The 57,671-nt window shown below is 55.9% G+C and carries 53 protein-coding genes (2 of these 53 cut by a window edge); 14 read left to right on the forward strand and 39 right to left on the reverse strand.

The genetic code is table 11. The features are described 5' to 3' along the window. Positions 1 to 1,660 carry the 5' portion of a TonB-dependent receptor plug domain-containing protein gene (locus Mag101_RS10410; RefSeq protein WP_077404452.1) on the reverse strand. It extends 404 nt beyond the left edge of the window, so 1,660 of the gene's 2,064 nt are visible here — the first part of the coding sequence; the start codon lies at positions 1,658 to 1,660; its stop codon lies off the left edge, out of view. A gap of 167 nt (positions 1,661 to 1,827) precedes the next feature. On the opposite strand from Mag101_RS10410, the gene Mag101_RS10415 reads away from it, so the two are divergent. Together Mag101_RS10415 and Mag101_RS10420 are read left to right on the forward strand one after the other, a co-directional pair. Next, positions 1,828 to 2,496 carry a response regulator transcription factor gene (locus Mag101_RS10415; protein WP_077404455.1) on the forward strand — a complete coding sequence of 223 codons (669 nt, stop codon included), beginning with the start codon at positions 1,828 to 1,830 and terminating at the stop codon, positions 2,494 to 2,496. Next, positions 2,489 to 3,796, forward strand: coding sequence for a sensor histidine kinase (locus tag Mag101_RS10420; protein ID WP_077404458.1), 1,308 nt, complete (start codon positions 2,489 to 2,491; stop codon positions 3,794 to 3,796). Before Mag101_RS10415 ends, Mag101_RS10420 begins: the two co-directional genes overlap by 8 nt. Positions 3,797 to 3,802: 6 nt before the next feature. Here Mag101_RS10420 and Mag101_RS10425 read toward each other — a convergent pair whose 3' ends face one another. The 10 genes from Mag101_RS10425 to cysM all read right to left on the reverse strand — a co-directional run bounded on the left by Mag101_RS10425 (position 3,803) and on the right by cysM (position 15,130). Continuing rightward, positions 3,803 to 4,891, reverse strand: coding sequence for a tRNA-queuosine alpha-mannosyltransferase domain-containing protein (locus Mag101_RS10425; protein WP_077404461.1), 1,089 nt, complete (start codon positions 4,889 to 4,891; stop codon positions 3,803 to 3,805). Beyond that, on the reverse strand, positions 4,891 to 5,775 hold the full coding sequence (locus Mag101_RS10430; protein ID WP_077404464.1) for an NAD(P)-dependent oxidoreductase: 885 nt from the start codon (positions 5,773 to 5,775) through the stop codon (positions 4,891 to 4,893). The genes Mag101_RS10425 and Mag101_RS10430 overlap by 1 nt, the downstream gene beginning before the upstream one ends. 105 nt (positions 5,776 to 5,880) lie before the next feature. Next, positions 5,881 to 6,681: an undecaprenyl-diphosphate phosphatase gene (locus tag Mag101_RS10435; protein WP_077404466.1), complete on the reverse strand. Its 801-nt coding sequence runs from the start codon at positions 6,679 to 6,681 to the stop codon at positions 5,881 to 5,883. Positions 6,682 to 6,704: 23 nt separating this feature from the next. Then, the gene (gene tsaB, locus Mag101_RS10440; RefSeq protein WP_077404469.1) at positions 6,705 to 7,448 is read right to left on the reverse strand and encodes a tRNA (adenosine(37)-N6)-threonylcarbamoyltransferase complex dimerization subunit type 1 TsaB; all 744 of its coding nucleotides are present in this window, start codon (positions 7,446 to 7,448) and stop codon (positions 6,705 to 6,707) included. A 243-nt stretch (positions 7,449 to 7,691) separates the two neighbouring features. Beyond that, a complete protein-coding gene (locus Mag101_RS17840; protein WP_157520301.1) occupies positions 7,692 to 8,528 on the reverse strand; it encodes a hypothetical protein in 837 nt (278 codons plus the stop codon). A 280-nt stretch (positions 8,529 to 8,808) separates the two neighbouring features. Continuing rightward, entirely contained in the window at positions 8,809 to 9,828 is a 1,020-nt protein-coding gene (gene hemH, locus Mag101_RS10450) for a ferrochelatase (protein ID WP_077404472.1), read from the reverse strand. A gap of 328 nt (positions 9,829 to 10,156) precedes the next feature. Further along, on the reverse strand, positions 10,157 to 10,810 hold the full coding sequence (gene adk / locus Mag101_RS10455) for an adenylate kinase (RefSeq protein ID WP_010132891.1): 654 nt from the start codon (positions 10,808 to 10,810) through the stop codon (positions 10,157 to 10,159). A 256-nt stretch (positions 10,811 to 11,066) separates the two neighbouring features. Further along, the gene (mazG, locus tag Mag101_RS10460) at positions 11,067 to 11,894 is read right to left on the reverse strand and encodes a nucleoside triphosphate pyrophosphohydrolase (protein WP_077404474.1); all 828 of its coding nucleotides are present in this window, start codon (positions 11,892 to 11,894) and stop codon (positions 11,067 to 11,069) included. A 47-nt stretch (positions 11,895 to 11,941) separates the two neighbouring features. Next, positions 11,942 to 14,194, reverse strand: coding sequence for a GTP diphosphokinase (relA, locus tag Mag101_RS10465; protein WP_077404477.1), 2,253 nt, complete (start codon positions 14,192 to 14,194; stop codon positions 11,942 to 11,944). 21 nt (positions 14,195 to 14,215) lie between these two features. Then, positions 14,216 to 15,130 (reverse strand): cysteine synthase CysM, encoded by a 915-nt coding sequence (gene cysM, locus Mag101_RS10470; RefSeq protein WP_077404480.1) that lies wholly within the window; start codon positions 15,128 to 15,130, stop codon positions 14,216 to 14,218. Positions 15,131 to 15,359: 229 nt separating this feature from the next. On the opposite strand from cysM, the gene Mag101_RS10475 reads away from it, so the two are divergent. Then, positions 15,360 to 18,203 carry a response regulator gene (locus tag Mag101_RS10475; protein ID WP_232324986.1) on the forward strand — a complete coding sequence of 948 codons (2,844 nt, stop codon included), beginning with the start codon at positions 15,360 to 15,362 and terminating at the stop codon, positions 18,201 to 18,203. Between the two features lie 13 nt (positions 18,204 to 18,216). Here the strand turns inward: Mag101_RS10475 and recO are convergent, their stop codons facing one another. From recO to Mag101_RS10510, 7 genes are all read right to left on the reverse strand, one after another. Next, entirely contained in the window at positions 18,217 to 18,996 is a 780-nt protein-coding gene (gene recO, locus Mag101_RS10480; RefSeq protein WP_232324987.1) for a DNA repair protein RecO, read from the reverse strand. A 17-nt stretch (positions 18,997 to 19,013) separates the two neighbouring features. Further along, the gene (gene era / locus Mag101_RS10485; protein WP_224917026.1) at positions 19,014 to 19,925 is read right to left on the reverse strand and encodes a GTPase Era; all 912 of its coding nucleotides are present in this window, start codon (positions 19,923 to 19,925) and stop codon (positions 19,014 to 19,016) included. 71 nt (positions 19,926 to 19,996) lie between these two features. Further along, entirely contained in the window at positions 19,997 to 20,677 is a 681-nt protein-coding gene (gene rnc, locus Mag101_RS10490) for a ribonuclease III (protein ID WP_077404486.1), read from the reverse strand. Positions 20,678 to 20,680: 3 nt separating this feature from the next. Continuing rightward, the gene (locus Mag101_RS10495; RefSeq protein ID WP_077404489.1) at positions 20,681 to 21,133 is read right to left on the reverse strand and encodes a DUF4845 domain-containing protein; all 453 of its coding nucleotides are present in this window, start codon (positions 21,131 to 21,133) and stop codon (positions 20,681 to 20,683) included. 68 nt (positions 21,134 to 21,201) lie between these two features. Then, positions 21,202 to 21,975: a signal peptidase I gene (gene lepB, locus Mag101_RS10500; RefSeq protein WP_077404492.1), complete on the reverse strand. Its 774-nt coding sequence runs from the start codon at positions 21,973 to 21,975 to the stop codon at positions 21,202 to 21,204. Between the two features lie 98 nt (positions 21,976 to 22,073). After that, complete coding sequence (gene lepA / locus Mag101_RS10505; protein WP_077404495.1) at positions 22,074 to 23,879, reverse strand: translation elongation factor 4; 1,806 nt, start codon at positions 23,877 to 23,879, stop codon at positions 22,074 to 22,076. Between the two features lie 177 nt (positions 23,880 to 24,056). Next, positions 24,057 to 25,457, reverse strand: a complete 1,401-nt coding sequence (locus Mag101_RS10510) for a DegQ family serine endoprotease (RefSeq protein WP_077404498.1) — start codon at positions 25,455 to 25,457, stop codon at positions 24,057 to 24,059. Positions 25,458 to 25,660: 203 nt separating this feature from the next. Here Mag101_RS10510 and mpaA point away from each other — a divergent pair, with 203 nt between their 5' ends. After that, the gene (gene mpaA, locus Mag101_RS10515) at positions 25,661 to 26,407 is read left to right on the forward strand and encodes a murein tripeptide amidase MpaA (RefSeq protein WP_077404501.1); all 747 of its coding nucleotides are present in this window, start codon (positions 25,661 to 25,663) and stop codon (positions 26,405 to 26,407) included. A gap of 27 nt (positions 26,408 to 26,434) precedes the next feature. On the opposite strand, the gene ycjG is transcribed toward mpaA, so the two are convergent. The 5 genes from ycjG to rpoE form a co-directional block, all read right to left on the reverse strand. Then, a complete protein-coding gene (gene ycjG / locus Mag101_RS10520) occupies positions 26,435 to 27,415 on the reverse strand; it encodes an L-Ala-D/L-Glu epimerase (RefSeq protein WP_077404504.1) in 981 nt (326 codons plus the stop codon). Positions 27,416 to 27,669: 254 nt separating this feature from the next. After that, a complete protein-coding gene (locus Mag101_RS10525) occupies positions 27,670 to 28,143 on the reverse strand; it encodes a SoxR reducing system RseC family protein (RefSeq protein WP_077404507.1) in 474 nt (157 codons plus the stop codon). 37 nt (positions 28,144 to 28,180) lie between these two features. Then, positions 28,181 to 29,224 carry a MucB/RseB C-terminal domain-containing protein gene (locus Mag101_RS10530; protein ID WP_198039967.1) on the reverse strand — a complete coding sequence of 348 codons (1,044 nt, stop codon included), beginning with the start codon at positions 29,222 to 29,224 and terminating at the stop codon, positions 28,181 to 28,183. 58 nt (positions 29,225 to 29,282) lie between these two features. Beyond that, the gene (locus tag Mag101_RS10535; RefSeq protein WP_077404513.1) at positions 29,283 to 29,978 is read right to left on the reverse strand and encodes a sigma-E factor negative regulatory protein; all 696 of its coding nucleotides are present in this window, start codon (positions 29,976 to 29,978) and stop codon (positions 29,283 to 29,285) included. A 239-nt stretch (positions 29,979 to 30,217) separates the two neighbouring features. Beyond that, positions 30,218 to 30,832, reverse strand: coding sequence for an RNA polymerase sigma factor RpoE (rpoE, locus tag Mag101_RS10540; protein WP_010132909.1), 615 nt, complete (start codon positions 30,830 to 30,832; stop codon positions 30,218 to 30,220). A gap of 180 nt (positions 30,833 to 31,012) precedes the next feature. Here rpoE and nadB point away from each other — a divergent pair, with 180 nt between their 5' ends. Beyond that, positions 31,013 to 32,647 carry an L-aspartate oxidase gene (gene nadB, locus Mag101_RS10545; protein ID WP_077404516.1) on the forward strand — a complete coding sequence of 545 codons (1,635 nt, stop codon included), beginning with the start codon at positions 31,013 to 31,015 and terminating at the stop codon, positions 32,645 to 32,647. Positions 32,648 to 32,710: 63 nt separating this feature from the next. On the opposite strand, the gene Mag101_RS17845 is transcribed toward nadB, so the two are convergent. Further along, positions 32,711 to 33,244: a protein YgfX gene (locus Mag101_RS17845; RefSeq protein WP_157520304.1), complete on the reverse strand. Its 534-nt coding sequence runs from the start codon at positions 33,242 to 33,244 to the stop codon at positions 32,711 to 32,713. Next, a complete protein-coding gene (locus Mag101_RS10555; protein WP_077404522.1) occupies positions 33,204 to 33,449 on the reverse strand; it encodes a succinate dehydrogenase assembly factor 2 in 246 nt (81 codons plus the stop codon). The genes Mag101_RS17845 and Mag101_RS10555 overlap by 41 nt, the downstream gene beginning before the upstream one ends. 139 nt (positions 33,450 to 33,588) lie before the next feature. On the opposite strand from Mag101_RS10555, the gene Mag101_RS10560 reads away from it, so the two are divergent. Continuing rightward, on the forward strand, positions 33,589 to 34,650 hold the full coding sequence (locus Mag101_RS10560) for a YgfZ/GcvT domain-containing protein (protein ID WP_077404525.1): 1,062 nt from the start codon (positions 33,589 to 33,591) through the stop codon (positions 34,648 to 34,650). Between the two features lie 69 nt (positions 34,651 to 34,719). Here the strand turns inward: Mag101_RS10560 and ung are convergent, their stop codons facing one another. The 5 genes from ung to Mag101_RS10585 all read right to left on the reverse strand — a co-directional run bounded on the left by ung (position 34,720) and on the right by Mag101_RS10585 (position 38,202). Beyond that, complete coding sequence (gene ung / locus Mag101_RS10565; RefSeq protein ID WP_157520307.1) at positions 34,720 to 35,442, reverse strand: uracil-DNA glycosylase; 723 nt, start codon at positions 35,440 to 35,442, stop codon at positions 34,720 to 34,722. Further along, complete coding sequence (locus Mag101_RS10570) at positions 35,429 to 36,034, reverse strand: uracil-DNA glycosylase family protein (RefSeq protein ID WP_335645060.1); 606 nt, start codon at positions 36,032 to 36,034, stop codon at positions 35,429 to 35,431. The genes ung and Mag101_RS10570 overlap by 14 nt, the downstream gene beginning before the upstream one ends. Positions 36,035 to 36,071: 37 nt before the next feature. After that, the gene (locus tag Mag101_RS10575; RefSeq protein ID WP_232324988.1) at positions 36,072 to 37,058 is read right to left on the reverse strand and encodes an esterase-like activity of phytase family protein; all 987 of its coding nucleotides are present in this window, start codon (positions 37,056 to 37,058) and stop codon (positions 36,072 to 36,074) included. 51 nt (positions 37,059 to 37,109) lie between these two features. Further along, positions 37,110 to 37,592, reverse strand: a complete 483-nt coding sequence (locus tag Mag101_RS10580; protein ID WP_077404530.1) for a YajQ family cyclic di-GMP-binding protein — start codon at positions 37,590 to 37,592, stop codon at positions 37,110 to 37,112. Between the two features lie 73 nt (positions 37,593 to 37,665). Further along, positions 37,666 to 38,202 (reverse strand): YaeQ family protein, encoded by a 537-nt coding sequence (locus Mag101_RS10585; protein ID WP_077404533.1) that lies wholly within the window; start codon positions 38,200 to 38,202, stop codon positions 37,666 to 37,668. 171 nt (positions 38,203 to 38,373) lie between these two features. On the opposite strand from Mag101_RS10585, the gene Mag101_RS10590 reads away from it, so the two are divergent. From Mag101_RS10590 to Mag101_RS10620, 8 genes are all read left to right on the forward strand, one after another. Further along, positions 38,374 to 39,015: a LemA family protein gene (locus Mag101_RS10590; RefSeq protein WP_077404536.1), complete on the forward strand. Its 642-nt coding sequence runs from the start codon at positions 38,374 to 38,376 to the stop codon at positions 39,013 to 39,015. A gap of 36 nt (positions 39,016 to 39,051) precedes the next feature. Then, positions 39,052 to 39,804 (forward strand): TPM domain-containing protein, encoded by a 753-nt coding sequence (locus tag Mag101_RS18250; protein ID WP_077404539.1) that lies wholly within the window; start codon positions 39,052 to 39,054, stop codon positions 39,802 to 39,804. A gap of 75 nt (positions 39,805 to 39,879) precedes the next feature. Next, positions 39,880 to 40,488, forward strand: a complete 609-nt coding sequence (locus Mag101_RS10600) for a TPM domain-containing protein (protein WP_232324989.1) — start codon at positions 39,880 to 39,882, stop codon at positions 40,486 to 40,488. Positions 40,489 to 40,630: 142 nt separating this feature from the next. Beyond that, positions 40,631 to 41,434, forward strand: coding sequence for a PDZ domain-containing protein (locus Mag101_RS10605; RefSeq protein ID WP_232324990.1), 804 nt, complete (start codon positions 40,631 to 40,633; stop codon positions 41,432 to 41,434). A gap of 97 nt (positions 41,435 to 41,531) precedes the next feature. Next, positions 41,532 to 42,752: a guanitoxin biosynthesis MBL fold metallo-hydrolase GntH gene (gene gntH, locus Mag101_RS10610; protein WP_077404545.1), complete on the forward strand. Its 1,221-nt coding sequence runs from the start codon at positions 41,532 to 41,534 to the stop codon at positions 42,750 to 42,752. A gap of 104 nt (positions 42,753 to 42,856) precedes the next feature. Further along, positions 42,857 to 44,635 (forward strand): hypothetical protein, encoded by a 1,779-nt coding sequence (locus tag Mag101_RS10615; RefSeq protein ID WP_077404548.1) that lies wholly within the window; start codon positions 42,857 to 42,859, stop codon positions 44,633 to 44,635. 98 nt (positions 44,636 to 44,733) lie between these two features. Beyond that, entirely contained in the window at positions 44,734 to 46,590 is a 1,857-nt protein-coding gene (locus tag Mag101_RS18005; RefSeq protein ID WP_198039969.1) for a hypothetical protein, read from the forward strand. After that, entirely contained in the window at positions 46,571 to 47,947 is a 1,377-nt protein-coding gene (locus Mag101_RS10620) for a HupE/UreJ family protein (RefSeq protein WP_198039970.1), read from the forward strand. The genes Mag101_RS18005 and Mag101_RS10620 overlap by 20 nt, the downstream gene beginning before the upstream one ends. Before the next feature lie 25 nt (positions 47,948 to 47,972). On the opposite strand, the gene Mag101_RS10625 is transcribed toward Mag101_RS10620, so the two are convergent. The 9 genes from Mag101_RS10625 to recJ form a co-directional block, all read right to left on the reverse strand. Continuing rightward, positions 47,973 to 48,884, reverse strand: a complete 912-nt coding sequence (locus tag Mag101_RS10625) for an outer membrane protein (RefSeq protein ID WP_232324991.1) — start codon at positions 48,882 to 48,884, stop codon at positions 47,973 to 47,975. A 50-nt stretch (positions 48,885 to 48,934) separates the two neighbouring features. Beyond that, positions 48,935 to 50,197, reverse strand: a complete 1,263-nt coding sequence (gene gntH / locus Mag101_RS10630) for a guanitoxin biosynthesis MBL fold metallo-hydrolase GntH (RefSeq protein WP_077404554.1) — start codon at positions 50,195 to 50,197, stop codon at positions 48,935 to 48,937. 315 nt (positions 50,198 to 50,512) lie between these two features. Further along, the gene (lysS, locus tag Mag101_RS10635) at positions 50,513 to 52,000 is read right to left on the reverse strand and encodes a lysine--tRNA ligase (RefSeq protein WP_077404557.1); all 1,488 of its coding nucleotides are present in this window, start codon (positions 51,998 to 52,000) and stop codon (positions 50,513 to 50,515) included. A gap of 246 nt (positions 52,001 to 52,246) precedes the next feature. Then, positions 52,247 to 53,342 (reverse strand): peptide chain release factor 2 gene (gene prfB / locus Mag101_RS10640; RefSeq protein WP_157520309.1). Its coding sequence is split into 2 segments (ribosomal slippage): positions 52,247 to 53,269 and positions 53,271 to 53,342, totalling 1,095 coding nucleotides; the frame shifts between segments, so codons are not numbered across the junction. A 96-nt stretch (positions 53,343 to 53,438) separates the two neighbouring features. Next, entirely contained in the window at positions 53,439 to 53,828 is a 390-nt protein-coding gene (gene cueR, locus Mag101_RS10645) for a Cu(I)-responsive transcriptional regulator (protein ID WP_077404563.1), read from the reverse strand. 96 nt (positions 53,829 to 53,924) lie between these two features. Continuing rightward, entirely contained in the window at positions 53,925 to 54,416 is a 492-nt protein-coding gene (locus Mag101_RS10650) for a hypothetical protein (RefSeq protein ID WP_077404566.1), read from the reverse strand. A 76-nt stretch (positions 54,417 to 54,492) separates the two neighbouring features. Next, positions 54,493 to 55,119 carry a LysE family translocator gene (locus Mag101_RS10655; protein WP_077404569.1) on the reverse strand — a complete coding sequence of 209 codons (627 nt, stop codon included), beginning with the start codon at positions 55,117 to 55,119 and terminating at the stop codon, positions 54,493 to 54,495. Between the two features lie 85 nt (positions 55,120 to 55,204). After that, a complete protein-coding gene (locus tag Mag101_RS10660; protein WP_077404572.1) occupies positions 55,205 to 56,113 on the reverse strand; it encodes a DMT family transporter in 909 nt (302 codons plus the stop codon). 37 nt (positions 56,114 to 56,150) lie between these two features. Continuing rightward, positions 56,151 to 57,671: the 3' portion of a single-stranded-DNA-specific exonuclease RecJ gene (recJ, locus tag Mag101_RS10665; protein WP_198039971.1), read on the reverse strand. 210 nt of this gene lie beyond the right edge of the window; only the last 1,521 of its 1,731 coding nucleotides appear in the window; the start codon falls outside the window, past its right edge; it ends in the stop codon at positions 56,151 to 56,153.

The following is a 57,671-nucleotide window of genomic DNA, read 5'->3' on the forward strand; positions in this document are numbered from 1 at the left end:
TGAACAGCACCGGCTTGTCGTACTGAAAATCGATCGTCTCTCCCGTACGTGTGTGCTCGCGCTCAGTTTTTGCCAGGCTCAAAGACGCCCAGCCATACCATTTTTCGGTAATTTCCTTGTTTACCAGGAACTCAAGTCCGTATGCACGGCCAGAGGCATCGTTGGTGTAATTATTCACTACATCAGAGATCACCACATCCTGCATGTTCTTGTAATACACGTCCGCCCCCCAACTCCAGCCGTCTGTGAGTTGTTGCTTAATGCCCCAGACGTAGTGATCGGCTTTGACGGTCGTCAGGTTCGGATTGCCCAGAACATCCACCATTTGCTCGAGCTCTGGCAGTTGCGAGTACTGCCCCAGGGCCACGTAGGTATCCCAGTTTTCCGCAAATTGGTAATCCCAGCGCATTCGAGGTTCCACCCGGCTTTCCCCCAGATAGTTATCATTGCTGATATGGAGTCCAAGAGAGAGCTGCTGGCGGGCGTTGAGTGTGATGAGGTCCTCAATAAACATGGCTGCGCTGCCGATGCGAAATTGATCCCGATAGGCAAGGTAATCCGCATCCACGGTCGGACACTCAGGCTCCAGGTCAGCACAGGGAACGTACTTCGCATTGAAGTCCACATCAAAGCTGGATGATTCGTAGCTAATACCGGCCGTCAACAGGTGTGCTTTGTTAAGTGGCTGGGTGTAACTACTGCGCAGAATAAAGCGGTCGGAATCGGTATTCTGGAACTGATTGGCGCCATAGTAGATATCATCGTAACCGCTAATATGACTCAAAATGGTACGTAATGAGCGCTGATCCCGACTCCAGTTCCAGATCACGCCCTGGCTATCAAAGCCTGTTTGAATTTCCGCGGGGCCAGCAAAATCTGGGTCGCGGGCTACCTCTTCACTTCCATCCGTAAATGTAGCCGCCAGAACATCCCCCGCTCCTGCGGCGACAATGGCCAGGCTGTTTTCCGGGTTGATATTCCATTGATACTTCAGCTGATAGTCGTCACTGATTGGCAGCTGATCAATACTAAAGCCCGGGTCGTCATCTGCAAGATCGTCCTCATCAAACATCACGTCCATCAGGCTACGGCGATACGAGGCGTAAAATGCCTGATTTTCCCCAATGCCGCTCTCAATCATGGCGCCCCCCTGCAGAAAGCTCCAGTTGAGGGTGGTGGTAAACTCCTGATTTCTCGGTTCTCGTAGGGAGACGTCGATTACGCCACCGGTTGCATTGCCATATTGACTGGAAAACGCCGCCGGATGCAGGTGGAATGAATGGATTAGATCCTTGTCGAAGATACTGTTACCAAAGATGTGAAAAATGTAGTTCGCAGGAATGAGATCGACGTAATACGCGTTATCTTGCGGAGCCGAGCCACGAATTACAGGTTCCGGAGAAAAACCGTTGCTGGAAAAAGTAACCCCCGGTAACGAATAGATCGCCTGCAAAGGATCCAGAGCGGCTCCAGCGACACTCAACAAGCGCTGCGTTTCAGCAGTCTGCTCCGTCGGCACAATTTTTTGATTTGTTTCGGTAACCACCACCTCCTCAAGCTCACTTGTATCTGCGGTCTTTTCCGTCGACCCAAGCACTGGACTGGAAACTGTGAAAACCCCTGCCAGAGGGAGCGCATACTTTTTTAGGAAGGTGTTCATTCGCTGTTACTATTGCCGTTTATTGAGTACCCCAAATTTATCAGAACCCGGAGCAGACAACGTAAGCGGGAGTAAGAAGGGCGCAGTTTTTTCGTAAGCAATTGTAATTGGGCCGACGTACTTCACGGAGCTGCCGTAAAATACATCGCAAAAACAGGGCAATAACCATGCACAACATCCTACTGGTCGAGGATGACGATGAAATAGCGCGCCTCACGTGTATGTATCTGGAAGCGGAAGGCTATCAGGTTTCGACTATCCAGGATGGCGATCAGGCTATTGATGCCATTCGCCGTCGGAACCCCGACTTAATCATCCTCGACTTGATGTTACCGGGCCTTAGCGGCGCAGAAATCTGCCAGCAAGCACGCAACTTCCATCAAAAACCGATACTGGTATTAACCGCCTGCGACGATGACGCTAATGAAATTGGCCTACTCAAACTGGGCGCGGACGACTATCTGGCAAAGCCTCTGCGCCCACACGTTCTGACCGCACGTATTGAAGCGCTGCTACGCAGAAGCTCACAGACTCATTCCGCCCAGGAAGTTGACACTGTCACTTACCAACGGGAAATCGATGCATTCATGTACAACGGGAAGCGACTGGAGCTCACCGATGCGGAGTACGATTTACTCAAGCTGCTCTATGACCACCGGGGCAAAGCGGTTTCGCGGGAAACCTGTTGCCAGGGCCTACGCGGTATTCATTATGACCTCAGTGATCGTTCCATCGACATGCGCATTTCTGGACTGCGCCGCAAACTTGGCGATGACAGCAAGCCCTACCGAATGATTCGGACGGTGCGCAATAAAGGGTATTTGCTCAATGGCTAAACGTTTCTTTCAGTCATTTTTTCGCCGTATTTACCTGTTTGCATTTGCGGCACTGCTGTGCGGAGTCTGGCTGACAAACCTGATGTTGCAGTCACACTTTGAGAGTGACGACCTGAATTACTTTACGAGGATTGCCAGCAACGTCGCCAAAATGCGGGAAGACCCCACTCATGCACCCGTTAACCTTGAAGAGTTTTCTCGTATTTTCGCGCCCAATAATCCGGCTCGTTTTGTCCAAGCGGATCAAATGCCGGCGGTTTGCGCCAATTGCGAACTGATAGACATTGTCGACGACATACGCTACTACCGGGCCAGCAATGAATTATTTATTGCCGTATTACCCGAAGATTCAGAGGGCCAAAATCTGGTTCTGTCATTCAATGGTTGGGAAGATGAAGACAATGGCCTGGTTATATCGACACTGATTGTCACGGTAACCATTTTGTTCTCAATCGCCATTCACTGGCCTCTTCAATACCTGCGTAACACCATTAACAGTTTGATTCGGGTATATCGAGAATTTGGCAATGGGAATCTAAGCGCACGCGCCAATGAAAGCATCGATGCACCACTGGATAATCTGGCAAGAAACTTCAATCTCATGGCGACCGATATTGAGGAAGGCGTACGCGAACGAGAGGTTTTTGCCCAGGCAATCCCACATGAAGTGCGTACCCCCCTGAGCCGGATTCGCCTTGCCAATGGACTTCTGCGCAAGTCCCAACCCGCAGAATCACAGCAGGAACTGCTCAACGATATCGACGGATATATCGACGACATTGATGAATTGATTACGCAAATCGTGGAGCTGAGCCGCCTCAACACTAACCGGGAAGAGCAAACGAATTCCAGCGAGCAGATTCATCTCGAGGGCTTTATTCAGCAGCGCGTAAACGCATTAACACCGCCCCCTCACATTCAAGTGCGTGTGGCGGTTCCCTCATTCACTGCGGTTAACGCGCAACCCAGCTACCTGCGACTGATACTGGATAACCTGCTGAGTAATGCCCTAAAGCACGCGGAATCAATGGTTTGCATTGCGGTATCCGCGATCTCTACGGGCGTAGAAATTACGGTAGAAGACGACGGCCCCGGTATCCCTTCGACACAACGAGATACGGTGTTTGTGCCCTTCGCACGACTCGACGCCAGCCGCAGCCGCAAAACCGGTGGCCTGGGGTTGGGGCTCACCATTGCCAGGGCCGCTGCGCGCAGGATTCAGGGAAGTATTCAAATAGATACCAGCCATCAATTTGGCGGTGCGGCAGTCACGATTGACCTGCCCCAGACGGCGGCGTGATGGCCACTAAACTGAGCTGACAATGGACTGAATCAGGTCGCTGTAGGCGGCTCGGCAGTGTTCCCAGCTGTATTGGGCCATGGTTACTGCTGAGCGGGCGCCCTCAGTCCCCTTGCGACCTGCGACCGACCGCAAGCGCTGCATTGCTGCCGCTTCAGAATCATACAGGCAGGAATCTGGATAAAGTTCTGGGTAGGCCATGGCATTAGGCACCAGCGGTGACGCGCCGAGCGCTGCCGCTTCCATCGCGGCCAAACCCTGGAATTCGTGGTAAGCGGTCGACAAAAAGACGTCGCTGGCCGCCAACAGTGCACGGTATTCGTTCAGGTCTTCAATATACCCTACCCGCTGTAAACGGTGCGCGAATCGGCTCTGAATCTCACCGATCTCTGCCGGCACCGTGCGAAACGACTGGCCGAGTAAATTAAGCTGGTAATCAACCCCTGACGATTCAAGTCCATCGAGTATACGTACAAGGCGGTCGAGCCCTTTATCGTACTCCCAGCGTGCAGCCCAGCTGATTGTTAGCCCCGCAAACGCCTCGCGGGGTGCTTGTGGAGGAGTAAACAAATCATTTTCGAGGGGAACCGGCAGCACCAGACTCCGCTCGGCAATTTGCTCGACAACCCGCGGCGGCACCTGATCTGGCAGCTTGTTGAGTAAGGCCGCGGCCCCGTCGAGAAAGGTGCGACGGTTAAACGCAGAATTGAAAGCAATTTTGTCGCCACAGAGCGCGGTATAGATATTGAGGATCTGTGGCTCCACCGACTGATGCGCCTGGCCACTTTTCGGGTAAGCGAACTGGTTTTCGTGAAAATAGATCAGGGTGGGGAGAGCTGCGAGCGACGGCACCAGGCCGCGGAGTGCGGAAAGGTCGGTCATGGACGTGGCGATGAGCAAGTCGTAGGGCTGCTCCAGTACAGGCCTCTCGGCACCCATCCCCCAACTCAGACTGTTTCCCCGTATGCGCCAACTGAAGTAGCGCGGCGGCAAAGTCAGTACCGTCCAGTGCCAATCGGGAAACGCAGCCACGAGCCCGCGGCGCCATCGCCTGTGGCTCTCCGCATCATAGGCTGACAGCAACAGTATGCGCATTAGTCAAACTTGCGCACATTCTCCAGGCGCGCAAACAGGCTGGAGGTATCCCAACGGTTGCCACCAAGAGCCTGCACTTCGCTGTAAAACTGGTCGACAAGCGCAGTTACTGGCAACAAAGCCCCATTGCGGCGCGCCTCATCCTGAACGATTGCCAGATCTTTACGCATCCAGTCCACTGCAAAGCCGTGCTCGTAATCGCCCGCAAGCATAGTCTTGTAGCGGTTTTCCATTTGCCAGCTTTGTGCGGCGCCTTTGGAAATCACCTCCACTACCTGCTCCGGATCGAGGCCTGCGGCGCGGGCGAAGTGCAGCCCTTCCGACAAACCCTGCACCAACCCGGCAATGCATATCTGGTTCACCATCTTGCACAGTTGACCACTGCCCACCGGCCCGAGCAGGTTTACTGCGCGCGCATAGCAGTCCAGTAAAGGTTTGGCTCTCAGAAAATCCGCTTCACTACCACCGACCATGATTGTGAGCGCCCCGTTTTCGGCCCCTGCCTGACCACCGGATACCGGCGCATCCAGAAAGCCAAGTTGGTGTTCCGCGGCCATGTCTGCCAGTTCGCGCGCCACATTGGCGGACGCGGTGGTGTGATCCACAAACAGACTCCCCGGCGCCATGCCAGCAAACGCGCCGTCTGGGCCCACCGTTACCTGACGCAGATCATCATCGTTACCCACACAGGCAAAGACGATCTCAGCCCCTTCTGCAGCCTTGGCAGGCGTTGCAAACGCTTCCCCCTGATACGCTTCAAGCCACTGGCTGGCCCGACTTCCGGTACGGTTGTAAACCCGAACCTGGTACCCGGCCCGGGAAAGGTAGCCCGCCATGGGGTAACCCATGACACCAAGGCCGATAAACGCGACAGTTGCCTTCATAGTTGCTCCAGGGTCAAAGTTGTGCGGGTCAGAGTTGTGCAAGTCAGAGTTTCCCGGTCGACGCTGTGCAGTCCTTTGCTGTGACCGGGCCAACTACTAGCGGATTCAGGCTGAAACAATCAGCCAGATCAGTACCGCACCCAACAGCAAGCGATAAATGGCGAAAGGTGCCATACCAATGCGACTAATAAACTGCAGGAAAAAGTGAATACACAGATAAGCGCTAATTCCAGACAGGATCACGCCAAGGAAAATACTGCCCCAAGGCACTGCTTGCGTATCGAGGAGCTCAAGGGTCAGCAGGAGCGCACTCAGGGCGATAACGGGAATCGACATCAGGAAAGAGAAGCGCGCTGCCGCCTCCCGTTTCATACCTAACATTAACCCGGCCGTCATGGTAATACCGGAGCGCGAAGTCCCGGGGATAAGCGCAAGGGCCTGTGCAGCACCGATCATCAGTGCCTTCTTCCAGTTCAGCTTGGACAAACCATCGAGTCGTTTACCGTAGACGTCTGCCCACCACAGCAACAGGCCAAAGATAATCGTGGTAGCCGCAATGACGGCCGATGACCGCAGGTGGGTTTCGATAAAATCTTTAAACGCGAGGCCCACCAACCCGGCGGGAATGGTAGCCAGAACAATAAGCCAGGCGAGCCGCCCCTCATCGCTGAACTGCCCGGTTTTAAAGCCACCCAGGCCATCGCAGATCAAATGCCAAACATCCTTGCGGAAGTAAATAAGTACCGCCATCAAAGAACCGAAATGCACGGCCACATCAAACGCCAAGCCCTGATCCGGCCAACCCAGCACCTGATTCGGCAAGATCAAATGCGCGGAGCTGGAAATGGGCAAAAATTCGGTAATCCCCTGAATAAGCGCGAGGATAACGATCTGAAAAGTTTCCATACTATTTCAACTGCATAAAACGATTATTTGGATGGTCGAATCCGCTCGCGCTTTTTCCAGGTAACTTCGTTACGCAAGTATGCGGGTTGCAGTGTGTCGGCGGAGACCTGCTTTCCTTGCTGCCACAAATCCGCAGCGAGCACAGCAATATCCTGCGCGTGAATCCCGGCATCCAACAGCAGCTCCCGAGGATTCAATTCAGCGAGTTCTGGATATCCCCAACCGGGACCTGCCGCGAGCAGCGCGGCCTTACCCTGATCCACACCGGATTCACCCGCAGTCACATATCCGGCAGACTCTAGTGAAGCAATCACCTGCTCCGGGGATGATACCTGATCCGGCAACAGCGCGTGTCCCGGCTTGGTCACATCATACAAGCCCCAATACACCTCTTGCATCCGCGCATCCAGCGCAGCCAAAACAGGCATTTGTCGTGTCGCCCAATCCGGATTCTCTCGCACCGCCCCCAGAGCCAGTGCAGCAAGGCTCGAAACAGGGACAACCGGAAGGTCCGCAGAGAACGCCAGCCCCTGTACGCAGCTAATCGCGATACGCAGGCCAGTAAACGAACCGGGGCCCTGGCTCACCGCCAGACTGTCCAGCTGACCCAGACTGTATCCACTCTCCCCCAGTACCTGCTCCACCATGGGCAGCAGCCGGCGAGTATGGTCACGCTCGGCCCGGACAAACCTCTCTTTTACTTGCCCCTGGTCATACAGGGCCACAGAACAGGCACCAGAGGTAGTATCGACAGCCAGGATTTTCAACGGATAAGGCCCTATTTCGGTGAGATCAAAGTAAACGGCTACAAACGCCGCCGGCCATGGGCATCCATCGCTCTGCTGGCTGCAGAGGCGTGGAGACGCGGCCTAAGGGATTGGGGGCGAATTGTGGCATGGCCAGCGGCAAACGCAACCGGCGAGATAGGGAAATAAAAAAGCCCCGGGGGCTTGGACCCCGGGGCTCTCATCACAGTCTAGCCCCCGTGCGCCTGCGCAAGGGGTTACCAATCAAGCCTTCTTCGGTGGGCGACCGCGGCGCGCACCCGCTTTTTTGGCCGCTGCCTTTGGCGGGCGTCCACGACGGGCTGCTTTCTTAGGTGCCGGCTTGGCCGCTTTCTTGGTTACCTTCTTAGCCTTAGCGGCCTTCTTGGCGGTTTTCTTAGCCGGCTTCTTGGCTGCTGCCTTTTTCGCTGCGGCTTTCTTGGGACGTCCGACCGCTTTCTTTATCGCAGCTTTGGCGGCAGATTTCTTGGCTGCGATTTTCTTTTTCGCCTTCTTCGCGACCTTTTTCGCTTCCGCTTTGGCTTTGGCCAGGGCTTTTTTCTCTAGCGCCTTGGCCTTAGCTGCTGCCTTCTTGGCCGCAGCTTTCACCTTTGCCGTCGCCTTCTTCTCGGCGGCTTTTACTTTTTTGGCATCAGCCTTGGCTCGCGTTTTTTTCCAACGCGCTTCAAATGCCTTTAATGCCTTATCCAAATCCTTGTCGGCATTAGTGGACAACTTCTCAGCCAAATCTGAAACGGTTTTCTTCGCCGACTCTTCCGCCTGACGAACGGAATCCATCGCGCTTGCCTTGGCAAGACCAAATTTCGCCACCGCCAGTTTGGCGCGTAGCTCACGTAGTTTGCTGTTAGCCGATGCGAGTGAATTCTTTGCTGCTGCAGTATTGGATTTTTGTACCCGGGCGCGCGCTTTGCCTACACGATCCAACTGCGCATCCAGAGCTTTCGCCGCAGAATCAACCGCTTTCTGCGCTTTGGTTACCACCGGTGAGGCGGTAGCTGCGGCTTTGGCGGCCGGTTTTGCTACCCGTTTTGCCTTGGCCTTTTTCTTTGCGACTCGTGCCATCCCTTGTCTCCTTTCTCTATATGAGAAGTCACTGTGAACACTGAAGTGTATATCGACCAACTTTGAACAATTGAGAGCAGCCCAGCCATTAAAAATGACGCGGCTGTATCAAAGTTAATAAAAAAAGGAGGGTTTGCAAGAAAAAAGATTAAAAACAACCAAAAAACACAAAATATTTGGATTTTTTTTGGGTTTCAACGGATTTCACACAAATTTTCCGTTGAAACCTCACTCGAAATACTCAGGCGGACGCCGTATCAGGAAAAGAAAATTTTAAAACTTATGCATTTGTTTGATGAAAAACGGCCGCAGGCAATCGATCACGCACAATAGCCTCCAGAGCCTGCATATGATCCGCACGGGCGTTGAGTGCGGGAATGTATCGGTACTCCGCACCACCCGCATCAATAAAGTTAGCGCGATTCTCCACCGCGATTTCTTCCAGGGTCTCCAAACAGTCGGCCGAAAACGCCGGGCAAATGACATCAACACTGGCAACGCCATTTTGCCCCCACTCAATCAGAGTTTTATCGGTATAGGGCTGCAACCATTCCGCTTTACCAAAGCGGGATTGAAAAGTGATTTCCCATTTATCCCTCGGAAGCTGCAAGGATTCCGCCAGGAGTTCCGCGGTACCACAGCAGTGCTGGTAATACGGGTCGCCCTTGCGGACGTTCGCCTTGGGAATCCCGTGAAACGACATCAGGAGCTTTTCTGCGGCACCGTGTTTTTCCCAGTGCTCACGCACGGAATTCGCCAACGCCGCAATGTACCCAGGGTGTTGCCAGTATTCGTGTACCACCGAGATATCGGGAACATTGCGGGATCTGCGCATGATGTCCGCCACCTGATCGTAGATAGCGCCCGTAGTCGTCGCGGAATATTGCGGGTAAAGCGGCAGGAGGGTGAACCCAGATGCGCCCTCTTCCTGCAACCGCATCACCGTTTCTTTGAGGGACGGAGCCCCGTAGGTCATCGCATAGGTCACAGTAAATTGCCCCGGCGTAGCAGCATCGAATCGCTGCTGCAAAAGGGCCACCTGCCGCTGTGTGTAATAGGTGATTGGCGATCCGGTAACGGCTTCTCCATCTAGCCCCTGGCTCCAGATCTCGCGATACGCCGGGGCGATCTTGGCGGGCCGAAACGGCAGAATGAACAAATTCAGAATCATCGCCCAAATGGGACGAGGAATTTCTACAACCCGCGGGTCGGACAGGAAGTCCCGGAGAAACTGTCGAACCCCACTTGGGGTCGGTTCCGCTGGAGTGCCCAGGTTCATCAGGATAATCGCGTGCGCCATGTTGCAATGGGCTCCTTTTGGTCTTGCAGGCCCCACTTCAGGTGTTTTAAGGCTAACCAATGTAGCGCAGCCACCGAGCAGGGTTCAGCGAAATTTTACAAGCTTATGGTTCGCGGTAAACCCGTTGTTCGGAGGGTCAATTACCTTGAGATGGATCGAACCAGAACCCTATACACCGAGATCATCCGTTTGGATTAACGCCGACAGGTAAAATATCGCTGCATAAAAAAAGCTCCCGAAGGAGCTTTATGTTACTGCACACCGTTGCCGCAAGAGGTACGAACGCAGCGTGGAATAGACTGTGCAGTTACCGGGAAGAGCACAGAGCTTAGCTCAGCGCCTCAATCACTTTTTCACGGATATCATCCATGGAGCCTACGCCTTCTACCTTGCTGTACTTGGGCGCAGTTTCCGGCGCGCGCTGCGCCAGCTCACGGTAGAATCCAACCAGCGGCTCAGTCTGCTCGTGGTAAACCGACAGACGGTTGCGCACAGTTTCTTCGGTGTCATCGGCACGCTGTACCAGCGCCTCACCGGTTACATCGTCCACGCCTTCGTTCTTGGGCGGGTTGTAAACCAGGTGGTATACACGGCCAGAACCTTCGTGCACGCGGCGGCCCGACAGGCGCTGAACGATTTCTTCGTCATCAACGGCAATTTCGAGCACGTTGTCGATGGATACATCGGCATCCAGCAGCGCCTGGGCCTGAGGGATGGTGCGAGGGAAACCGTCGAACAGGAAGCCATTCGCGCAGTCATCCTGAGCGATACGCTCCTTAACCAGGGCGATAATCAGATCGTCGGATACCAGCTTACCCGCGGCCATTACGTCTTTGGCTTCCAACCCCAGCGGAGTGCCGGCCTTGACGGCAGCGCGCAGCATGTCGCCAGTAGAAATCTGAGGAATTCCAAACTTCTCGGTGATGAACTGGGCTTGAGTCCCTTTACCGGCGCCAGGCGCGCCCAGAAGAATGATTCGCATAAACAGATAGTCTCCAGATCATGCCGAGGCCATTATTGATTGTTCCGGACAGGTGATTCCGGCGGCGCCCCGAGAAAAGAGCGCTACCTTACACTTTGCCCCAACACAGAACAAGCCCGCATGTGGTCAGGCCGAATTTGGTAATTTTTTTACAATTTGGCCAACAATTAAAGCAGATTGCCGCCGCAATGGCGAAAAAACAAACAGAACAATTTAAGGTCCTGAGCGCGGCACAAACCAGCTAATCGGCGAAACGTTACGCTTCTGCTGAGTCACTTCCGGCACTTTTCGCCGCGTCCCACAGCCTGTCCAACTCCTCCAGAGAAACGTCGGTAGGCTGCAGGTCCCGAGCACGCAACGCGGCCTCTACGGCGCCGAAGCGCTGCTCAAATTTTCGATTGCTCATGCGCAAGGCACTTTCGGGGTCCTGCTTCAGGTGACGCGCCACATTGACACAGGAAAACAGTAGGTCTCCGAGCTCTTCACTGGCATGCTCGCGATCACCACTGGCGATTGCCTCGCGCAGCTCGCGCAATTCCTCTTCGACCTTGCCGAGCACACCGTCAATTTCCGGCCAATCGAAGCCGACTTGTGAAGCGCGTTTCTGGAGCTTCGCCGCTCGGGTGAGCGCCGGCAATCCCGCGGCCACACCATCCAGAGTGCCGCCCTCGCCCTTCTCCTGCCTTTCCGCAGCCTTAATCGCTTCCCAGTTCGCCTTTACCTGCTGTTCGTCAATCTCCGCGGTGGCATTGTCACCGTAAAGTTCACCCGACGGAAATACATGCGGGTGCCGGCGCACTAGCTTACGTACCAGAGTGTCAACCACACGGGCAAAGTCAAAGTGCCCCTCTTCACGCCCGAGTTGCGCATAGAAGATAACCTGAAAAAGCAAATCCCCAAGCTCTTCGTGCAGGTGTTCAAAATCTTCCTGCTCAATCGCCTCGGCCACTTCGTAGGCCTCCTCAATCGTCGAGGGGACGATGGTGGCGAAGCTCTGCTTGAGGTCCCAGGGGCAACCACCATCGGGGTTCCGCAGCTGGGCCATCAGGTACTGAAGATCTTCAACGCTGTAGTTTTGCTTCATTTTCCGCGCCTTCCAGTCCGCGGCTATATCAGGATGAGCAGAAATTATCAGTGCAATATGCGCCGTTTCGCTGAAGCGATATTCGGCAACTGGTTAATACGGTGCAATACCTGGCTCAATTCTTCAAAGTTATGAATTTCGGCGGTAATGACCATATCCACTGTGTGCTTGTTTTTGTTGGAGTGGGTCTGCATTGCCGTAATATTGATCCGCTGACTATCCAGCATGGTGGTGACATCCCGCAACAGGCCGTGTCGATCGTAGGCCTCCACCATAATTTCTACGGCATAAACTTCCGTGGGCTTCTCTGACCATTCCACCTGCAGAATCCGCTCTGGCTCATCTGCCTGCATACGCAGCATATTCGCGCAGTCTTTACGGTGAATGGAAACGCCGCGACCAAGCGTGATATACCCCATGATCTCGTCGCCCGGTAACGGGTTACAGCAACCGGCAATGTGGGTCATCAGGTTGCCCACACCATCAATATAGACATCCGCCTGCCCTTCGCGGGCAACCGGCGCCGTCAGTGAAAGGACTGGTTCGTCCTGTTGCACTTTGACCATGCGTTGCGCCGCATTCAAAACCTGGCCCACACCAATATCCCCCGCCCCAACGGCCGCATAGAGGTCGTCCAGCGAGTGCATATTGAGTTTCTGCGCCAACTTTTCGTAATCAAAGTCCGGGAGTGCCAGCTGCTTGAATTCACCATCGAGGATCGAGCGGCCCTCCGCGATATTCTGATCCCGCGCTTGCTGCTTGAACCAGTGAATCACCTTGGCGCGGGCACGGGAAGTGGTGATATAGCCCATGCTACGCGAGATCCAGTCACGACTGGGGGACTCCCGCTTGCCGGTCAGAATTTCTACCTGATTGGCCGTCTGCAGCTCGTGGTTGAGTGGCACAATGCGCCCGTCCACCTTGGCTCCGCGGCAACGGTGGCCGATCTCGGTGTGAATGCGGTAGGCGAAGTCGAGGGGGGTCGCGCCCTTGGGCAGGTCCACCACGTGTCCATCTGGTGTGAAAACGTAGATACGTGTGTCGACATCGCTGGCTTGCAGGTCGTCCTGCAGCGGATTGCCGCCCACCTCTTCGTGCCAGTCCAATACCTGACGTAACCAGGAAATTTTTTGCTCGTAGCCGTCTTGGCCTTCCAGCTGGCCCGATTTTTTATCGGTCCCCTTATAGCGCCAGTGGGCACACACCCCGTACTCCGCCTCTTCGTGCATGGCGAAAGTACGGATCTGGACTTCGAGCACTTTGCGATCCGGGCCGATTACCGCGGTGTGCAGAGAGCGGTAGCCATTTTCCTTGGGTGAGGCAATGTAATCATCGAATTCATTGGGGATGTTTCGCCACAGATTGTGAACGATACCCAAAACCGCATAACAGTCGCGCACAGTAGGGACAAGAATGCGCACCGCGCGGATATCGTAGACCTGTGAGAACCCGATATTTTTCCGGCGCATTTTCCGCCAGATACTGTAGATGTGCTTTGCGCGCCCAAATACTTCGCCGTCGATATCCGCCTTGTGCAGCTCGTTGCGCAACAGGCTCAGTACATCGTCGATATACTCCTGTCTCGCCAAGCGCTTTTCGTCCAGCAGACGCGCAATCTGCATATAGTCATCGGGTTCGAGATAGCGAAATGCCAGGTCCTCAAGCTCCCACTTGATATGCCCAATACCCAGTCGGTGCGCCAGAGGCGCGTAGACATCGGCCACCTCGCGAGCAACCCGGCGCCGTTTGGCTTCATCCGCATTTTTTGCCGCGCGAATGGCACAGGTGCGTTCGGCAAGCTTGATTAGCGCAACCCGCACATCATCAACCAGCGCCACCAGCATCCTGCGGATATTTTCCGAATGCTCTTCAACCGCACCGCTCTGATTTTCTTCACCGGTATCGGCGCTGCGGCTGCGAATCACCGCCATGCGCAATACGCCGCGAATAAGTTTGGCGATGGTCTCGCCCATTTCCGCTTCAACGGTTTTCAGCGGTAAACGCTTCTCTCGCACTGCGCGATACAGCATGGCCGCACACAGCGCCTCGCCGTCAATTTGCAGATCCGCGAGAATTTCCACCATTTCCAGGCCGGTAAGGAAACTGCTCGCGCCTTCCGCCCAGATATTTTCCGCTTCGATGGCCCGCTGTTCCGCGTCCTCACTCATCTCCACGGCTTTGCGCAGAGTGACGACGGTACCGCCGTCGAGCTGGGCCATGGACTGGATGTGGCGAAGCCATGCCTCCCGGTCCAGGGTGCCATCAGCTAAGCGCGGATAATTTTTTCTAACCTGTACCAATGGTCTAACTCGCGATCAAAATCATGTTTGCTGGCCGGCGTTAAACAGACCCGAGGAGAGGTAGCGATCGCCGCGATCACAAATAATCGCCACGATAGTAGCGTTTTCCACTTCAGCAGAAAGTCGCAATGCCCCGGCAACGGCACCGCCGGAGGATACTCCGCAAAAAATGCCCTCTTCACGAGCCAGTCGGCGGGTCATGGTTTCCGCCTCCGCCTGACCAATATCCATCACCCGGTCAACTTCCTGCGGGACAAATATTTTAGGTAAATAAGCCTGGGGCCAGCGGCGAATGCCTGGAATCGCAGAACCTTCGGTCGGCTGCAGGCCAACGATTTGGACATCCGGATTCTGCTGTTTGAGATAGCGGCCACAGCCCATAATGGTGCCGGTGGTGCCCATGGAGGAAACAAAGTGTGTTATCCGCCCGCCGGTCTGACGCCAAATCTCGGGCCCGGTGCTATCGATATGCGCCTGCGGATTGTCCAGGTTGGAGAATTGATCCAGTACCAACCCCTGGCCTTCGGCTTGCATTTGTAATGCCAGATCGCGCGCGCCTTCCATCCCCTGCTCAGAAGTAACAAGAATCAACTCTGCTCCGTAGGCCGCCATTGCGGCCTTGCGCTCATCGGTAGCACTTTCGGGCATAATGAGGATGAGTCGATAGCCTTTAATTGCGGCTGCCATCGCCAATGCGATACCCGTGTTGCCACTGGTAGCCTCGATCAGGGTATCGCCGGGACGAATCTGTCCCCGAGCCTCTGCGCGGGTGATCATGGAAAGCGCCGGGCGGTCTTTTACCGACCCAGCTGGATTATTGCCTTCCAGTTTCAGTAGTAGAGTATTGCTGGTCTGCCCCGGAATACGCTGTAAGCGCACCAGAGGGGTGTTACCAACACAATCGGCAATCGTCGGGTAATCCGTCGGAAAATCCATCGTTACTACAGGTCCATCGGCCTAGGCGGGCGCACATTCTACCTCCGAGCCGGCGACACTGCGAATCGAGCACGGGCGTGCCACAGATTTCCGACCCCTGAAACCGCGAAATGGGGCTAGCTTCTACCGTCAGCAAGGGTAGAATCGGACAAAAATAACACAATACGCATTAGCGCAGTCAGCCAACATGGTTCAATCCCGCTCCTCTGACCCTTCATTCAGCCCTAAGATGACGCCGACAGGCGCCGCATCCCGGCAACGCCGCCTATCGCTGCGCGCCCTGCTATTCCGCTACGCGATGACCCCCGCGCTGCTTCTGAGCATTCTGCTGTGCCTGCTGTTTACTTTGCAGCAAGCGGGAGACCGCCGGGACCTGCTACTGAGTCACGGCCGCGCCAGCGCAGAAACTCTGGTGGAGCTGATCCATCTCAGCGGGGAGCACTCCTTTGAAGAACGTATCGAGTGGCTCGATAAAAGCTTGATGGCCCTGATGCTCGAGCGAGGCATGATTCGCTCGGTGCAGTTGTACCGTGCTGACCTCAACGCGCAGGGAGTGGAAGAGTTCAAGCTCATCTCCAGCGTCGGCCCGCGCCCGCGAACGGTGTTTTCAGCCAGCGAACTGCGTGGCAAACATGCACATATATACGAAGATCTGAATAGCCTGCACGTGATGCAACCCCTGATTGGAGAAAATGCCAACTGCTGGTTGAGCATCGAATTGCACCGCCCTTATTTCCTGGTGGGGACCTATCAAGTCGCTCTGGTCGGCCTTGTCGGGCTGATCTTGTGCAGCCTGGTAGCACTGGTCTGGGCAGCGGCCATCGCCGAGCGCGCATCCCACAGCCTGGAGCGCTTCAAGCGCACTCTGCAATCCATCGGCAGTGGCAACTTCTTAACCCAAATTCCCAACTCCAGAAACCTCGAGCTGCATCAACTGGGTGAAGAAATTGGGCACATGGCCCGAAACCTCTCGGAATACCACAGGGACTATCAGGAGGGACTGCACCAGACCATGGAGGACCTGCGTCAGTCACTGGACTCGATGGAAGAGCAAAATATCGGGCTGGAAATGGCCCGTAAAAAAGCCGAGGAAAACAGCCGGGTGAAGTCCACCTTCCTCGCCAATACCAGTCATGAAATTCGCACCCCGCTCAACGGCATCATCGGGTTTACCAACCTGCTGCTGAAAACTGAGGTCGATCAACTGCAACAGGATTACCTGCAAACCATCTTGCGTTCATCGGAAAACCTGCTGACATCCATCAATGACATTCTGGACTTCTCGCGGATCGAATCCGGTAACCTGGTGCTCGATCACAGCCCCATGAATTTGGGACAGGTTCTCGAAGAGACACTACAAATCCTCGCGCCGTATGGTTATGAACACAACCTAGAACTGGTACCGTTCGTCGACCCGCAGCTGCCACCATCGCAAATTGGCGACCCACTGCGCATCAAGCAAATCCTGACCAATCTGGTAAGCCTCGCTATCCGCAGCTCGGAAAATGGCAGTATTCCGGTGCGTATCGCGGTGCTCAGTGGTAAAGAATCCGAGCTGATGGTGCGTATCACCATCACTGACAACGGCGCGCGCGGTGACGAGCAGCGCCGCCGAGAAATGCGCCTCCTGCTCACCAGTGCAGCGCAGCAACAACAGCTTTCGAATAGTGGGATGGGACTCGGTATTGCGCGCAACCTGGTGCAATCCATGGGCGGCGAGATCGGTCTCGAAGACAACGATCAGGACAGCTGCAGCTACTGGATTCAATTACCGCTCACCATCGACCGCAACCGAGTCGCGGTTACCCGAGAGCAGTTCCCCGGGTGCCGCCTGTTGATCGTGGACCCCAACCCCATCACCCGCACACAAATCTTCCAGCAGCTCAGCCATTGGCGGGCAGCCCCCCTGGAGCACAATGACGGTGAAAGCCTGGTACCCGCGGTGGAGCAAATGTGGCGTCACGACGCCCTTCCCGATGGATTAATTATTGATACCGCCCTTGCTGGCGACGACTTTGAAGGCTTTATCAGCACCGTGCAGCAACTGGTGGACACCTACCAGTGTCGAGTGATCGTACAAGGCTCTCCAGTGGACTTGCGACGCTGTTACGACGCACTGCGCACCCGAGTGCTGGCATTCCTCGCCAAACCGGTAAGCCGCGATGGCCTGCTCCGCGCGCTGAAGCGCACGGTTCCACAACAGGCGCAGTCCCGCCCACAAACCGGTAATTACCCTGCCCTGCCTTGGCCCACGCAACCCAGGGTGCTCGTGGTCGACGACTACGAGCCCAACCGAAAGCTGATGAGCGAATTGCTGCGTGCGCAGCATATTGAGGCCCTGATCGCCGGCTCCGGCGAAGAAGCGCTCCAGCAGTGGCAAAACCAGCATTTCGATATGATCTTTATGGACATCCAGATGCCAGGTCTTGACGGTATCGCCACCACTCAGCTGATCCGCGAGCGAGAATCCGGTCGTCGCACTCCCATCATCGCACTCACCGCCCACGTCGGTACCGAGGAAAAGTCGCGCCTGCTCAGCGCCGGGCTTGACGATTACCTGAGCAAGCCGGTCAGCGAGTCACAACTGACTCACACCGTAAAGCGCTGGATGGAAGTGAGCAGTACACCTGCTACAGATACCCCAACCACCGCAGTTGAACCGCGCCTGGTCGATATCGGCGAAGGCCTGAATCTGGCCAATCAGGATGCAGGTCTCGCTCGCGACTTGCTGCGCATGCTGCTGAAAGGTTTGCACGAAGACGAGCAGGAACTCGCTCGACTAGCACAGAGTGAGGACTATAAAGGCTTATTTGAGCGCACTCACCGCCTGCATGGCGGTTGCTGCTATTGCGGCGTGCCACGCCTGCGCAACGCCACCGGACAACTGCAAGAGTTGCTGCGCCCGGTTCAGGAGGTTGAGCCTGCAGAGGCGGCAAAGGCGCTGGAGGGCAGTACCTTCGAAGCAGCCTATGAGCTGGTAAGAAAAGAGATTCGCGGCCTGCGAGACTGGGGTGCGGACCAGGACCTGAACGCGCTATTTGGCATTGAATGCGAAGAAGCCGAAATCAATTGACGGGTCGCCGACTCTACTCCACGGAATAGACTTGGCGAAACAGCTCACGACTTTTCATCGGCCGATTACCGAGTAAGGGACCGAGCAACATGCGCGTAAGGCGCTTGGCTTCCAGCATCACTTCCGCCGATAACGCTTCTGGGTTCGCACCATCGTCAGACACAGCTTCGCCGCCTAGCAACTGTGCAATCGCCAGCAGATGACCGCCATAAAAGTCCGCCCCGCGCGGCAACTGCCCGGGCGCTATTACCACAGGCACAAAGCCGTCTTCCTGCGTCAACCGGTACACGCTTTCCGGGCTTACCGGCGCTCCTTCGATAGAGCTATAGCCCAACTCTGGGCAACTTCCCAGCGCATGCAGCAACTGCAATTCAAATAGTCGCAGTGGCACCTCAAGCTCACTGCTACTGTCTCCCGATAACTGCGCAAGCCACTCCAGCAGACGCTGATAAGCCGCAAACACCGCAACCAGACTTTCCCCTTCCGGCAACAAACGCAACAACAGCTCATTGGCATAAAGTCCGCCATAAACGGCGCGCCCCTTTAGCCACAATGGCTGACCGGCACTTTCCACTGGTCCAAGGGTTTTCAGGTCTCGGCGCCCGAGTAAAGTAACCAGAAGGGGGGCAAACGGCTGTAAGGCCCGTTGGCGCCGCTGCTTGTCGCGGCGTGCGCCCTTGGCGATACAGGAAATCCGCCCATATTCGGGCGTGAGTAAATCCAGAATTAAACTGGAATCCCGAAACGGACGGGAATGCAAAATATAGGCGGGTTGCGGGGGGAGCTGCTGCACGCCGATGGGCCAGACGTTTACTGCTTGTCCACGTAGCCCAGACTGCGCAGCGCGCGCTCGTCGTCGGACCAACCGGACTTAACCTTGACCCAAAGATTCAGCATCACCTTGCTGTCGAACAGACGTTCCATATCCACGCGCGCCTGCTGGCCGATCTGCTTAATGCGCTCACCTTTGGTTCCGATCAGAATACGCTTCTGACCATTCCGCTCGACCAGAATTGCAGCACTGATATGCAGCACCTTACCCTCCTGGCTGAACTCTTCTACCTCAACGGTAACCGCATACGGGATTTCCGCGCCCAGCTGACGCATAACTTTCTCGCGCACGATTTCTGCCGCGAGAAAACGGGAACTGCGGTCGGTGATTTGATCCTCTTCAAAAAAGTGCATGCCCTCAGGTAAGCGCTCAACAATCACATCTTCCAGAGACTGGAGGTTAGAGGTGCGCAGGGCGGAAATGGGCACGATCTCGGCCTCGGGGAAGCGCTCGGCCAGCGCCTGCAGCTGAGGCAACACTGCGTTCTTATCCTGCAGCTGGTCGACCTTATTCACCGCAACAATCAATGGGCACTTGAGTCCGCGCAGTTTTTGCGCCACCAGCTCGTCGCCCTCGGTCCATTTCGCCGGTTCTACCACAAACACCACAACATCCACATCGCGGGTCGAACTGATCGCCGCGCGGTTCATATAGCGGTTAATTGCCTTTTCTTCCCCTGCGTGCAACCCCGGGGTATCCACGAAAATAATCTGATTGGGCCCCTCGGTTTTGATGCCCAGCATGTTGTGGCGGGTCGTCTGCGGTTTGCGCGAAGTGATACAAATCTTTTGCCCCAGCAAATGATTCAGCAAGGTGGATTTGCCCACATTCGGGCGGCCGACAATGGCTACATAGCCGCAGCGGGAAGTTTGTGTATTGGGTTCGCTCAAGGGGGTCTCCGAGCCGGTCGAGCCCACCTGCATCCGCAGGTCGGGCAAAATGTCAGATGGGGATTATAGGGTCAGCCCTGCCCGGTCAGTTGGGCATAGGCTTCTGCGGCGGCGGATTTCTCCGCGGCGCGGCGATTGCTGGCAACACCTTTTACCGGTGCAGCCAGGCCAGATACTCGACACTCCACGATAAACTGCTGGGAGTGCTCCTCACCAGCTACTTCCACGACTTGGTATTCGGGTAGCGGTTTATGACGTGCCTGCAGCCACTCTTGCAGCCGGGTTTTAGGGTCTTTGGCGGTTTCCAGAGAAAGACCCTGCAAGCGCGCGGCAAACCAGGCCAGCACCCGTTCACGGGCCGCTTCCAGCCCGGAATCCAGATAGATCGCACCGATAATGGCCTCTACCGCATCGGCAAGAATGGAGGCGCGGCGATGGCCACCACTCTTCATCTCTCCCTCGCCCAGTCGCAGGCACTCACCAAGCTGCAGCTCGCGCGCGACCTTTGCCAGGGTCTCGCCGCTCACCAACTGAGCGCGTAACCGGCTCATCTGGCCTTCGCGGCCTTCGGGGAATTTTTCGTACAGGGCCGCACTGATGGTAAACCCGAGAATCGAGTCACCCAGAAACTCCAGGCGCTCATTGTTGCGGCTGCCAAGGGAGCGGTGCGTAAGCGCCAGATCCAATAGCTCTTGGTTAGTAAATTGGTAGCCCAGGCGGCCACTCAGTCGTTGCAGATGGAGGTCTGTCACCGGTTAGTAGTCATCTCGCTTGCGAAACTGCTCGAGGTCCACGAGAGGCTCACAGCACAGCTCGGGCTTGGCAGTATTCAATTGTTTGTTAAATTTCATTACCACGTCCACATTCTGGAACAGTGGCTGGCGCAGTTCGTAATTGATACTCACCAGGGTGCTATCGGCACCGCGGATGATCTTTACCGAGTCGGTCGGTTCACCACGCACATTATTGATCGTGAAAAAGCGGTCCAGCTCGCGCTTAATCTGGGTGTTGCTCATCTCGCGAACGCCACTGTTTTGGGCCAGAGAGTGCAGTCCCTCTTCCACAAAATGCGCATCCACATAGGCCGGGCCCATTTTGGATACCACGGTCAGTCCAAAGCCAAATACGGCGATGATGGCCAACCAACCCCAGTAACTCATGCCCCGCTGTTTCGCCAAAGCACGTGAAAAATGTGTGTTTAATGCCATGCTGACCTACCTGTTGTTATCGTTGTTGTCGCTGAACCGAGAGCACCCATTGAACCGAGGACGACCAGTCAGTCGATCCCACCAACCCGGCTAAAGCTGGGCACGCTGAGTAGTTTGTCCCAATGCATCCAGATTGCAAAGGCCTTGCCGACAATGTCTTTCTCGGGCACAAAGCCCCACTTGCGGCTATCCAGACTATTGTCCCGGTTGTCACCCATCATGAAGTAGTAACCCTCGGGGACGGTAACGGTGCGAATATTGCCGTATGGGCCCGGGCGCTGTTGTTTGGCAGCCAGGTGGCGGTGACCATCGAGGGTCTCCCACATCAGCTCACGGCCGGGGTTTTGCGTATCGAAACGGATAAATTCCTGCGGCATCGCTTCGCCGTTCACATACAGCTGGTTATTTTCCACACGGATTTCATCCCCCGGTAAACCAACCACACGCTTGATGTAGTAAGTCTCATTCATGTGCGGAGGGAAGAACACCATCACGTCACCACGCTTGGGCTCACCGATATCCACCACTTTGGTGCGGCTCACTGGCAGGCGCAAACCATAGGCGTACTTGTTGACCAGGATAAAGTCCCCAACTTCCAGCGTGGGATCCATGGATGCAGAGGGAATCTGGAAGGGCTCTACCACGAAGGAGCGGAGCACAAAGACGATCGCCAGTACTGGGAAAAATGACTTGGCGTATTCAACAACCACCGGCTCCTGCACCGGTTGCCCCTTGGCCGTGGCCGCTTTGCGTCCCCGCGCCAGAAACAGTGCATCAAACAGCCAGATCACCCCTGTCACCACAACAAGCAACAGCAAAATAAGGGGGAAATTGATATCCATTCAGTTGTCTCTTTCCGACTATTTCTTATCAGATACGGCCGGGGAAGATACCGCTTCCCCTAGCCGCTTTATTTCAGATTTATCCGTAACGCGCTCGATCAGTTGTCGACTTTGAGCACCGCAAGGAAGGCGTCCTGCGGCACTTCGACCTTACCCAGCTGCTTCATTCGGCGTTTACCCGCTTTCTGCTTCTCAAGCAGCTTCTTCTTACGGGTTACGTCACCACCATAACACTTTGCGGTTACGTTCTTGCGCAGTGCTTTTACTGTGGTACGCGCGACTACCTGACCACCAATTGCCGCCTGAATTGCCACGTCGAACATCTGGCGCGGGATCAATTCTTTCATTTTCTCTGCCAGGGCACGACCGCGCTGCTGGGCATTGTCACGGTGCAGAATCACCGCCAGGGCATCCACCCGCTCGCCGTTGATCAGGATATCAAGGCGCACTAGTTTTGCCGGGTCAAAGCGCACAAAGTTGTAATCGAGGGAGGCAAAGCCGCGGCTCACGGACTTGAGGCGATCGAAGAAGTCCATCACCACTTCGCTCATCGGCAACTCATAGCGCAGCGAGACCTGCCCGCCCACGTACTGCATATCTTTCTGGATACCACGTTTTTCCACGCACAAGGTAATCACGTTGCCCAGGTAATCCTGCGGAACCAGGATGTTGGCTTCAACGATAGGCTCACGCATTTCCTCGATCATGCCCAGATCCGGCATGCGCGAGGGGTTATCCATGGTCATGGTTTCGCCGCTGGTGAGTTCCACTTCGTACACCACCGTGGGTGCGGTGGTAATCAGGTCGAGGTTGTACTCTCGCTCAAGGCGCTCCTGGATGATCTCCATGTGCAGCATGCCGAGGAAGCCACAGCGGAAACCAAAGCCCAGTGCGTCCGAGGTTTCAGGCTCGTAAAACAGCGAAGCATCGTTCAGGGAGAGCTTGTCCAGTGCGTCGCGGAAGGCTTCATAATCGTCGGAGCTTACCGGGAATAGACCGGCGTAAACCTGCGGTTTCACCTTCTGGAAGCCCGGCAGCATTTCAACCGTATCGGCTTCTTTGGCGTGCGTCAGGGTGTCACCAACGGGCGCCCCGTGGATGTCCTTGATGCCGGCTACCACAAAACCCACTTCACCGGCCTTGAGCTCGCCGGTTTCCTTGCGTTTGGGGGTAAATACACCAACGCTATCCACCACGTGGGCGCGGCCGATCGACTTGGTAACAATCTTGTCTTTGTTCTTCAGGGTGCCCTGAACCACGCGCACCAGAGACACAACGCCCAGGTAGCTGTCGAACCAGGAGTCGATAATCAGCGCCTGCAACGGCGCATTCACGTCACCTTCCGGTGGCGGCACCAGACGCACCAGGTCTTCCAGCACGTCTTCAATACCGAGGCCCGACTTGGCGCTGCAGCGCGTCGCTTCGGTGGCATCGATACCGATAATGTCTTCGATCTCTTCCGCGACCTTTTCCGGCTCTGCCTGGGGCAGGTCCATCTTGTTCAGAACAGGGATCACTTCCAGGCCCTGCTCAATCGCGGTGTAACAGTTGGCGACAGACTGCGCCTCTACACCCTGGGCGGCATCCACCACCAACAGCGCGCCTTCACAGGCGGCCAGCGAGCGGGAAACCTCGTAGGAGAAGTCCACGTGCCCCGGGGTATCAATAAAGTTCAACTGGTAGGTTTTGCCGTCGCGGGCCGTGTAGTCGAGGGTAACGCTCTGGGCCTTGATGGTAATGCCCCGCTCCCGCTCGATATCCATGCTATCGAGTACCTGTGCCGCCATCTCACGGTCGCTCAGGCCACCGCAGACCTGGATAAAGCGGTCTGCCAGAGTGGATTTGCCGTGGTCGATATGGGCAATAATGGAAAAGTTGCGGATATGGGAGAGATCAGTGGCCACTGCGAGGATAAAACCTTTTAAAAATCAGTGAGTTAATGAGCGGACCGGGCCGCGCTGTGGGCGCAAGTCTAACAGGTTGCGCAAAAAGTGCATCCAATCTGTCTGCAACCCTCGAAACAACTAGGCTCGGCGCCGAATCACGACGCCAAGCCCATACACTCACTGGATTTGCTGGCTTCAGCTCTCCTCGATCTGGATGGTACGGAAAGTCGGCTGGCCACCGCGGAAGAAGCGGATTGGCAGCAACTCGCCCTTCGGCAGTTTCTTCACCACCTTGTCGTAGTCGGTGAGAGACTCCACCTGTTCGAATCCCAGCTGGGCGATAATATCGCCGCTGCGCAAACCGGCGTTGGCACCAGCCTTGCCCGGCACTACCTGCTTCACCAGCACACCATTCTCTACGCCCAGTCGCTGCTTCAGGTTGTCGGGAATGTCTTCTACTACCAACCCGAGCACCCCGCCAACATCGCTCGAGGTGGTCACACTGGACTGCGCGAAACCTTCGTCGTCACTGGGCAGCGCGCCAACCCGTACCGACAGTTTGCGTTCCTTACCCTCGCGCATCAGAAGTACCGGTACTTCGGCGCCCGGACGGGTGCGACCGACAACATGCGGAAGATCGCCCTGAGTTACGATTTGCTCGCCATCGAAGCGGGTGATGATATCGCCCACCTGAATACCGGCCTTTTCGGCTGGAGAACCGGCTTCCAATTGGCCAACCAGGGCTCCCGCCGGCTTACCCAGACCCATGGCCTTGGCAAGTTTACGATCCACGTCCTGGATGCCCACACCCAGCCAACCGCGATCCACGCGACCTTTTTCTTTCAGCTGGGCGACCACATCTTGCGCGAGGCTCGCAGGGATCGCGAAGGACAGGCCAATGGAACCGCCACTACGGGTGTAAATCTGCGAGTTGATACCCACTACTTCACCCTCCAGATTGAACAGCGGGCCGCCGGAGTTACCCGGGTTAATGGCTACGTCTGTTTGAATAAAAGGCACATAGTTTTCGCGGCTTTCATTGGGAATACTGCGACCCATGGCACTCACAATGCCCGCGCTGGCGGAGTAATCCAGACCGAATGGCGAGCCGATGGCAACCACCCACTCCCCAACTTTGATGCCTTCCGAGTCACCCCAGCGCACTACGGGCAGGTCATCGCCTTCCACTTTGAGCAGCGCCAAGTCTGAGCGCGGATCGGTACCCACTACCTTGGCCTCGAATTCGCGGCGGTCGGTCAAGGTAATGCGCACCTCGTCGGCTCCATCTACCACGTGATTATTGGTGACCACATAGCCATCTTTAGAAATGATAAACCCGGACCCCATGCTTGCCACTGGCCGCTGCTGGCGCTGACGTGGCTCCAGGAGGTGACGAAAGATATCCGGAATGTCTTGTTGATAGCGCGGTGGAATCGAATTGCGGGATGTGCGATTGCGCTCCACGGTGTTGATTTTCACCACCGCCGGGGAGTTCTGTTCAATCAGATCTGTCAGCTCCGGCAGGCCGCGTGCAAACGCCGAAGTAGAAAATAGCAAGCAAAGCACGAGAAGGAATTGCGAACAGCGTGCAACCATATATGTCACCCCTGATAAGCCCTTTTACTAATATGTCAAAACACGATTTAGATTTGGCAGCCGTTTGGTTATCACTTGGTGTTATCCAGATGGCTTCCAAAAGTGGCGAGTATTCGCTGATGAAACCCGCCATAACACCCTATTAGTTCGGTATTGCGTTAAAAAGTTCGCATTCTTTAGTGTAAATCAGTGTTAAGGATTGCATGAGCACCCAGAAACTACCGGTTCACAAACACCCAGCCCCCACGCAACTGCGCCCGCGCCCGCAGCGCGGCCAATTCCACGCAGAGCGGCAGCGGTATGGGGAGTCAGTGCTGGGCGCCCCGCTCTACTACTTTCCGGCAGAAGTACGCGATGAACACTCGGGTATCGTGATGGCCGGCACACACGGAGACGAAGTGACCGCGGTGGTCACACTTTCCTGTGCGCTGCGCGCGCTACAAGCGGGACTGCGGCGCCACCATGTGATATTGGCGGTCAATCCGGACGGCTGTCAGCTTGGCACCCGCTGCAATGCCCACGGCGTCGACCTGAATCGCAACTTCGCAACCATTAACTGGCAGCCAAACGGCACCGTTTATCGCTGGAACAACGCGGCGGAAGAGCGCGATGTCATCCTCTCCACCGGCGAGCGGCCGGGATCAGAACCCGAAACCCAGGCACTTTGCCGCTTAGTCAGGGAATTAGACCCGGCCTGGATCGTATCTATTCACGAGCCACTGGCCTGTGTCGAAGACCCCTTGCAAAGCCCCCTCGGGCACTGGCTAGCGGAACGTATTGAGCTGCCACTGGTGTGTGAACTCGGCTACCAGACCCCAGGATCCTTCGGCACCTGGTGTGCCGAACACCAGCACCCCTGCATCACCCTGGAGTTCCCGCCCATATCTACTGATGCCGCCACCGAGGACTACCTGCAGGTGATGACAGACTTGCTCTGTTACCAGCCTTAAGATCTCTCCTGCAGCGCGACACGCGCTTCAGGTCCAGTACACCCTCCCGTGAAAGAACTGCAGCGGGTCGACATCCTGCGCCAGCCAGGTCGGGCCATCCAGGTCCACAAACCGCGCACCCTGCCCCAGTGACCAGGCTGCGCGAATTGCCCGTGAGGTACACAGCATGCATCCCAGCATGACTTCAAACTCATGGTCACGCGCAGCCTCTGCGAGAAGCTGCGCCTCCCAGGGCCCACCGGTTTTATCCAGCTTGATATTGACCATCTCGTACAGCCCCGCGAGCCGCGGTAAGTCCGCTCGAGTGTGGCAGCTTTCATCGGCACAGATAGGTATGGGGTGGGTAAAGCTTGCGAGAAAACGGTCATCCGCGGCGGGCAGCGGCTGCTCCAACATGGACACCCCCTGCTCCGCAAGCGCATCACACAGAGCGGGCAAACCATCGACAGACCAGGCTTCATTGGCATCGATTACCAGCTCGCAAGCGGGCGCAGCAGCGCGCACCGCCGCCACCCGTTCCAGCACCTGCTTATGGTCAAGCTTGAGCTTGAGCACAGTGACACCAGACTGTTCTGCGGCACTCGCTGCCTCTGCCATCTCGTCCGGGGCTGCAATCACGAGGGTTTGTACGGTTGGTAAAGACGCCGGGCCGGCAAAATTCTGACGGTGCTTTTTCTCTGCCCAATTGGCCATCGCACAATCTACCGCATTGCGCGCCGCGCCCGCAGGCATGACTTCCTGCAACTGGCTGCGTGAAATCCCCTGGCGCAATGCCGGCAACACCGAAGTGATTTCTGCCAACACAGACTCCAAGCTTTCTCCATAGCGGGGATATGGGGTGCACTCGCCAACACCAGAAACCCCCTCTGCTTCAACTTCCACTACAACCACACGGGCCTCACTGCGAGTTCCACGCGAAATCACAAAGGTGGTTTTTAGCGGCCAACTCTCCGCAAAGCAGCGGCCTTCGAAGGCTTGAACCCAGTCAGATTCCCTCTGCCCTGCCATCCCTGTCTCCTCTTATAGATATCCGTCATGCCCGGAACGGACCGGACAATGGGTCACCTTCAGTGTAGAAACAGTTAGTGAGATAGCAGTGAAAAGCCCACTGAAGTGGCGAGAAAGCGGCGAGAAAGCGGCGAGAAAGCGGCAAGAGATCGGCAAGAGATCGGCAAGAGATCGGCAAGAGATTAAGGAATGCTCAGAGAACAGTGAGAAACGGTAAAACAGACACTCAGACAGAGCGAGCCACGTGCACGAGCTCAGCTGACTGGGACAACAGGAATTGCGCAGGGATTGCTTTGTTCCCGGCGCAGATACACGGGCTCAAGCGAGGCATTGCCGCGGCGCAGGTAACTGTATGCGCGAATCGCCAGGGCGCCGCCAATCAAACCAAGCAGTGCACCAGCTATCGCCAGCGGCTCAGAGCCCAACGCCTGCCCGGCCAGCGCGCCGGCAACCAAAAGTACCAGCGGCACCAGATAAACCACCAGCGCGCTACTTGCCAGCACTCGCTCACCAATCCCTATCACCACGGTGTCGTGCAGCTGGACCGCCTGAGATTCTGCAGGGGGAAGTTGTACACGCACACGGGATGCGCTTGCCCAGAAGTCTCCAAGCAAGCCGGTGCCACATCCGGACTTGGCCGCACACCCATGGCAACCGCTGCGCTGAACGGTTTCCACCCAAATCGCGTCGCCGTCAACGGCGACCACTTTTCCGCGCTCTTCGATCATGCCGTACCTTACCGTACTATCCGCTCAATACGCGCCGTCAGTTTGCCTCGGTGACTGCTTTAGCCACCAGTTGCGCGGTATTGTCGGGGATTTCGCCCACCACTGTCACGGTGTAACGTGCGCCATTGACATCGATATGATCCATGTAAGCCACGGTGGCGCCGCGTACGGCGCGCCCCTTGTAGTTCATTTCTGGTAGCTGCTGCACAAACACGGTGAATGCACTCAGGCCGTCACTAAACACCAGCATTTGCCCATCGCTTAGCGCCTGTACGGCAACCGGTTTAAAACCGCTGGGGGCCCAACCGAGACGCCAGCGACTTTCCACATTCGCACATTTCGCCGCTTCGTCACCGGTAATTGGCTCTGTCGAGGGGGACTGCGGCTTCAACTCATCATCGGTTACTGGCGCCAGATCCAGTTCGACAAACTGAAAACGCTCGAGAACCCGTCCCGCCGGGGCAATCAGCATGGACTTGAGCGGCAGTCCGGTTTCCTTGTCGACACTGATCACCATCCCGAAGCGGTGCAGATCCCGGGGTCGAGCCTCAAGTACGATCGCCTCGCGGTCTGCGACACGCTCTTCTCCGCGAATCAAAAACGCATAATTGGATTGAACATTTTGCAGCCCGGCAGCGCTCAGCAGCCCGGAACGGGGAAATACACTGCCACCGTGACGACACTCATCGTCTCCAATGCGGGTCACTTTTTCGCGAGGACTGCCGGTCAGGTAGCGAATACGCTCCACCTGCTCGCCATCGCGAATACCGTGCACTACCTCAAGGGTTTCCATCGAGCCCACATGCTCAAAGGTTACCAACCCTCGATACTCCAGGTTGGCAACCGCCTGCGCGAGCCGTGCCAGCAACACACGGGTAGCTTCACTCGCCGTGGCGTCCCGAGCATCTTGAGGAATCTCTTGAGGGGCTTGCTGAGGAGCCTGATTAGGGACCTCTCGCGGTGCCGCTTGATCATCCGCGGGCGCATTGCCCTGGGCGAAGGCCAGTGGCGAGGCTAATAGTAAAAAAGCCAACAGCGAACTGTTGGCTTTGCGAGGGGTACGAAAAATCAGTTTTTCCATGGTCATGCTTTGTGTCGCTCAACAACGAGACAACCGGAGGCACCTCCGGCAGCCGCCATTACTCCGATGGGCGCTCCCCGTAGGTTGCCCGAGCATGAGGAACCATGCCCTGACTACCAATGCGGGCGGCCTGCTCCGAGTGCTCAACCATTACCCGATTCAAATGTCGCATCAGTTCCGGCGTGGGCACAACCTGCACCTGAGGGGCCGGGCCAACCCGCTGCTCGGGTACCAGCTGTGGTGCAGTACTTACTGCCCGCGTATTCAATGTCGGGGTCAAAAATCTACTGGGTTGCGGATTGGTAGTCATTGGCTGGGGCTGGGGGGCCTCAACTTCCGCTACCAGATCACCTTGCACTTGTGGGGCCTGCATCTGTTGCACCCCCAAAATGGCAGCAAATGCCACTGTTGCAGCCACGGCGCCACGAGAGAGCGGACGCCACCAGCGGCTTCTCGCCTGGCCATTACCCGCATCATTCGCCGAAGCCTGCTGTGCAGATTCCAGCGACGGTTCGTCGGCAATCGCTGCAGAAATACTCGCTGCGAGCCCCATATCCACCGGCGCCACTTTTTCACTACGCATCACGCTGGCGGCCAACTGGTAGCGAGACCAGCGGTGACCCAACTCACCGTCTGATGCACCGCTGGCGTCAGACTCTTTGAGCAGGCGCTGAATTTCCAACTCGTTGGCCTCGCCATCCATTAATGCGGATAGCGATTCATTCAGGCGCTGTTGATGACTCCCGTGGGACATACGGGTAAACCCTCTTCTCAGTGCAATTCTTTGGGCGCTAGTTCACACCCTGTTTGTTAATACGTCAGACCCGGGCTTCGCAAAAAAGTTTTACCTAGCAGACAAATTTTGTGTGAATTCGTCGATATTTTTACCTGTCGTCCCGGTCAGGCTCTGGATTTAGGCCAGAAACCTCTCGACAAGCTATCCCGATAAAACAAAATAGATTAAAAAATAACCACCTGCCGAACTCGGCCAAACTAGCTGCGCCCGTCAACCGACTCGGGTTCACCGGCCATGGTCGCTTGAACCGCGCGATCGATGGCCTCCCGCGCGCGGAAAATACGCGAGCGCACGGTGCCCACTGGACACCCCATGACTTCGGCGATTTCCTCGTAGCTCAGCCCCTCCATCTCGCGCAGGGTAACTGCTGAGCGCAGATCTTCCGGCAGCTCACGGATGGCCTGGTGTACCGCCGCTTCCAGTTGATCCCGGAACAGCTGGTTCTCTGGCGTTTCGTTATCGCGTAACAAATCGGCGCCGGAATAGAATTCGGCGTCCTCCAGATCCACATCCGATGAGGGGGGACGGCGACTACGAGAAACGAGGTGGTTTTTGGCGGTATTAATCGCGATGCGGTACATCCAGGTATAAAAGGCGCTCTCCCCACGGAAATTGCCCAGCGCCCGGTAAGCCTTGATAAATGCTTCCTGAACCACGTCATGCACTTCGGCGTGATCGTTGATATAGCGGCTAACCACCGCCATGATTTTGTGTTGGTACTTCAACACCAACAGGTCGAAGGCTCGCTTGTCGCCTTTCTGTACCCGTTCTACCAGCTGGCGATCACTTGGTGACGCCTGTTGCCCTGTCATCCCCTACTCCAAACCGCGGCCCAGACGCCTCGCAGCGCCTTAGCCATGCTTTTTCTATTGTGTCCAAGACACCAAATTTTGGTCATAAGTTCCTGACAAATCGGTAATTTTTCAAGATGGCGTATACTACGCGCCCCCTGAGACGAATAAAACTCCACGAGAGAGAAGGCAAACGGACCCGTGAATCCTAACGAGAACAGCTACAACGAGAACAATTACGATGTGTTAGTTGTAGGCAGTGGTGCCGCCGGCTTAACCCTGGCGCTTCACCTCGCTGCACGCCACCGCGTGGCGCTGCTTTCCAAACAGCGCCTGCAAGATGGCTCCACCTGGTTCGCCCAGGGCGGCATCGCTGGCGTACTGGACGAAACCGACTCCGTGGACGCGCATATAGCGGATACATTAGATGCAGGAGCAGGACTCTGCCACCCCGACGCGGCTCGCTTCACCGTGGAAAACAGCCGCGACGCCGTTCACTGGCTGATTAATCAGGGCGTAAATTTCACCCGCGAAGAAGATGGCGAATACCACCTTACCAAAGAGGGTGGCCACAGCCACCGGCGTATTATTCACAGCGCCGACGCCACCGGCCAGGCGGTACACAGCACCCTGCTTGAGCGCGTGCGCAACACGCCGAATATAGACTGCTTTGAACACCATATTGCCCTGGACCTGATCCGCCAGCCGGATCCCAAGACCGGTCGCTTCCGCTGCGGCGGATGTTACGTGCACAACATAGAAACTGAAGAGGTTGAGGTATTTCAGGGACGCGCGGTGGTGCTCGCCACTGGCGGTGCGTCCAAAGCCTACCTTTATACCAGCAACCCCGATGGCGCCAGCGGCGATGGTATCGCCATGGCCTGGCGCGCAGGATGCCGGGTTGCGAATATGGAATTCAACCAGTTCCACCCCACCTGTCTATACCACCCCAAAGCCAAGTCCATGCTCATCACCGAGGCCCTGCGCGGTGAGGGCGCCCTGTTAAAGCTGCCCAATGGCGAGCGCTTTATGGATCGCTTCGACAAGCGCGGTGAGCTGGCCCCGCGGGATATCGTGGCCCGCGCCATCGACCACGAGATGAAACGACTGGGTGCTGATTGCTTGTATCTGGATATTTCGCACAAGGACTCGGACTTTGTGCGCGAGCACTTTCCCACCGTATACAAGAGCTGCCTCGAATACGGCATCGACATCACCCGCGAGGCCATTCCGGTGGTTCCCGCGGCGCACTATACCTGCGGCGGTGTGATGGTCGACGAAAACGGCCGCACGGATTTGGATCAGCTTTACGCGATTGGTGAAACCACCTTTACCGGCCTGCACGGCGCCAACCGCCTGGCCAGCAATTCACTGCTCGAGTGTGTGGTTTACGCGCGCTCAGCGGCCATGCATATCGACAGTTCCATTGACGAGGTCGCCCCACCGCGTGAGGCACTGGCCTGGGATGCTTCGCGGGTAACCGACTCCGATGAGGATGTAGTGATCTCGCACAACTGGGACGAGTTGCGCCGCTTTATGTGGGACTTTGTCGGTATCGTGCGGACCCGCAAGCGCCTGTTACGGGCGGAGCACCGAGTGAAACTGTTGCAGCAGGAAATCAGGGAGTTCTACGCAAATTACCGGATTACCAGCGACCTGATTGAGCTGCGCAACTTGGCGGTAGTATCCGAGCTGATTATCCGCTCTGCGCTGGATCGCCGTGAAAGCCGTGGGCTGCACTACTCACTGGACTACCCGGGACTGCGGGAACTGGCCATGGATACCATTCTGGTACCGGAAAATTTTGCCGACCAGCGGCATTTTATTGGCCCGTGAGTGGCCCTTGAACGGCCCGTGAGCCCCGCTCATAAACTCGCGCGGAATGGCGCAATCGCAAAATCAACGCGAGTAACGCAAGGCGACTAATAGCCGCCGCCACTCATCTTCAGTGGCGGCATCTCGCGCCAGCACCAAGCGCAAACGGCGCCCATCAACATCTTTGCCGTTAATTACGATCAACCAGCGCCACAAGGTCAGCTCGCCGACAAAGCGAAACTCCCGTCGCGCACCGCCCTTCACCTGCCAGTACCAGCGCCGCTCTGCGGTAGATAAGCGCCCAACCGAAGTGCAAAGTCGACGCCATTCAAATACGCCGTAGAGCAAAACCACAGGTACAAGTGCATACACCGCTACCCACGGCAGGCGGGACACAAACAACAGGAGAGTGGACTGGGCAAGAGCCAGCAGAAGGCATAGACGGAGTAGACGTGACGGTACAAGGTCACAGGTGAGGCGCGCCGCGCGCGCCTCACCTTTGCCACCGCGGGAGTGGGTGCTTCCGGGAGGTTTCCCGGAACTGGCAGCGCGCGTATCCCCAGAGTTAAACCTAGAGTTACTCTTGGAGACCGGTATTGTCGCGGATGATCTGGACAATCTTCTTCAGCTCGGGGTCTTGCGGATCTTCTCGGCGCAGGAACCAGGCAAACAAGTCCTGGTCTTGTTCATCCAGCAACTTGATATATCGCTGCTTATCGTCCTCAGAAAGGGTGTCATACACATTCTCCAGAAACGGCAGCAACACCAAATCCAGCTCTAACATGCCGCGACGGCTAGCCCAAAACAGGCGGTTGCGATCCATACTTCGTTCTCAAGCCACAATTCAAAGTGCGCGCAGTATAGCGGTAGTTGAAATCCAACCGCAAAACCCCCAATTATGAGATTCTCACATTGCGCCGCGAAGGCGCCCATATGTACATTTCTCAGGCAGCGAGTTCAGCATGGATCAACAGCAGTGGCAGGATTTTCTCAGTACCCAGGGCGCCCTCTGGCGGGACGGATATGCCGAATTCGCCAACGATAAGCCCGAGAGCAAGGGCGCGCTGCGGCTCATCGACTTGAGCCCGCTGGGCGCCATTGCCATCAGCGGCCCCGATAGCCAGAAATTCCTGCAAGGCCAGCTCACCTGCGATCTGGTCAACTTGCCAGACGGACAGCTGACACTAGGCAGCCACTGCAACCCCAAGGGTCGCATGATCAGCGCCTTCTTCGCGCTGAAGCTCAGCCAGAGCGAATTTGTATTACTGATGCCGCGCGATCTGGTAACCACCGCCCTTGCCGCGCTGAAGAAATATGCGGTTTTCTTCAAGACCGAACTGAGTGATATCAGTGAAGAGCAGCGCTGGCTGGCCCTCTGTGGCCGCGACGCCTGCCAGGCCGCCAATACACTACTGGCGCTGTCGAATACGCCCGACGCCGACCTGATCCCTCACCAGTTGCGCCCCTTTGATCACAATGGGCATCCGGCGCTCGCAGCCGGTCTGAGTGAGCGCAATGTGGTTTTGCAGGTACCCGCGGAACAAGCGGCAGACATCTGGCAAAAACTTGCGAGCAACGGTGTCGAACCGGGAAGCTACCAGCAATGGCTACTCCAGCTGATCGACAGCGGTGTGCCGCTGGTCTATCAAAGCACCAGCGAAGTATTTATTCCGCAGATGCTAAATCTGCACCTGCTGGACGCAGTCAGTTTCAAGAAAGGCTGCTACACCGGGCAGGAAGTGGTCGCGCGGATGCAGTATCTGGGGGCAACCAAGCGACGCATGTACCGCGCGCAAATTGACAGTGGCGAGCTGCCGGCACCCGGCGAAGAAATCTTTACCGCGGCGGGCGGATCCAGCACCGGCAATATTGTGCAGGCCAGCCCTCAGGGAGAAGATACGGCTCTGCTGGCGGTACTGACCAAGAGCAAAGTGGCCGATGGGGAAAGCCTGCAGTTGAAAGACGGACGAGTACTGGAGCTGCTTGAGCTACCGTACGATGCGGATGCCGACCCGTTAGCGTGATCCGGCGCAAGCGGCTGTTTCAAGTGCCTAGTCGATGAGCGGTAGCCCACCGCTCATCGAGTGTAATACTCAAATTTCCACCGCGACACGCTGCAGTGTTTCCGCCGGTGGCAAGGACCAATCGATGGGCGCATCTCCCCGCTGCTGTAAATAAGCATTGGCCTGGGAAAACGGGCGCGTCCCAAAAAAGCCCCGGTGTGCCGACAGAGGCGATGGGTGTGGGCCGCGCAGTACCAGATGCCGGCGGTCATCGATGAACCCACCTTTTTTCTGCGCGTAGCTACCCCACAAAATAAATACCAGGCCATCACGCTGCTCGGCAAGCGCGTGTACTGCCGCGTCGGTAAACTGCTCCCAACCGCGCCCCTGGTGCGCACCCGCCTTGCTCTCCTCCACGGTCAGTGTGGCATTTAGCAACAAAACACCCTGCTCTGCCCAGGGTTGCAGGCAACCGTGATTGGGCGGTGCAATGCCGAGGTCCGACTCCATTTCTTTGTAAATATTTTTCAGCGATGGCGGAACACGCACCCCCGGCATTACGGAAAAGCACAGGCCGTGCGCCTGACCAGCGCCGTGATATGGGTCCTGCCCGAGAATCACGACCTTCACCTGATCGAACGGCGTGGAATTGAAGGCGTTAAAAACCTGTGCGCTTGGCGGAAAGATCGATTTTCCGGCTTGCTTTTCCTGCTGCAAAAATGTCTGCAGCTCACTCATATACTGCTGGCCAAATTGGGATTCCAATACGGCGTACCAAGATGAATGTATTTTGAACTCTTCAGGAACCTGCATTATCGACCTTTAAAACCTGATGAACCCGCGCGCGTAACGCAGGCACCACCTCCTGATCAAACCAGGGGCGACGTTTCAACCACAGGGTATTCCTTGGGCTGGGATGGGGAAGCGGAAAAAAGCCATGGGGCAGTGCATCGGCGTAATGCCGCACATTTTCGGTAATGCTGCCATACCAGTGGGGCAGATAGAAGCGCTGGGCATACTGTCCGATCAGCAAGGTCAGTTGGATATTCGGCATCAATGCCAGCAGGCGACTGTGCCAGGTGGCAGCACACTCCGGCCTGGGAGGAAGATCCCCGCCCTTTCCGCGCCCCGGGTAGCAAAAACCCATGGGCACAATGGCGATACGCGAACCATCGTAAAAAGTTTCCCGGTCCAGCTGCAGCCAGTCTCGCAGGCGATCCCCGGAGGGATCGTTCCAGGGAATACCGGTCTCGTGCACGCGGGTACCGGGCGCTTGCCCGACAATCAGCAGCTGAGCCGACCTTGCCGCGCTCAGAACCGGGCGCGGCCCACGCGGCAAGTACTCCTCGCACAGCCGGCAAGCCCGCACATCGCTGAGTAGTCGGTCTAGTTTGGAAGTGGCCAATGGGAATTAAGATACTTGGGCATTAAGGTATTCGCGCTTACCGCATGTCATTGCGTGGAGAATCGCTGGCAAACTTGGGCATGGCCAGATGTAACAACAGGCCGCGGCGGTCTTCGTTGTCAGCAACACGCGCCACCCCATTGTTATCCAGCACCACAAAGATGCCCTGCTGGTTGATCGCCAACCCCTCACCTTTACCGAAACGGGTATCGCGATAAACGTACTTTGGCGCTTCCTCAATATCCCGGTAGTGCACGCACCATTCAGCACGCAAGCTGGTGAGTTCCCGCCGACATACGGCAAACGCGTTGCGCTCCAACGTGAACAGGCCGCCATCGTAGTAGGACAGTGCGGTAACATCTTCGGCCCGACCGCGGAAATCGAGATCCGCGACTTCGGGAAGCGAACGGAAATCCTCCCCCACAACCTCACCGCGCCTCAGGCGCAGCAGGCCGCGAGGTTCACGCTCAAGGGCGACCCAGAAATCGTCCTCGGCCTTAACAAGCCCTTCACTCTCCGCGTTAAAAATCTGCAGGTAACCACGCGCACGCGCAGACTCAGACCAGCGCGGAGCCAGCCATCGCGCACGCTTTTCCGCAGAATCGAGCTGCGCGATACGATTGTGTCGCTCACTGAGAAGGTATACGCCCGAGGTATCACAGGTGATGCCCTCAAAATCCATGCTGAGCGGGGTGCTGGCGTAATGCAGTGCGCGTACTTTTAACGGAACCGGCTGATCGTCCGGTAAATCCGGGCGGGCAAAACGCGCCTTCGGCTCCAGGGTAACGCGCTCTGTATCCGCCTGGACTGACAAGCGATAAATTTGCTCGGAGGATTTATCCGCAACCGCGAGCAACTCGCCGTCGCAAAAACTGAGGCCTGAGATATCCAGATCTTCACTGCCGTCAATCCACCAAGTGTCCAGCAGCTTCGCCGGCTGTACCGGTGCGCCGTTGGCGTAAGCACTGCTGCCAGCCAGACATAGGAAAATGCCCTTAGCCAGCCAGGCAAGGTTGTGACGCATGCAGTTAAAAATCTTCAAAGGCTCACCCTCCGTCGTTTGTCAGGAATCGCCTTAATCCCGGAAGTTATTGAACTGCAGCGGCTGCTCCAGCTCCTTCCCCCGCAACATGGCGATCACCTGCTGCAGATCATCGCGCTTCTTGCCGGTGACACGTACCGAATCACCCTGAATCGCGGCCTGCACTTTCAGTTTTTCGTCCTTGATGATCTTAACAATCTTTTTTGACAGATCTTTGTCGAGACCATTCTTCAATGTGACCCCGATCTTAACCAGTTTGCCGGTTTGCTCCTCTTCGCCCACATCCATCGCCAGCGGGTCGATATCGCACTTGATCAGCGCCGCACGCAACATATCCACCATCTGGTTCACCTGCATGTCGGATTCCGCATGCAATGTCAGGGCAAACTCCTTCATCTCCACCTGCGCATCCACACCCTTGAAGTCAAAACGATTGGTAATGGTGCGGTTTACCTGATCCACAGCATTGGTCAGTTGGTGTTTATCGACTTCAGAAACAATATCGAAAGACGGCATTTTATTCTCCATTAACATGGCCAGATCACCTGGCCCGTTCAAATGCCCCGCCCAATCGGCGGGATTAAAAATTCTATTTCCAGCGCTGCGGCTGAATCTCCACAGTCTGTGTGTCACTGGCCAGCCATAGCTGCCCATCCTGAATTGTGGCGGTCAACTCCATAGAGCGCTCCGCCAGACACGCGAGCGCCGTACACTGCTCTGGAGGCAGGAAAAACACCTGCAGGTTATCAAAGCGCATGGTGGCTGCCTCCATCTTCTGCCACCAAACTGGTGCCGTGCGCTGGCCATAGGCATAGATCATGACCTTACCTGCACGTCCACATGCTTTTCTCACCCGCTCTTCCGCCGGCACGCCCACTTCAATCCAGGTTTCGATTTCCCCGCTCAGATTGTGTTGCCAGACATCGGCCTCATCGTCGCTGGAAAGGCCGCGGGTAAACTCCAGGGTTTCGCTGGCGTTCAGGGCAAATGCCAGCAAGCGAATCATCATGCGCTCGTCGGTCTCTGAGGGGTGCCGCGCCAGCGTCAGGCTGTGCTCCGCGTAGTAATCCCTATCCATATCCGCGACCTGCAGTCGCGCTTTGAAAATGGTCGCTTTAAGTGCCATTGCTTACTCTCTAACAGCTCTCTAACAGCTATCTAAGGTGTCTTTACCGCTTCAACCGGAAAACTCTTGCCCGAAAAAACCGGATTGAAGACTATTATTGTCTGGTTCGTAACCTACAAAACTGGGAACCAGAGGTCGGGGACCAGGGATCAGGGAAAAAGGACCGACAGCATGAACGCTACTCTCAAACATTCACGCCAGGGACACCACCAGCTCAGCAAGGGACGCGGATGGCATCTTGCCCTGATCGCAGTCATCGCCTTTGGGCTCAGTGGTTGCGGCATCAACAACATTCCCAGCTTTGATGAAAATGTGAAAGCCACCTGGGCACAGGTACAAAATCAGTACCAGCGCCGCGCCGATCTGATTCCCAACCTGGTCAAAACCGTCCAGGCCTATGCGGCGCATGAAAAAGAGACGCTGGAAGCGGTCACCGAGGCGCGCGCCAAGGTCAATTCCATGCAGGTTAACTCTGACATTATCAACGACCCGGCGAAACTCCAGCAATTCGAAGCCGCCCAGTCTCAACTGAGCAGCGCCCTGTCTCGCCTGATGGTAGTCGTTGAACGCTACCCGGATCTCAAGGCCAACCAAAATTTCCTCGCGCTGCAATCCCAACTGGAAGGCACCGAGAATCGCATCAGTGTCGCCCGTCGCGATTATATCGCCGCGGTAGAACGCTACAACCGTGAGATTCGCACCTTCCCCGGCAGAATCTGGCACACCGTACTCTATAGCGATATGCCGCTGCGCGATACCTTCCACGCCACCACTGAAGACGCTGAAAAGGCTCCGGAAGTCGACTTCCAGTAACGCAACTCCACTAACCTCGTGGCGGAATCAAACGCTATGACGATCCGGCGGATCGCCCTGTTTCTCCTGCTGTTGCCCGGTGTCTTTTGGGCAACAGCGGCATTGGCGGACATCCAGTTTCCCACACTGTCCGGCCGTGTCGTCGACAATGCCAACCTGCTCAGCCAGAGTACGCGCTATCAGTTGACGGAGCTGCTCCAGCAACAGGAGAAGATCAGTAGCAATCAAATTGTGGTGGTTACCCTGCCCGATCTACAGGGCCAGACCATCGAGGAGTATGGTTACCAGCTTGGCCGACACTGGAAGATCGGACAGAAAGGCAAAGACAACGGCGTACTGCTGATTGTTGCCCCGCAAGACCGACAGGTACGCATTGAGGTTGGGTATGGTCTGGAGGGTGCGTTAACTGATGCAATTTCCTCCAACATCATCCACACCAAGATATTGCCAGAGTTTCGTACCGGCAATTTTGATGGTGGTGTTACCGCCGGCGTCGAGTCGATTATTGCCGCCACCCAAAACGAGTATGTACCGGAAACCACCGACAGCGACGATAACCGCCAGCTGGCGTTGCTGGTGGGTGTCTTCCTGCTGTTCGTGATGCTGCAAATTTTTGGCGCCTCGGTTCTGGGGGCGCCTGCCGGCAGCAGCGGTTATCGCCGCGGCCGTTACGGGGGCTATTACGGTGGTGGTGGCTTTGGTGGCGGTTATGGTGGCGGCGGCTTTGGCGGTGGCTTCGGTGGCGGGGGCGGCGGTTTTGGCGGCGGTGGCGCCTCCGGTGGCTGGTAGCTCTACCGGCTCATAACTCAGCTGGCTGGTAAACCTGGTAGCTGATATCAACGGTCCTTGCGGTTGCAAATAATTATGTTAAACGCAAACGAAAAACGCGTCCTCTCGGAAACTATCAAAGAGGTAGAGTCAAAAACCGACGCCGAAGTGGTTACGGTATTGGCCGGTCAGTCCGACAATTACTTGTATATATCCACCCTTTGGGCCGCATTTATTGCCTTATTGATTGCACCACTCATGCAATTTCTACCTTGGTGGATCGAATACCAGCAAGCATTCACCCTGCAGTGGATCCTGTTTATTGTACTCGCTGTGCTGTTCCGCTGGCGGCCACTGACCATGTGGCTGGTTCCGAAGAAAATCAAATACTGGCGCGCTGCCAATCTTGCTCGCAGGCAGTTTCTGGAACATGAACTGCACAGCACCAAGGATCGTCTTGGCTTACTGATCTTTGTATCTCAGGCCGAACACTATGTCGAAATACTCGCCGACCGCGGTCTTGCAGAGCAAATCACCAACGAAGCCTGGCAGGAAATCGTCGAAAATTTTATTCGCGAGGTGCGGAAGGGAAAAACCGGCGAGGCGTTTGTGCACTGTGTTGAGAAGTGTGGCGAGCTACTCAAAGAGGCGGCACCCGCCACTGTCATCAAGAACGAGCTACCCAATCACCTGATCGTTCTATAATTTACAGCAGATTTCCGTTTTCCGACCGCGATAAAAGCTTATAGGTGGTCCAATGCTGCGCTCCCTGCCCAATCTCCTTCCTCAGTTTCGAAGATACCGAATCCCCGTAGGTATTGGATTGCTCGTGGTAATTGGCACCGCAATGGCTTTTTTTCGGGAATCTGATGTACAAACGAATGGGTTGAAAGAATCATCCTCACTGTTCGCCGCAGAAAATCCCAGTCAATCCAGCCTTGAGGCGCGCCTTGCTTCGGTGGAGAACACCCTCGATCAGACCTTGAAAATCCAGGGACAACTTCTAGAGCTGGTGAGTGAACTCAGTGCGAAAGTAGCGCCAGAATCCGAAGCCCCGCAAACACGCCGCGCCAATATGTCCATGGCTCAGTCACCGGCGGCAACCCCACAAGCGTATGGAAACCGTCAGCGGACCGAAAATCGCTTTAGTCGCCAGCGGGGAAATCAAGTAAAGCGCTTGATCGACGCCGGCTTCACACCCGAACGTGCTGCACTAATCATTGATAGGCAGGAGCGCCTTCAGTACGAACAGATGCAGTACAGTTACGAGTATCACCATATGAAGGACAAGCGCTCGGAACGCGCGGCGGCACTACAGCAAAAAATTCAGGCCTACAGCAATCCGCGTCGTGTATTTGAGCAGGAGCTGAATCCCGCGGAGTTCGAGCAATATCTCAATGCATTTGGCGGTCGTACCGAGATGGAAATCGGCAGCATCATAGAGTCTGCACCTGCCTTTGATGCCGGGCTAAGAGCCGGCGATAAAATCATTCGCTATAACAATCAGCGCGTATTCCATATGGGAGACCTGCGCACCCAGGTTTATCAGGCAAAGCCCGGTTCATCCGTTGAAGTGGAAATTCAGCGGCAGGGAAGCTCCTCCACAGAAACCATCTACCTCCCTGCCGGGCCGCTCGGTATCCGTGGCTGACAGTCAGCAGGATGCGCCAACCTCAGGCTTTGATAAAAAATCTGGTATTGGCCACACCCGGCTAAAGTAACTTCACCTACATCCGAGTAATGATCACATGGAATGTCTAACTCGAATTTTTTGCGGCGCACTAACGGTCGTCACCGCACTCGCATTGCTTGTTACCGGAGCCGCACAGGCGGAAGAAAGTAAGAATTCGACATCGGCCTCCCACGAAGCCTACTTTCCGGGAACAGAAGAGCTGAAAGCCGATGAAATGCGGGTCACCGCCTGTGGTACAGGGATGCCCTCGGCACGTCCCAAGCAGGCGGCTGCATGCTTCCTGGTAGAGCTGGGCAACGGCGATAAATTTATCTTTGATATTGGCACAGGCGCGATGGAACGCCTTTCCGGGTTAAGCATTCCATTCGACAAACTCGACAAGGTATTTATCGGCCACCTGCACAGCGACCACTTTGGTGACCTGGACGCGCTGTGGGTGGGCGGTGTGATCAGTAACCGCCAGGTCCCATTGCGTGTTTGGGGCCCCAGCAGCACCAAACCCGAGTGGGGCACCGCCTATGCGGTTGAACATATGAAGAAATATTTGTCCTGGGACTGGGCCTCCCGCCAGGGCAATATCAATACCAAGGGCTTCCAGATCGAAGTCAACGAGTTTGACTATAAAGGCGTCAACCAGGTGATCTATCAGGAAAATGGCGTCACCATCCGCTCTATTCCCGCGGTACACGCACTGGATGGTCCGGTAAGCTTTATCCTCGACTGGAATGGCCTGAGATTCGCTTTTTCCAGTGATACCTATCCCAACAAATGGTGGCTGGAATACACCAAGAATGCGGACCTCGCAATTCACGAGTGCTTTATTTCCCCGATCCAGCTGGTCACCAAAATGCATTTTCCACCGGCCGATGCGGTGAATGTCGGAACCCAAGTACACACAGCACCAACCATGTTCGGGAAGGTTATGAGCACCATCCGCCCGCGCATGGCCGTGGCTTACCACTTTTACAATGACTTCGACACCAGTCCCTCGGTGCTAAAACAAATCCGCTCCACCTATGATGGCCCCCTATCACTTGCCACAGACTACATGGTGTGGAATGTCACCAAGGATGACATCGTCACCAGAATGGCCGTCATTAACGAAGACGCCTGGCCGCTACCCTCGCTTACCGAGAAACTCCCTGCGGACCCGGCAGACAAAGTTGGCTTTACGAAATTTATCACTGACGGAAGAGTGGTTTACCAGGATCTCATCAACGAGATTTATGAAAAGGTCAATGAGGCCTTCGGCACTGACCTGGAGCCACCCAAATAACCACGAACAGACATTTCCGGGGAGCCTTCCAGCAGTGAGATTCTTGGCTTGTATTAGGCTGCCCCGCCCAACATAACAATAACGTATTCAAATTGGCTGGGAGCATGAACAACCGCAACGCCCTATTTCAGCAACTGTTTTGCGGCCTACTCTGCGTAGCCGTCTTCTGTTCACTTGCCCGTCATGCTCATGCGGATTATGTGAGCCTCACGGGGGCAGAAACCTCAAAAAACCTGTTAGAAGTCGAACTTGGCCGTGAAGAACTAAAGCTGACACTCGAAATCTCAAGTTCTGATGCGTCCTTCTTCTGGCCAGAGATTTCGCCAAGCAATGACATCGCCAGCTTGGCCTATAGCGCCGAGAAACTGGCAGACTACAATTTGGAAATACGCGCTGGTGATACAAAACTAAATCCTGCGTACTACCGTGTCTCCGTCGCCGAACGAAAAAAGCGGGTTTCACCATTTGCCGGTAAAACAGACCTGCGTACCGGCCAGAAGCTCCCCGACTTCCCCACCGATAAGACGATCCTAAAAGTAGAGGCGAGATACGCCCTACAGGGTATTCAGGAAATCACTTTCCACCCCCCGGTGGACAAAAGTGGTCTTGCCGTGACCAATATTGGGTTTACCAGCCGTCATGGCACAACCGTGGTCAATAACTTTGCCTACCTGTCACAAGTAGAAACACTGCAGATCGATTGGGACGACCCTTGGAATACCGCCTTCAAGAATCTCAACATCCGCCGTCACAACCGCGCCCCGGTGATGTCTTTTCTCTATATCGAACCGCGCCAGGTCCGCCATGACGTACTGTTACGCCCGAGTAAGCTGGCAGAATGGAACGGGCAACCTTTCGATGCCTGGACGCCATTGGATCACACTACGCGTGACGCGCTTACAAAAGCCACAAAGCAGTATCTGAATGCAAAAAATCCCACATTAATCGACGAAAAGAGCGCAGAGCCGGATTCCACCAGCATCGTGTTTTTGCAAGCAACAGTTTCAGGCTTTGCACTGATTCCAGAATCACAACCTATCGAGCAGGGTTCAACCTTGATCGGCTACCGGGAAAACTACGCGGTTGCGAGTTTGCCTTCTCAGGTAGATGTGCAGTGGAACCTCTTTGACCCGACGATGCGCAAAGTACCCACCCTAATTCAGGACCCGGCGGGCCCCTTCCCCACGCACACAACCACCGATTTTCCGGTTATCGAATGGGCCAACTTCCTCAAAAACTATTCCGAACCTGAAGGCAGTGCGGTATTGGTGCAAAGTCCAAGGGTGCAAATTCCCACCCTGTACCCGATTCTTATTGTGGCTATTTTTCTGGTGATACTTCTGACTAGGGGCTTACCGCAACGCTGGCACTTACTGGCACGCTCACTTACCAGTGGCACTGTGGGCCTTATCTTCGTTATTGCGAGCTTTCTTATCCTGCCAGCCCGACTCGTTACACCGCTACCAGCACAGATCAATGAGCCGCAGTTAACTCAGGCAAGCCAGGACCTGCTAATACAGGTAGCGGTAGCCTATCAGGAAAGAGAAGAACAGAAACTGAAGCAGGCACTGTCCAGGCTCATTTCAACAACCGATTACGAAAGCATCACCAACAACCTTTCCCGGGTATACCAGCCGCTGACCTCTGTAGGAGGCCTGGGACAGACTCGTGATCTCCGCAACTTCTCATTGCAGCATATCGAACGGGTTGAGGGTGAAGGAGACCTCGCGTTCAGAACCATTGCCCAGTGGCAAGCGACCGTTGAGGGGCATTACTGGGGTCACAGTGATCGCCGCCAGTACCAAGTCCGGGCGGACCTGGAAATCCGACAGCAGGGGAATAGCTGGAAGATTGCCGCCTTTACGCCACTCAAGTTGAACTGACCTACGGTAAACCTGCTATGCATGGAAGCGACAGAGAAACGAATGGCGAAGGATACGTGCGCGAAGATTGCTCCAGCCATGGACTGCGGATAAACCCAATGGCAACAACCAAACGCAGTGCTTCTACGGTCATGTTGCTATTTTTGTTAGCCATAACCCCAACGGTCTCAGCCGACTACCTAAGCCTTAACGGCGCAGAAACTGCACCCAATATTGCCGAGTTTGCATTTGAAGGCGAACATCTACTATTGACGCTGGAGATCTCCATTGATGACGCACATCATTTTTGGCCAGCGCTGAAGGGGTATAAAAACCTTAGTCGCTTGGTAGCTGAAGCCGATAAACATTCAAATATCAACGTTCGGGTGGAGACCGAGAATGGCGTGCACGACCCCGTTGACCTGCGAGTAACTGCAGCAACCAGATCTCCCAGATATTCCCCTTTTGCTGGAAAAATTGATCCCCGCACCGGAAGAAAATTACCGTCGATGCCGCAGGACAAGCAAGTACTCCAGGTATACAGCCGCTATGACCTGGCGGGCGCTGACAAAATCACGGTCGCCCCACCTCTGGATCACACAGGCTTTAGCGCAGCTACCATCGGCTTTATCTCCAGCCACGGTGCCATGCCGGTGAACAACTACGCCTACTTATCACGCTCCGTGACGTGGCGACTAAACCGGCAGGATCCATGGCAAACACAAGTCATCAACCCCGGGATTCAGCGCCAGTTGCGTTTCCCCCTCCATTCCTACCTTTATATTCAATCGCGCGAAATTCGCCACGAAATTATTTTTCGGCCTCGCGATATGGCCACTTGGTCCGGTAACAGCTTCGACGCCTGGTTAACACTCGATGACCCGCTCAAATCAAAGTTGCGCAATCAGGCACAGGCATTCTTACAGAGCCGCAATCCTCTAGCTGTTGATCAAAAAGTAATAGAACCACAGGCGACCGAAGTCACCTTCCTGAAGCTCACCAGTACCGGATTCCTTCCCCTGGAAGACAATGAAAGTATCCCAATGGGAGCCCTGCTGATTGGCTACCGTGCGCGCTTTCCGGTGAACGGCTTGCCACAAAATGTGGAAGTAGACTGGGACCTGTTCAGTGCGTTCGAGGAGCGGGTACCCTCTCTAATACAGGACCCCGCCGGCCCCTTCCCGACCCAACTGACCCCTACCATTCCAACCCTCGAGTGGCAGAACTTCCTGACATCCTATGACGAGCCCACGGTTAGACCCGTCACTCTTGATAGACAACGGCTCACGCTATCCGGCAAAGGGCTGGGTGCCCTAGTCGCATTCGCCGTGCTCGGCGTTTGCATATTCCGCTTTCGCAACACCCAGGATCATGTGATGGCTCTGGCCACACCCGCACTGGGCATTGTTCTCAGTGTTGCACTGGCGATGCAGAGCTCGCTCGCTATCCCTTTGCCTGCCCCGGCGTCACCCGATAACGAGCGATTTTCTGAGATCATTTATTCACTGCTGAGTGAAATACCGGATGCCTACCTTGAACAGGAATCGAAAGAGTTCGAACACTCCTTGTCGCAACTGGTTTCAGAGCAAGCATTAAAGACAACCCAGGACGCGCTAGAACCCATTTTTCGCCCACTGACCATCACCGGAGATCGCGGTTACGTCTCCGAGATTTCCCACCTGCGGATAGAGGCGCTCGAACAGACTTCATCCGGCCCGCGGCAAACATACCGCGCACTGTGTACCTGGCAGGCGAGAAATGAGGGCCCGTTCTGGGGACATAGCGATCGCAAACTGCTGGATATCCGCGCCATGCTGGATCTCGAGGAGCATGAAGGAACATGGAAGATTGCCGGTTTCACCCCCATCACCATGCGCGAATCGCTTGAACCGCAAAAAGCTTGGCGACAGGACACACAGCCGTCCAATCGTCCTACGGAAACAGGGAGCACTGCCAATGCCACACCAAGCCAATAAATCGGGCAGTAGCGCGGTAGCACAATTGCGCCAATGGATGTTGATACTACTGGGTTTCGCGCTGATAACGTCGTCGACGCCGGCCAGTGCACATTTCCTGCTGAATTTAAATGTGCGCATCTTTCATGTAGAGCATAGCGCTGATGGCACCACCATCTATCTGCGCCTGCCACTGCCCTATTTACTTGCAGACAAGGTCGGCACAAACGAGGCTTCCGGCGTATTGCCCGCACCAGCCCCCTATTCCCACAATGCACTGGAAGAAGGCCGACTGGTACATTTTGTGGACTTCAGGCAATTCTATGCCGACCCACAGGGACTGGGCGCCATTGCCGAGTCTGCGTTGCAGTTGGAGAGTGGCGATCAGAGACTAAATGGCCTGGTAACCGATGTACGACTCTATGCAGTGGGAAGTGAACCGGACTTTGCCACACTGCAAGAAGCTCAAGTTGCCTTTTCACTTGACGAGCAACAGCTCCGCGGGGGGTATGTGCAAACCGTGTCCCAGACAAGCAATCCACAACAGTATGTGGGCGATACGGTAATCGATATCCGCTTGCACTATCTGCGTATCGCGCGTGGGGAGAGTTATCGCCTTGCCAGCTTCCTGAACCCAAACCTTCCGGATCAAGAAAAAACAGCGAATCTGATACTGGATTACCGGGATGGCAAAACACAGGTTTTCCGTTCCAGTGGCTTACTGAATGAGCCCATTCAAATCAGTCATTCCACTTCCAGTGCCATGGCCACCTTTATACACGAGGGCGTGGTTCACATTCTGGCTGGTCTCGACCATGTCCTATTCGTTCTGTGCCTGATTATCGGTGCCGCCTCGCTGTCTGCGCTGATGTGGCGAGTGACGGGATTTACTGTGGGCCACAGTGTCACCTTGTCGGCGGGCTTCTTTGGCTTGGTTCCCTCCGGTGCCTGGTTTGTACCGCTGGTAGAAACCGGCATTGCGCTTTCCATTATTTATGCGGCATGGATGGCTATATCCACGCGGCGCAAACGCAACAGCAGTGCATCTGGCTCACTGCAGCGTAGCGAGCGCTGGATTGTCGTCGGCACTTGCGGGCTGGGGCTGCTCCATGGCTTGGGGTTTTCTTTCGTGTTACACGAAATCCTAAAAGTAGACGCGCCAAACATCTGGCAAAGCCTGCTGGCGTTTAACGTCGGCGTGGAGTTGGGGCAGGCACTAATTATTCTGGCGATTTGGCCGTTGTTATTACTGATCAGGAATCGGCGGGAAAGCCTGGAGCACTCCCTCTGTACCGGCATCGCATTCAGCTGCAGTGCCATTGCACTGTTCTGGACACTGGACCGCAGCTACCAGTTTGTTACTGCGCTGACGACATAACAGGGAAAAAGGGAGAGGCCGGCTACTACCATCGCCAGCTGTAGGCCAAATAGGGACCGTGCTGGTCAATATCGTAGGCAAAGCGGCCATCTGCACGATACGTTGCGTAATCGATGCCATAGAACAGATAGCCAAATCGCAGCGCGTGACGTTCATTGAACGCGCGCTCCGCGCCTACGAGAACCCCCCACTGCAAATCATCACCGCCGGCACCAAAACCACCGACATCCGCGCGCAACGCCAGCGTCAGGCAGCTGGATACCTCTATGCCAGTACGAAAGCCCACCACCGGTTCCCACCAGGTTTCCGTACCGCCCAGAGATTGCTGGATCCCCGGCCCCGGGAAAATATCGATTCCCAGGTTTGTATCGATTTCCTGCTTCAGGTAATTCCAGCGCGCGCCCGCCGACAAATCCACCGCCCATGGATACTTCGCCCCTACCGGTGATTCGAAAGCGCGGTACATGCCCTGCAGGGACAACCAACCCTGGCGCACATCGACGTCGACATTCAACGTGGCAGTTAAGTCCAGCTCCGGGTTCACTGCGGGTTTGAGCGTTGCCCCCTGATCCAAACTTAGAGACACGTAATACAGGTCTGCGAGAATGCCAAAGCGATCGCGACGCGCCTCAAAACGCGTGGCAAACGCGATATCCAGGATTTCCAGCACATCTGATAGGTCCAGATCCAGATCCGCCTCGGTACCGGCCACCGTTGAGGTTCCTTCGGTTGCAACCGGCAAAAAAAGATAGGGGGTCAACGAGTACTCCCATTCCTTTTCCGACTCCTGTTCCGCATTCTGTGCCAACGACGTAATCGGCATAAGAAAGATGGTGACTAATAACACAAGGGAAAGTGCCAGCCCACGCTCAAGCGGTCGGCATTCACCGGAAATTTCTTGCTGAGCAGGTAGTCGGATTTCCATTACCGAGTCCATGAAAATATTTCCCTGTTGATGCATGCTTGTGACGGGCGCCCGTTAAATCATTACTCGGGCATCGGCGGCGGTGTGTAGCCCTGCCATTTACCCGCCTCTACCTTTTCAGAAGGACTTTTTTCCTCGGTACGCGGCGCATTTTTGTAGGCTTCACTCACCGCTGGCGGCAGCACATAATCATCCACCGTGGCCATGCGCACGATGATGTCATCCTTGGTGACGTTGATAACCATCAAGTCACGCGCCAGAGCCAATGGTCCGCTGTAGGTGGCACGTACTCCATCCATAATGGCCGCGTTGTTCTCTGGTGATTGAACCGAGTGATACCCCACCGCAAGACGGGGTTTAATGGCAGACATAACTTTGCCAAACGCATCCGGTGATGTGTGAATTCTCGTGGCAACGTAGGTAGCCTGCTTTAAATCCCAACCAAAATATTTAGCCAGCTCATCCGGTGGCAGGAAACACTCATGGGATGCGACATCGGCGTCTTTGGCATACTTGATGTACCAGTTGTTGGGGTAAGTATCGCCGCCAAAAACATACTTCAACCCGTTCCACTCAAGGCTGTAGCTTACCGAGCCATCGAGACTGTGTATCGCGGGCCAGGAACGCACCGTCACACCGTTTTTTTCGTAGACAACGGCATTTTCCTGCATGTAATCAAACTCATGCACCACGATCTTTGCGCCCTTGTCGGGAAGCGCGCCTGTGCGTGTCGCCAAATCCCACGCATAACCTTTTTGCATGGCCTCTACAAACGCTTTTGAACCAAGCTCTGGCGTGGACCCGCTGGGGCCATAGAAATGAATGGGCGTATAGCGCCCTGACAGCCAACCGCCAATGTGCAACCCCATGAAGTCACCGACATGGTCAATATGCAAATGACTGGTAAATACCTTGTCTAGCCGTGAAAAATCTGGCCGTAACGAAAACAGGTTGGCCATGGAACCGGAGCCAATATCAAACAGGAAGCTATCCCCATTTCCCAGCTCCACGAGATAAGAGATGGAAACCGCGGCCCGTGTTTGGTTGGGCATACCGGTACCCAGCGCGGTAATGCGCATCTCATCCGCATTTAATAACTCGGTATTGGGGAAGTAGCTCGCGGGATACGTAGTACCACGAACAGGTGAAGCGATACGTCCCGGTGGCGTCGCCGGAGGGCCACCATTCTTCAGTTGCAGCCGCGCCTCTTGCGCGTGCGCACTGCTCACAAGCTCGGCGGTAATAGTCGCCCAAAACGCGACGACTGATAGAGACAGCAGGCATACCAAGCAAACCTGCCGCCAAGGTAATCGCTCGTCGGCCATAAACCCCTCAACACATTCGTCCGTTGATCAACGTATCGCGCGCCGTTACCGGAAACAGCCATACGAAAGTCGCTCTGGGAACCCAAAAATTATCGGACACACTTTGCCCGACTATACCCCTAGGTCTAGTTGTGAAGATTTAGTTACGCAACCGCTGGCAAAGATGAAGAGACAGAAATGAAATGCCGAGAGATGATAAAGACGGCGACAAAAGAGAGAAAGAAAGGAATCGAAAGAAAAGAAGAAAAAGGTAGTTCCAGCTAATGGCACCGCCAGCAAATATTACCGGCGGTACCAAGCCATCACTGGAGGTGATCAGGCGCCTTCAGGACGCATATGCGGGAACAGCAATACGTCGCGAATAGACGGTGAATCGGTCAACAACATCACCAGCCGGTCGATACCGATGCCCTCACCGGCGGTGGGCGGCAGGCCATATTCCAGCGCGCGGATGTAGTCAGCGTCGAAATGCATGGCTTCGTCATCACCAGCTTCCTTCTCGGCCACCTGTGCCTTGAAACGCTCCGCCTGATCTTCCGCGTCGTTCAGCTCGGAGAAGCCATTGGCGATCTCGCGGCCACCGACGAAAAATTCGAAGCGATCGGTTACGAAGGGGTTCTCGTCATTGCGACGGGCCAGCGGGGAAACTTCCGTCGGGTACTCGGTGATAAAGGTCGGCTGGTCGAGGCGGTGCTCGACGGTTTTCTCGAAGATCTCGATCTGAATTTTGCCGAGGCCCCAGATGTCCTTCAGCGGAATTTCCAAACCTTCTGCAACCTTTTTCGCGCTGTCGATATTATCGATATCGGCCGCCTTCAGCTTCGGGTTGTACTTCAGGATGGAGTCGAACACGCTGATGCGGTCAAACGGCTTGGCGAAGTCGTAACTGCTGCCCTGGTAGTTCACGGTAGTGCTGCCCAGTACGTCGGTGCAGATACCGCGAATCATGGCCTCAGTCAGATCCATCAGGTCGTTGTAGTCCGCATACGCCTGGTAGAACTCGAGCATGGTGAATTCGGGGTTGTGGCGCGTGGACAGGCCTTCGTTACGGAAGTTACGGTTGATTTCGTAAACCCGCTCGAAGCCACCGACGACTAAGCGCTTGAGGTACAGTTCCGGCGCAATACGCAGGTACATGTCGATATCCAGCGCGTTGTGGTGGGTGACAAATGGGCGTGCAGTAGCGCCGCCGGGAATCACCTGCAGCATCGGCGTTTCCACTTCCATAAACTGGTTGTTGTTCAGGAAGCTGCGAATGTAGCTGATGACCTCGGAGCGAATACGGAACACGTCGCGGGATTCCGGGGTGGCAATCAGGTCAACATAGCGCTGGCGGTAGCGCATTTCCTGGTCGGCGATACCGTGGAATTTTTCCGGCAGTGGGCGCAGTGCTTTGGTCAGCAGGCTGTAGTCTTCGCAGTTTACGTAGAGGTCGCCTTTGCCGGATTTGTGCAGGGTGCCTTTTACGCCGACAATGTCGCCGATGTCCCAGGTGCCCCAGCGCTGTTTGATATCTTTTTGCGCGGTTTTGTCTGCGTACAGCTGGATACGGTCAGAAACGTCCTGAATCACCATGAAAGGGCCGCGCTTGGCGAGGATACGACCCGCGACGCAGGCGGTATTGCCTTCGGCTTCTAGCTCTTCCTTGGATTTTTCACCAAACTCTTTCTGCAGGTCGGCGGCGAGGTCTTCGCGGCGAAAGCTGTTCGGGAAGGCATTGCCCTTCTCACGCATGGCACTCAGTTTGGCGCGGCGCTCGGCGATCAGTTTGTTTTCGTCTTGCGGAGTTGGTGTGTTGCTCATGATCTATCACATGTCTTTTGGGTGTAGTGCGTGCTTCGTAGCTTGTACTGAGCTCTGTTTGGATACCCTGGCGGCTGAGCACCAGGTATCCCTTTTCGAAACCGCTGTGAATACATCCCTGTACGCTGCGTCGGCGACGTCCTGTCGCCGACGCTTTCGAAAAGGGATACCCGGTGCTCCGCCTTCGCTTTGAAGTTTTTTACTTCGTAAGCCAGTGGAGCCCGATACTAGGGTTACAAACTTGGGTTACAAGCCTGCTTTTAAGCTCGCTTCAATAAACTGGTCCAGGTCGCCGTCAAGCACTGCCTGGCAGTTACTGGTCTGAACACTGGTGCGCAAATCCTTGATGCGCTGGTCGTCCAGAACGTAGGAGCGGATCTGGCTGCCCCAGCCGATGTCGGACTTGCTCTCTTCCATCGCCTGTTTTTCGGCGTTGCGCTTCTGCATCTCCTGCTCATAGAGCTTGGCACGCAGCATCTTCCACGCTTTATCGCGGTTCTGGTGCTGGGAGCGCTCACTCTGACAGGCCACGACAATACCGGACTCGATATGGGTCAAACGCACGGCGGAGTCGGTTTTGTTCACGTGCTGACCACCGGCACCAGAAGCGCGGTAGGTATCTTCGCGCACCTGTGACTTGTCCACTTCGATCTCAATGTTGTCGTCGATCTCGGGAGAGACGAAAACAGAGGTAAACGAGGTGTGACGGCGGTTGCCGGAATCGAACGGAGACTTGCGCACCAAGCGGTGTACACCGGTTTCGGTGCGCAGCCAGCCGAACGCGTATTCGCCCTGGAAGTGGATGGTGGCACTCTTGATGCCCGCAACTTCGCCAGCGGAGGCTTCTTCCAGGATGGTTTTGAAGCCGTGGGCTTCGCCCCAGCGCAGGTACATGCGCAGCAGCATCTCGGCCCAGTCCTGGGCTTCGGTACCACCGGAGCCGGCCTGGATATCCAGATAGGCGTTGTTGGGGTCGGTCTCACCGGAGAACATGCGACGGAACTCGAGGGTTTCCAACTGCTGCTGGAGGTTGCCAAGTTCGCTGGAGACTTCCTCTACGGAGTCTTCGTCGTCTTCTTCCACGGCCATTTCGAGGAGTTCGCGGCAGTCACTGATGCCGCTATCGAGGTCGTCGATGGTTTTCACCACGGCTTCCAGGGAGGAGCGTTCACGCCCCAGTTCCTGGGCGCGGTCGGGTTCGTCCCAGACACTGGGCTCGGCCAGTTCCAGTTCGACCTCGGTCAGGCGTTCTTTCTTGCCAGCGTAGTCAAAGATACCCCCTAAGAACGTCGGTGCGCTCTTCGAGGTCTTTCATCTGGTTTAGAAGCGGATTGATTTCCATAGATGCGTCGGCTTCTGTCGGTTAAATTCGGGCGCGCATTCTACCTCAGGACGGCCGCAGACATAAGGGGCAGCAGAGCGCCAGCCCCGGAAACACTCACTTTCCGCCGGCAAGCTGGTCGAGAATTCGGCAATTGGGGGAGTCATCGCCGGGGCAGGAGTCTGCCAGCTCCGCGAGGGTCTCGCGCATGGCGCGCAAGCTTTGCAGCTGCCGCTCCACTTGGGCGAGCTTTTCCGCAACCAACGCCTTGGCATCATGGCTGCGGCGGGAGGGGTTACGATACAGATTCAGGAGCTCACGCACCTCTTCGATGGCAAAGCCACAGGCGCGCGAGCGCTGGATGAACTGCAGCGTGGCCACGTCGGCAGCGCCATAGTCACGATAGCCATTCTCGCCACGAGCTGGGACAAGCAGCCCGATAGACTCGTAGTAACGCAGTGCCTTTGGCGTCAGTCCCGCTTCCCGGGCAGCCTGTGAAATATTCATCTCGCCTTCCACTTATTCGCAACAGGCCACCAGCTTGCGCCCTCCCCCTGGGGAAAGGTCAAGATTCCTGCTGCTGGGGAGGCGGCGATCTCCGCGTCAGCGGGAGGCGGCGCCTCCCGTAGTCTCCTGCGGACAGTCACCCAGCTGATACTGGCCCGGCTTTGCCGGATCGAACCCGAGTTCAAGAGCGGCATCGAGAAACCCTGCGGGGATTTTATGGATCAGCACATCACCGGTGGCGCCGCCACAGACGCTCGGATACATGCGGTCGGTACGGGTGGCGCAGCGGCTCTCCTGAACCTTGATGCCGTTTTCCACCAATTGTGCCGAACTTGCCTGCAAGCTGCGGCCGCCGCCTTCGCACTGGCGATTACCCCGCGCTTGCATCACCCACATATTGGCATCGGTCGAGGTGTGCGCGCCGACGGCAGCTTGAGGATCCGCCGCGGCAGGCGCTTGCTTCTCTTCCTTTGGTGGCGCCGCGTCATTTGGTTTGTCGGTCGCAGCCTTATCACGGGAGGTGTCACAACCCGCCACAGCGACGGCAATCGAGGCGATAGCCACCGTTCGAATCAGTGCTTGAAACATGTTTGCTCTCCTTTGCTCAGCCCACTCACGCCAACTCCGATGCGATTGAGTCGGGGATTTCCTTACTGGTTTACGTTCAGCTTAGCGCGAGCCACACCCCTACGCCCATCATCAGGGTGCCCGCGATACGATTCATCAATTTGACACTTTCGGCGCGCTGCAGCAAGCGGCTCAAGCTATAACCACCGCTGGCATAGATCAACATGCACGCAAACTCCATCAGCAGGATCAAACTGAGCAATACCATCATCTGCGGCACTACAGGCTGGCTCTGATTAATAAACGGTGGAAGCAGTGCAACAAAAAACGCCCAGCCTTTGGGGTTGGCAACCGCGGTAACAAAGCCCTGGGACATCAGGGTTTGCGCAGGAATAGACACCGACATTTCACAAGGTGACTCCGCCAGTGCCATCTGCCCTTGTGACCGCCACATCTGCACACCGAGATAGGCGAGGTAAGCGGCGCCACAATATTTAAATAATTGGAACGCCTGTGGGTATTGCAACATAAACGCGGCGATCCCCACTACAGTGGCAACGGCCACCAGGGCAACCCCAGCCAGCTCTCCCAGCATCATCCACAAAGTACGCCGGACACCCAGCGCCATACCCATGGTGAGCGCCAGCGTCATACACATGCCCGGTGTAATCGAGACAAAGAAAAACGTAGGGATGAATACCGCCAATACGGACAAATCAATCACTCAGCACAACCTCCAATGCCGACCTCAAATATCGAATAGCCGCTCCAAAACGCTCACCAAACTTCAATGGAGCGTTATTGGAGCTTTAATGGTGCGTTCCGTTGTGATTGCCATAGTGACTGACAAACATGCCCGCCAACATCAGGCCACAACCCACCAGTTCTTTCGCGCTCAGCAGCTCATTCAAAAACAGCCAGCCCGCGGCCACCGCAAACACCGACTCCAGGCTCATAATGACGGTGGCGTGGGACGGCGCCGCATTGCGCTGCCCCAATAACTGGAAAGTAAACGCGATGGCCGTGGAGAAGATCATCATGTAGGCGATCGGCCAGGCTGCATCCCAGGCAGCCTGCAAGGTGGGCTGCTCAGTCAGCAGCGATGCGATTGCCGACAGCACGCCACACACCAAAAACTGAATCGCCGCCAATCGCAGCGCATCGTAGCGATGCACCAGGTAGTCCGCAGACAGTACCTGAATCGCAAACACGAAGGCGCTGGCAAATACCATCAGGTCGCCAATCAACTGCGCTTCTTCGCTGAAATCTGCCAGCCAGTAAAGACCGATTAGCGCCAGGGCAACCCCTGCCCAGGTCCAGCGATTGGTTTTGTGGCCGAGAGACAAACCGATAACGGGCACCAGCAGCAGGTAAAAACCGGTAATAAATCCCGCACGCCCCGCGGTGGTATAGAGCAGGCTGACCTGCTGTAAGGCCGCCCCCAAAAACAACCAAAACCCAAGCACCGCACCACCGGGAAGGCACTTGCGCCACGAATGCAGGACATCACTGCCCTCCTCCATCGCCACCTGCTCCCTGCGAGCACCGAGCCAGTAAACGATGGGGATCAGTAACAAACCACCCAGAAAGAAGCGCCACGCATTGAACGCCAGCGGTTCAATGTGCGCCATGGCAATTTTCTGCGGGACAAAGGCAACCCCCCAGAAGAGCGCCGCCAACAGCAGTAATAATTCCGCTTTCGCCTGCTTTTGTTTCATCTAATTTCCAAAATAAAAAGCGCCTACCAGCAAACCATCAAACCGGCTGGATATGACTGACCATCAGCTGCAAGGTCTGACGGCCGCGAAATTCGTTGATATCAAGCTTGAATGCCAAATAGACGCGTTCAGCCTGAGAAGGCCACATATCGGTATCCACGTTAAAGGCGATGGCATCCAGTGCTTTTTGCGGCGCATCCGCGGGGGCGACCACCATCTTGAGGTGGCGCTCTCCGACAATGCGCTGCTGCAACAACAAAAATTCACCATCAAATTCCGGCTCTGGAAAGCCCTGCCCCCAGGGGGCGCAGCTGCGCAAGAGCCCCGCGGTCTCCATGGTGAATTCAGCCTCGTGAAGTGCACCGTCGGTTTCAATCACCGCCTGCAGCTGCGACTCCTGGATACGATTGCGCACCGCTGCTTCGAAGGCCTCCTTGAATACGGGGAGATTTTCCAGCGGAAGGCTGAGGCCCGCGGCCATGGCGTGACCACCAAACTTGCTGATCAGGTCCGGTTGCGCTGCGGCCACATCGCTCAGGGCATCGCGGATATGCAGCCCGGGTATGGAGCGTGCAGATCCCTTCACCAGATCGTTGTCGCCATCGGCAAACGCAATCACCGGGCGGTGAAACTTTTCCTTGATGCGACTGGCGAGAATACCGACCACGCCCTGATGCCAGGCGCTGTCGTAGAGGCACAAACTCCACGGCAACCCATCCTCCGCCAGCTGTAGCTGGTCGAGGGCAGCCATGGCCTCCCGCTGCATACCCGCCTCAATCGCTTTGCGATCGCGGTTCAGGCCGTCCAGCTCCACCGCCAGCTCCCGGGCTTCCTCCGGGTCCTGAGTGAGCAGGCAGCGAATGCCGGTACCGATATCGTCCAGTCGCCCGGCCGCATTAATGCGCGGACCCAGAATAAAACCGATATCGCCGGTAGAGAGCCGCTGAATATTGCGCCCGGCGACGTCCATCAATGCCTGAATACCGGGGCGACAACGGCCCGCGCGAATACGCGCGATGCCCTGATGCACGAGAATACGGTTGTTGTGATCCAACGGCACCAAATCGGCCACCGTACCCAGCGCAACCAGGTCCAGGTACTCCGCCATATTTGGCGCAGCAATGCCGGTTTCCTCAAACCAGCCAGCGGCTTGCAGGGCGCTCTTTACCCGACTTAGCAGGTAGAAAATGACCCCGACACCCGCCAGGTTTTTACTGGGAAAATCGCAATCGGGCTGGTTGGGATTGACGATGGCGTCCGCTCTGGGCAACTCTTGCCCGGGCAGATGGTGGTCGGTAACGATCACCTTGAGACCCGCTGCGCGCGCGGCTTCGACACCATCAATACTACTGATGCCGTTGTCCACGGTAATCAGAAGATCCGGGTTGTACTCCCGGGCCACTTCGACGATTTCCGGGGTCAGGCCGTAGCCGAACTCAAACCGGTTCGGCACCAGGAAATCCACCGGGCCCGCGCCAAGCGCGCCCAGCGCCAGCACCGCGAGCGTACTGCTGGTGGCACCGTCCGCGTCAAAGTCACCAATAATCAGAATCTTCTG

Source organism: Microbulbifer agarilyticus (genome assembly GCF_001999945.1).
GTDB classification, from domain to species: Bacteria; Pseudomonadota; Gammaproteobacteria; order Pseudomonadales; family Cellvibrionaceae; genus Microbulbifer; species Microbulbifer agarilyticus_A.

What these genes read in the sequence shown, in the direction of transcription:
- mpaA (WP_077404501.1), top strand. Translation starts at nt 25,661, where the DNA reads ATGAGCACCCAGAAACTACCGGTTCACAAACACCCAGCCCCCACGCAA.
- Mag101_RS10530 (WP_198039967.1), bottom strand. Translation starts at nt 29,224, where the DNA reads ATGGAAAAACTGATTTTTCGTACCCCTCGCAAAGCCAACAGTTCGCTG.
- Mag101_RS10625 (WP_232324991.1), bottom strand. Translation starts at nt 48,884, where the DNA reads ATGGACTCGGTAATGGAAATCCGACTACCTGCTCAGCAAGAAATTTCC.
- adk (WP_010132891.1), bottom strand. Translation starts at nt 10,810, where the DNA reads ATGCGAATCATTCTTCTGGGCGCGCCTGGCGCCGGTAAAGGGACTCAA.
- Mag101_RS18005 (WP_198039969.1), top strand. Translation starts at nt 44,734, where the DNA reads ATGGCAACAACCAAACGCAGTGCTTCTACGGTCATGTTGCTATTTTTG.
- Mag101_RS10535 (WP_077404513.1), bottom strand. Translation starts at nt 29,978, where the DNA reads ATGTCCCACGGGAGTCATCAACAGCGCCTGAATGAATCGCTATCCGCA.
- Mag101_RS10620 (WP_198039970.1), top strand. Translation starts at nt 46,571, where the DNA reads ATGCCACACCAAGCCAATAAATCGGGCAGTAGCGCGGTAGCACAATTG.
- Mag101_RS10510 (WP_077404498.1), bottom strand. Translation starts at nt 25,457, where the DNA reads ATGGTTGCACGCTGTTCGCAATTCCTTCTCGTGCTTTGCTTGCTATTT.
- Mag101_RS10475 (WP_232324986.1), top strand. Translation starts at nt 15,360, where the DNA reads ATGACGCCGACAGGCGCCGCATCCCGGCAACGCCGCCTATCGCTGCGC.
- ycjG (WP_077404504.1), bottom strand. Translation starts at nt 27,415, where the DNA reads ATGGCAGGGCAGAGGGAATCTGACTGGGTTCAAGCCTTCGAAGGCCGC.
- Mag101_RS10525 (WP_077404507.1), bottom strand. Translation starts at nt 28,143, where the DNA reads ATGATCGAAGAGCGCGGAAAAGTGGTCGCCGTTGACGGCGACGCGATT.
- Mag101_RS10555 (WP_077404522.1), bottom strand. Translation starts at nt 33,449, where the DNA reads ATGGATCGCAACCGCCTGTTTTGGGCTAGCCGTCGCGGCATGTTAGAG.
- Mag101_RS10615 (WP_077404548.1), top strand. Translation starts at nt 42,857, where the DNA reads ATGAACAACCGCAACGCCCTATTTCAGCAACTGTTTTGCGGCCTACTC.
- gntH (WP_077404554.1), bottom strand. Translation starts at nt 50,197, where the DNA reads ATGGCCGACGAGCGATTACCTTGGCGGCAGGTTTGCTTGGTATGCCTG.
- cysM (WP_077404480.1), bottom strand. Translation starts at nt 15,130, where the DNA reads ATGGATTTTCCGACGGATTACCCGACGATTGCCGATTGTGTTGGTAAC.
- Mag101_RS10415 (WP_077404455.1), top strand. Translation starts at nt 1,828, where the DNA reads ATGCACAACATCCTACTGGTCGAGGATGACGATGAAATAGCGCGCCTC.
- hemH (WP_077404472.1), bottom strand. Translation starts at nt 9,828, where the DNA reads ATGGCGCACGCGATTATCCTGATGAACCTGGGCACTCCAGCGGAACCG.
- Mag101_RS10435 (WP_077404466.1), bottom strand. Translation starts at nt 6,681, where the DNA reads ATGGAAACTTTTCAGATCGTTATCCTCGCGCTTATTCAGGGGATTACC.
- Mag101_RS10660 (WP_077404572.1), bottom strand. Translation starts at nt 56,113, where the DNA reads ATGAAACAAAAGCAGGCGAAAGCGGAATTATTACTGCTGTTGGCGGCG.
- Mag101_RS10560 (WP_077404525.1), top strand. Translation starts at nt 33,589, where the DNA reads ATGGATCAACAGCAGTGGCAGGATTTTCTCAGTACCCAGGGCGCCCTC.
- lysS (WP_077404557.1), bottom strand. Translation starts at nt 52,000, where the DNA reads ATGAGCAACACACCAACTCCGCAAGACGAAAACAAACTGATCGCCGAG.
- Mag101_RS10605 (WP_232324990.1), top strand. Translation starts at nt 40,631, where the DNA reads ATGGCTTTTTTTCGGGAATCTGATGTACAAACGAATGGGTTGAAAGAA.
- cueR (WP_077404563.1), bottom strand. Translation starts at nt 53,828, where the DNA reads ATGAATATTTCACAGGCTGCCCGGGAAGCGGGACTGACGCCAAAGGCA.
- lepB (WP_077404492.1), bottom strand. Translation starts at nt 21,975, where the DNA reads ATGGATATCAATTTCCCCCTTATTTTGCTGTTGCTTGTTGTGGTGACA.
- rpoE (WP_010132909.1), bottom strand. Translation starts at nt 30,832, where the DNA reads ATGACAGGGCAACAGGCGTCACCAAGTGATCGCCAGCTGGTAGAACGG.
- Mag101_RS10425 (WP_077404461.1), bottom strand. Translation starts at nt 4,891, where the DNA reads ATGCGCATACTGTTGCTGTCAGCCTATGATGCGGAGAGCCACAGGCGA.
- Mag101_RS10600 (WP_232324989.1), top strand. Translation starts at nt 39,880, where the DNA reads ATGTTAAACGCAAACGAAAAACGCGTCCTCTCGGAAACTATCAAAGAG.
- Mag101_RS10420 (WP_077404458.1), top strand. Translation starts at nt 2,489, where the DNA reads ATGGCTAAACGTTTCTTTCAGTCATTTTTTCGCCGTATTTACCTGTTT.
- Mag101_RS10580 (WP_077404530.1), bottom strand. Translation starts at nt 37,592, where the DNA reads ATGCCGTCTTTCGATATTGTTTCTGAAGTCGATAAACACCAACTGACC.
- Mag101_RS18250 (WP_077404539.1), top strand. Translation starts at nt 39,052, where the DNA reads ATGACGATCCGGCGGATCGCCCTGTTTCTCCTGCTGTTGCCCGGTGTC.
- Mag101_RS10430 (WP_077404464.1), bottom strand. Translation starts at nt 5,775, where the DNA reads ATGAAGGCAACTGTCGCGTTTATCGGCCTTGGTGTCATGGGTTACCCC.
- gntH (WP_077404545.1), top strand. Translation starts at nt 41,532, where the DNA reads ATGGAATGTCTAACTCGAATTTTTTGCGGCGCACTAACGGTCGTCACC.
- Mag101_RS10585 (WP_077404533.1), bottom strand. Translation starts at nt 38,202, where the DNA reads ATGGCACTTAAAGCGACCATTTTCAAAGCGCGACTGCAGGTCGCGGAT.
- Mag101_RS10495 (WP_077404489.1), bottom strand. Translation starts at nt 21,133, where the DNA reads ATGGCATTAAACACACATTTTTCACGTGCTTTGGCGAAACAGCGGGGC.
- ung (WP_157520307.1), bottom strand. Translation starts at nt 35,442, where the DNA reads ATGCAGGTTCCTGAAGAGTTCAAAATACATTCATCTTGGTACGCCGTA.
- Mag101_RS17840 (WP_157520301.1), bottom strand. Translation starts at nt 8,528, where the DNA reads ATGGCACGAGTCGCAAAGAAAAAGGCCAAGGCAAAACGGGTAGCAAAA.
- mazG (WP_077404474.1), bottom strand. Translation starts at nt 11,894, where the DNA reads ATGAAGCAAAACTACAGCGTTGAAGATCTTCAGTACCTGATGGCCCAG.
- Mag101_RS10650 (WP_077404566.1), bottom strand. Translation starts at nt 54,416, where the DNA reads ATGTTTCAAGCACTGATTCGAACGGTGGCTATCGCCTCGATTGCCGTC.
- Mag101_RS10575 (WP_232324988.1), bottom strand. Translation starts at nt 37,058, where the DNA reads ATGCGTCACAACCTTGCCTGGCTGGCTAAGGGCATTTTCCTATGTCTG.
- Mag101_RS10590 (WP_077404536.1), top strand. Translation starts at nt 38,374, where the DNA reads ATGAACGCTACTCTCAAACATTCACGCCAGGGACACCACCAGCTCAGC.